This window comes from Nocardia neocaledoniensis (assembly GCF_029868625.1).
GTDB lineage: Bacteria > Actinomycetota > Actinomycetes > Mycobacteriales > Mycobacteriaceae > Nocardia > Nocardia neocaledoniensis_A.
Genome location: NZ_JARWOJ010000230.1, coordinates 1 through 49,267 on the forward strand (window position 1 = coordinate 1; position 49,267 = coordinate 49,267).

49 protein-coding genes are annotated in these 49,267 nt (G+C 71.2%); 22 read left to right on the forward strand and 27 right to left on the reverse strand.

Annotation, left to right across the window (positions count from 1 at the left end):
• Positions 1–218 precede the first annotated feature (218 nt).
• A complete protein-coding gene (locus QH270_RS17270) occupies positions 219–980 on the forward strand; it encodes an AraC family transcriptional regulator (protein ID WP_280343362.1) in 762 nt (253 codons plus the stop codon).
• A gap of 44 nt (positions 981–1,024) precedes the next feature.
• Entirely contained in the window at positions 1,025–1,972 is a 948-nt protein-coding gene (locus tag QH270_RS17275; RefSeq protein ID WP_280343363.1) for a sterol desaturase family protein, read from the forward strand.
• Here QH270_RS17275 and QH270_RS17280 read toward each other — a convergent pair.
• The 3 genes from QH270_RS17280 to QH270_RS17290 are packed head-to-tail and all read right to left on the reverse strand — an operon-like array spanning position 1,947 to position 5,445.
• Positions 1,947–3,092 (reverse strand): lipase family protein, encoded by a 1,146-nt coding sequence (locus QH270_RS17280; protein WP_280343365.1) that lies wholly within the window; start codon positions 3,090–3,092, stop codon positions 1,947–1,949. The genes QH270_RS17275 and QH270_RS17280 overlap by 26 nt on opposite strands.
• Positions 3,093–3,121: 29 nt before the next feature.
• Positions 3,122–5,047 (reverse strand): multicopper oxidase family protein, encoded by a 1,926-nt coding sequence (locus QH270_RS17285; protein ID WP_280343367.1) that lies wholly within the window; start codon positions 5,045–5,047, stop codon positions 3,122–3,124.
• The gene (locus QH270_RS17290) at positions 5,044–5,445 is read right to left on the reverse strand and encodes a DUF6220 domain-containing protein (protein ID WP_280343369.1); all 402 of its coding nucleotides are present in this window, start codon (positions 5,443–5,445) and stop codon (positions 5,044–5,046) included. Before QH270_RS17290 ends, QH270_RS17285 begins: the two co-directional genes overlap by 4 nt.
• A gap of 163 nt (positions 5,446–5,608) precedes the next feature.
• Here QH270_RS17290 and QH270_RS17295 point away from each other — a divergent pair, with 163 nt between their 5' ends.
• Both QH270_RS17295 and QH270_RS17300 read left to right on the forward strand, forming a co-directional pair.
• Positions 5,609–6,829 carry a sensor histidine kinase gene (locus QH270_RS17295; RefSeq protein ID WP_280343371.1) on the forward strand — a complete coding sequence of 407 codons (1,221 nt, stop codon included), beginning with the start codon at positions 5,609–5,611 and terminating at the stop codon, positions 6,827–6,829.
• Entirely contained in the window at positions 6,826–7,494 is a 669-nt protein-coding gene (locus QH270_RS17300) for a response regulator transcription factor (protein WP_280343373.1), read from the forward strand. The genes QH270_RS17295 and QH270_RS17300 overlap by 4 nt, the downstream gene beginning before the upstream one ends.
• 240 nt (positions 7,495–7,734) lie before the next feature.
• On the opposite strand, the gene QH270_RS17305 is transcribed toward QH270_RS17300, so the two are convergent.
• From QH270_RS17305 to QH270_RS17315, 3 genes are all read right to left on the reverse strand, one after another.
• Positions 7,735–7,902 carry a hypothetical protein gene (locus tag QH270_RS17305; RefSeq protein WP_280343375.1) on the reverse strand — a complete coding sequence of 56 codons (168 nt, stop codon included), beginning with the start codon at positions 7,900–7,902 and terminating at the stop codon, positions 7,735–7,737.
• Positions 7,903–8,114: 212 nt separating this feature from the next.
• Positions 8,115–9,389, reverse strand: coding sequence for a glycosyltransferase family 87 protein (locus QH270_RS17310; RefSeq protein ID WP_280343377.1), 1,275 nt, complete (start codon positions 9,387–9,389; stop codon positions 8,115–8,117).
• Between the two features lie 118 nt (positions 9,390–9,507).
• Complete coding sequence (locus QH270_RS17315) at positions 9,508–9,939, reverse strand: MarR family winged helix-turn-helix transcriptional regulator (RefSeq protein ID WP_280343379.1); 432 nt, start codon at positions 9,937–9,939, stop codon at positions 9,508–9,510.
• 57 nt (positions 9,940–9,996) lie between these two features.
• Here QH270_RS17315 and QH270_RS17320 point away from each other — a divergent pair, with 57 nt between their 5' ends.
• Positions 9,997–11,016 carry a hypothetical protein gene (locus tag QH270_RS17320; RefSeq protein WP_280343381.1) on the forward strand — a complete coding sequence of 340 codons (1,020 nt, stop codon included), beginning with the start codon at positions 9,997–9,999 and terminating at the stop codon, positions 11,014–11,016.
• Between the two features lie 145 nt (positions 11,017–11,161).
• Positions 11,162–12,316: a tetratricopeptide repeat protein gene (locus QH270_RS17325; protein ID WP_280343383.1), complete on the forward strand. Its 1,155-nt coding sequence runs from the start codon at positions 11,162–11,164 to the stop codon at positions 12,314–12,316.
• Here QH270_RS17325 and thpD read toward each other — a convergent pair.
• The 5 genes from thpD to QH270_RS17350 all read right to left on the reverse strand — a co-directional run bounded on the left by thpD (position 12,304) and on the right by QH270_RS17350 (position 16,201).
• Positions 12,304–13,212 carry an ectoine hydroxylase gene (gene thpD / locus QH270_RS17330; RefSeq protein WP_280343385.1) on the reverse strand — a complete coding sequence of 303 codons (909 nt, stop codon included), beginning with the start codon at positions 13,210–13,212 and terminating at the stop codon, positions 12,304–12,306. The genes QH270_RS17325 and thpD overlap by 13 nt on opposite strands.
• Complete coding sequence (locus QH270_RS17335) at positions 13,199–13,603, reverse strand: ectoine synthase (RefSeq protein ID WP_280343388.1); 405 nt, start codon at positions 13,601–13,603, stop codon at positions 13,199–13,201. Before QH270_RS17335 ends, thpD begins: the two co-directional genes overlap by 14 nt.
• Complete coding sequence (gene ectB, locus QH270_RS17340) at positions 13,600–14,868, reverse strand: diaminobutyrate--2-oxoglutarate transaminase (RefSeq protein ID WP_280343475.1); 1,269 nt, start codon at positions 14,866–14,868, stop codon at positions 13,600–13,602. The genes QH270_RS17335 and ectB overlap by 4 nt, the downstream gene beginning before the upstream one ends.
• Complete coding sequence (ectA, locus tag QH270_RS17345; RefSeq protein ID WP_110040649.1) at positions 14,868–15,404, reverse strand: diaminobutyrate acetyltransferase; 537 nt, start codon at positions 15,402–15,404, stop codon at positions 14,868–14,870. The genes ectB and ectA overlap by 1 nt, the downstream gene beginning before the upstream one ends.
• A gap of 83 nt (positions 15,405–15,487) precedes the next feature.
• The gene (locus QH270_RS17350; protein ID WP_280343391.1) at positions 15,488–16,201 is read right to left on the reverse strand and encodes a response regulator transcription factor; all 714 of its coding nucleotides are present in this window, start codon (positions 16,199–16,201) and stop codon (positions 15,488–15,490) included.
• 268 nt (positions 16,202–16,469) lie between these two features.
• On the opposite strand from QH270_RS17350, the gene QH270_RS17355 reads away from it, so the two are divergent.
• Positions 16,470–17,417 (forward strand): threonine/serine dehydratase, encoded by a 948-nt coding sequence (locus QH270_RS17355; RefSeq protein ID WP_280343394.1) that lies wholly within the window; start codon positions 16,470–16,472, stop codon positions 17,415–17,417.
• Positions 17,418–17,426: 9 nt separating this feature from the next.
• On the opposite strand, the gene QH270_RS17360 is transcribed toward QH270_RS17355, so the two are convergent.
• Positions 17,427–18,317 carry an RNA polymerase sigma-70 factor gene (locus QH270_RS17360; protein WP_280343396.1) on the reverse strand — a complete coding sequence of 297 codons (891 nt, stop codon included), beginning with the start codon at positions 18,315–18,317 and terminating at the stop codon, positions 17,427–17,429.
• 167 nt (positions 18,318–18,484) lie between these two features.
• Here QH270_RS17360 and QH270_RS17365 point away from each other — a divergent pair, with 167 nt between their 5' ends.
• On the forward strand, positions 18,485–18,970 hold the full coding sequence (locus tag QH270_RS17365; protein WP_280343399.1) for a carboxymuconolactone decarboxylase family protein: 486 nt from the start codon (positions 18,485–18,487) through the stop codon (positions 18,968–18,970).
• A 46-nt stretch (positions 18,971–19,016) separates the two neighbouring features.
• On the opposite strand, the gene QH270_RS17370 is transcribed toward QH270_RS17365, so the two are convergent.
• The 9 genes from QH270_RS17370 to QH270_RS17410 form a co-directional block, all read right to left on the reverse strand.
• Positions 19,017–19,871: an SDR family oxidoreductase gene (locus tag QH270_RS17370; RefSeq protein WP_280343402.1), complete on the reverse strand. Its 855-nt coding sequence runs from the start codon at positions 19,869–19,871 to the stop codon at positions 19,017–19,019.
• 34 nt (positions 19,872–19,905) lie between these two features.
• Complete coding sequence (locus QH270_RS17375; protein WP_280343405.1) at positions 19,906–20,568, reverse strand: FHA domain-containing protein; 663 nt, start codon at positions 20,566–20,568, stop codon at positions 19,906–19,908.
• Between the two features lies 1 nt (position 20,569).
• Positions 20,570–21,856 (reverse strand): vWA domain-containing protein, encoded by a 1,287-nt coding sequence (locus tag QH270_RS17380; protein ID WP_280343407.1) that lies wholly within the window; start codon positions 21,854–21,856, stop codon positions 20,570–20,572.
• Positions 21,853–22,869 (reverse strand): PP2C family protein-serine/threonine phosphatase, encoded by a 1,017-nt coding sequence (locus QH270_RS17385; RefSeq protein ID WP_280343411.1) that lies wholly within the window; start codon positions 22,867–22,869, stop codon positions 21,853–21,855. Before QH270_RS17385 ends, QH270_RS17380 begins: the two co-directional genes overlap by 4 nt.
• The gene (locus QH270_RS17390; protein WP_280343416.1) at positions 22,866–25,241 is read right to left on the reverse strand and encodes a serine/threonine-protein kinase; all 2,376 of its coding nucleotides are present in this window, start codon (positions 25,239–25,241) and stop codon (positions 22,866–22,868) included. Before QH270_RS17390 ends, QH270_RS17385 begins: the two co-directional genes overlap by 4 nt.
• Entirely contained in the window at positions 25,238–26,410 is a 1,173-nt protein-coding gene (locus tag QH270_RS17395; RefSeq protein WP_280343419.1) for a hypothetical protein, read from the reverse strand. Before QH270_RS17395 ends, QH270_RS17390 begins: the two co-directional genes overlap by 4 nt.
• Complete coding sequence (locus tag QH270_RS17400; protein ID WP_280343422.1) at positions 26,407–27,375, reverse strand: glutamate ABC transporter substrate-binding protein; 969 nt, start codon at positions 27,373–27,375, stop codon at positions 26,407–26,409. The genes QH270_RS17395 and QH270_RS17400 overlap by 4 nt, the downstream gene beginning before the upstream one ends.
• A complete protein-coding gene (locus QH270_RS17405) occupies positions 27,372–28,643 on the reverse strand; it encodes a hypothetical protein (protein WP_280343425.1) in 1,272 nt (423 codons plus the stop codon). The genes QH270_RS17400 and QH270_RS17405 overlap by 4 nt, the downstream gene beginning before the upstream one ends.
• Positions 28,644–28,829: 186 nt before the next feature.
• A complete protein-coding gene (locus QH270_RS17410) occupies positions 28,830–30,329 on the reverse strand; it encodes a flavin-containing monooxygenase (RefSeq protein ID WP_280343427.1) in 1,500 nt (499 codons plus the stop codon).
• A 171-nt stretch (positions 30,330–30,500) separates the two neighbouring features.
• Here QH270_RS17410 and QH270_RS17415 point away from each other — a divergent pair, with 171 nt between their 5' ends.
• Positions 30,501–31,655, forward strand: a complete 1,155-nt coding sequence (locus QH270_RS17415) for an LLM class flavin-dependent oxidoreductase (protein ID WP_280343430.1) — start codon at positions 30,501–30,503, stop codon at positions 31,653–31,655.
• Between the two features lie 4 nt (positions 31,656–31,659).
• On the opposite strand, the gene rox is transcribed toward QH270_RS17415, so the two are convergent.
• Positions 31,660–33,081, reverse strand: a complete 1,422-nt coding sequence (rox, locus tag QH270_RS17420) for a rifampin monooxygenase (protein ID WP_280343432.1) — start codon at positions 33,079–33,081, stop codon at positions 31,660–31,662.
• Positions 33,082–33,512: 431 nt separating this feature from the next.
• Here rox and QH270_RS17425 point away from each other — a divergent pair, with 431 nt between their 5' ends.
• The 5 genes from QH270_RS17425 (at position 33,513) to QH270_RS17445 (ending at position 37,330) form a co-directional block, all read left to right on the forward strand.
• Positions 33,513–34,127, forward strand: a complete 615-nt coding sequence (locus tag QH270_RS17425; RefSeq protein ID WP_280343435.1) for an HAD family hydrolase — start codon at positions 33,513–33,515, stop codon at positions 34,125–34,127.
• Between the two features lie 64 nt (positions 34,128–34,191).
• Entirely contained in the window at positions 34,192–34,773 is a 582-nt protein-coding gene (locus QH270_RS17430; protein WP_280343438.1) for a class I SAM-dependent methyltransferase, read from the forward strand.
• 119 nt (positions 34,774–34,892) lie between these two features.
• Complete coding sequence (locus QH270_RS17435) at positions 34,893–35,330, forward strand: DUF4247 domain-containing protein (protein WP_280343440.1); 438 nt, start codon at positions 34,893–34,895, stop codon at positions 35,328–35,330.
• A 42-nt stretch (positions 35,331–35,372) separates the two neighbouring features.
• On the forward strand, positions 35,373–35,798 hold the full coding sequence (locus tag QH270_RS17440; RefSeq protein WP_280343442.1) for a DUF350 domain-containing protein: 426 nt from the start codon (positions 35,373–35,375) through the stop codon (positions 35,796–35,798).
• Positions 35,798–37,330, forward strand: a complete 1,533-nt coding sequence (locus tag QH270_RS17445; protein WP_280343444.1) for a polyamine aminopropyltransferase — start codon at positions 35,798–35,800, stop codon at positions 37,328–37,330. The genes QH270_RS17440 and QH270_RS17445 overlap by 1 nt, the downstream gene beginning before the upstream one ends.
• A 3-nt stretch (positions 37,331–37,333) precedes the next feature.
• On the opposite strand, the gene QH270_RS17450 is transcribed toward QH270_RS17445, so the two are convergent.
• Both QH270_RS17450 and QH270_RS17455 read right to left on the reverse strand, forming a co-directional pair.
• Complete coding sequence (locus tag QH270_RS17450) at positions 37,334–37,564, reverse strand: hypothetical protein (protein WP_280343447.1); 231 nt, start codon at positions 37,562–37,564, stop codon at positions 37,334–37,336.
• Between the two features lie 16 nt (positions 37,565–37,580).
• Positions 37,581–38,645, reverse strand: a complete 1,065-nt coding sequence (locus tag QH270_RS17455) for an NAD-dependent epimerase/dehydratase family protein (RefSeq protein WP_280343449.1) — start codon at positions 38,643–38,645, stop codon at positions 37,581–37,583.
• 117 nt (positions 38,646–38,762) lie between these two features.
• Here QH270_RS17455 and QH270_RS17460 point away from each other — a divergent pair, with 117 nt between their 5' ends.
• From QH270_RS17460 to QH270_RS17495, 8 genes are all read left to right on the forward strand, one after another.
• Positions 38,763–39,386, forward strand: coding sequence for a TetR/AcrR family transcriptional regulator (locus QH270_RS17460; RefSeq protein ID WP_280343451.1), 624 nt, complete (start codon positions 38,763–38,765; stop codon positions 39,384–39,386).
• Between the two features lie 53 nt (positions 39,387–39,439).
• Positions 39,440–40,627: an alkaline phosphatase family protein gene (locus QH270_RS17465; RefSeq protein WP_348537668.1), complete on the forward strand. Its 1,188-nt coding sequence runs from the start codon at positions 39,440–39,442 to the stop codon at positions 40,625–40,627.
• A gap of 69 nt (positions 40,628–40,696) precedes the next feature.
• Positions 40,697–41,017: a hypothetical protein gene (locus QH270_RS17470; RefSeq protein WP_280343453.1), complete on the forward strand. Its 321-nt coding sequence runs from the start codon at positions 40,697–40,699 to the stop codon at positions 41,015–41,017.
• 127 nt (positions 41,018–41,144) lie between these two features.
• On the forward strand, positions 41,145–42,392 hold the full coding sequence (locus QH270_RS17475) for a transcriptional regulator (protein ID WP_348537669.1): 1,248 nt from the start codon (positions 41,145–41,147) through the stop codon (positions 42,390–42,392).
• 87 nt (positions 42,393–42,479) lie between these two features.
• Entirely contained in the window at positions 42,480–43,901 is a 1,422-nt protein-coding gene (locus QH270_RS17480; RefSeq protein WP_280343459.1) for an aldehyde dehydrogenase family protein, read from the forward strand.
• The gene (locus QH270_RS17485) at positions 43,901–44,308 is read left to right on the forward strand and encodes a DUF779 domain-containing protein (protein ID WP_280343462.1); all 408 of its coding nucleotides are present in this window, start codon (positions 43,901–43,903) and stop codon (positions 44,306–44,308) included. The genes QH270_RS17480 and QH270_RS17485 overlap by 1 nt, the downstream gene beginning before the upstream one ends.
• Before the next feature lie 216 nt (positions 44,309–44,524).
• Positions 44,525–46,912: a sensor histidine kinase gene (locus QH270_RS17490; protein WP_348537670.1), complete on the forward strand. Its 2,388-nt coding sequence runs from the start codon at positions 44,525–44,527 to the stop codon at positions 46,910–46,912.
• Position 46,913: 1 nt separating this feature from the next.
• Positions 46,914–47,318 carry a roadblock/LC7 domain-containing protein gene (locus QH270_RS17495; RefSeq protein ID WP_110040626.1) on the forward strand — a complete coding sequence of 135 codons (405 nt, stop codon included), beginning with the start codon at positions 46,914–46,916 and terminating at the stop codon, positions 47,316–47,318.
• Positions 47,319–47,627: 309 nt separating this feature from the next.
• Here QH270_RS17495 and QH270_RS17500 read toward each other — a convergent pair whose 3' ends face one another.
• The 3 genes from QH270_RS17500 to QH270_RS17510 all read right to left on the reverse strand — a co-directional run.
• Positions 47,628–48,059: a GyrI-like domain-containing protein gene (locus QH270_RS17500; RefSeq protein WP_280343468.1), complete on the reverse strand. Its 432-nt coding sequence runs from the start codon at positions 48,057–48,059 to the stop codon at positions 47,628–47,630.
• A 2-nt stretch (positions 48,060–48,061) separates the two neighbouring features.
• On the reverse strand, positions 48,062–48,523 hold the full coding sequence (locus QH270_RS17505) for a GyrI-like domain-containing protein (RefSeq protein ID WP_280343471.1): 462 nt from the start codon (positions 48,521–48,523) through the stop codon (positions 48,062–48,064).
• Positions 48,524–48,682: 159 nt separating this feature from the next.
• Positions 48,683–49,267, reverse strand: a 585-nt coding sequence (locus QH270_RS17510) for a penicillin-binding transpeptidase domain-containing protein (protein ID WP_280343473.1), incomplete at its 5' end; no start/stop codon positions are given.

Consider the following 49,267-nt stretch of genomic DNA (forward strand, 5'->3'; position numbering starts at 1 on the left):
CTTTCCCCACCCCGGTTTTTTTTTTTTCTGGCCGACATCTTTATCCTAATTGTTTTTTTTTTTTCCCGGGGGGGGCGCCGCCGCCGCCCCCCCCGCCGCCGACGCCGAATCGCTGTCAAGCGAATTCCTGGACAGGATTCCGTTGCCCGACACGGTTTTTCCGAGTTCGGCTCAGCCCTCCCCGCAGGCCGGCCGGTCCCCGCGGCGAGAATGTCTCTGTGTCGAATATTGCGGAGAGCCCTGCGGGGGTGGAGGCGGCGCGGTGGCGTGGCGGGGTGGTGTTCAGCCCGGGGCTGATGGCGTTCACCGGGGGCATCGGCGACACAGCCGCGCACGCGCACGCCGCGGTGCAGGTGCTGTTCGTCGCCCGCGGCGCGCTCACGCTCACCGACGCGGCCGGTCGCACCACGCCCGCGCAGGCGGCGATCATCCCGCCCGGTGTGGGCCATCAGGTCGGTGCCGCACCCGGCACCAGCGGGTTCGTCGCGTTCCTCGACCCCGATTCGGTGACCGCGCGGGCCGCCGTCGCGCGCTTGGCCGGGCTACCCGGCGAGCACGCCATGAGCTGGGTCGCCGCCGCCCGTCCACGCCCACCGGCGCCGCGCGCTCCGGCTCGACGACAGCGCGCGCATCCGGTCGTCACCGAGGCGCTGCGGGCCGCGGCGGAGTGGCCGGGCGGCCCACCCGCGCTCGGCGCACTCGCCGGCCGGGTGGGGATCTCGGGCAGCCGCTTGTCGCACGTGTTCACCGAACACGTGGGGTTGCCGTACGCGGCGTGGCGGCGCTGGAGCCGGTTGCATCTGGCGTTCGCCGTGGTGCGTGCCGGCGGCTCCCTGACCGAGGCCGCCCACACCGCCGGGTTCGCCGACAGCGCTCATCTGACCCGCACCTGCCGCGACCTGATCGGCCTCACCCCCACCGAGGCGCTCATCGCCACCGGCTGGCGGCCCGCCCCCGCGGGGCGCGGCGAAGTCGGCTGATTTCTTCAAGCGCCGCACCAGGCCCGGACGTGACGCTGATTCCCATGACGTCCACGCTCGTCCGCCCCCTCATCCGCTACGGCTACGTTCCGTTCATGCTGCTCGGTGTCAACGGCGCCGGCATCGCCCTGGCCGCCTCCGGCGCGCCCAAGGCTTGGTTGATCGCCCTGCTGGCGGTCGCGATCGCGGTGTCGTTCACCGCCGAACGACTGCTGCCGTACCAGAATTCCTGGAACAGCTCCCAGGGTGACCTCGGCCGCGACACCGCCCACGGCATCATCAACGAAACCCTCATCCTGGCGAGCGTCGCCGCCGTCCCCGCCCTCGCCGCGCTGGTCCCCTGGGCCGGGATCTGGCCGCACGACGCGCCGTTCGCCGTGCAGGTGCTGGCCGCTGTTCTCGTCGCCGACCTCGGGATCACCCTGGCCCACTACGCCAGCCACAAGATCGGGGTGCTGTGGCGGTTCCACGCCGTGCACCACAGTGTCACCCGCTTCTACGGGCTCAACGGGCTGATGAAACACCCGCTGCACCAAACGATCGAGACGACCGCCGGGGTCACCCCGCTGCTGCTGGCCGGGATCCCGGTGCCCGTCGCCGCCGCGCTGTCGCTGGCGGTGGCGGTACAGCTGCTGTTGCAGCACTCCAACGCCGACTACCGCGTCGGACCCTTCAGACGCGTCCTGGCCCTCAACGAAGGCCACCGTTTCCACCACCTCAAATGGGCCGGTATCGGCGATGTCAACTTCGGTCTGTTCACCCTCGTCTGGGACCACCTGCTCCGCACCTACAGCTACGACCCCGCCCGCCGGTTCACCAGCGACGACCTCGGCATGGCCGCGAAACCCGACTACCCGGCGGGCTACCTGGCGCAGCTCGCGGAACCGTTCACCCGCCACGGCGCCTGCCACTTCACGGCCGACACCACCCGCCCGGACGAGCGCTCGCCGAGCGGGTCGGCGCCGTTCAGCGTGCCGGGAGAACCCGGCTGAGAAAGTCGCGCTCGTCGCCCGCCGCGGCGCCCAGCAGGGCGAAGTGGTCGGTCCCGGGGTACAGGGCCAGCCGGCTGACCGCGCCGGACTGCGCGAGTTGCTGCTGGAGCAGGATCGTGGTCGGGGCGGGTTGGACGGTGTCGGCCTCGCCCTGCAACAGCAGGACCGGCCGTCGATGGCCCGTGGTGGGGATGGTCAGGTAGTCGGTCAGTGCGGCGGCCAGCGGCTGTTCGCCGAGCGGCCGCGTGAACAGATCACCGACGGCGTGGCCCGCGACGGCCTCCTCCAGGGCGCCGAGGCAGCGCTCGCCGGCTCGGGCGACGGCGAGCATGTCCCGGCCGTGCGGACTCAGGTGGTCGGTGACGCGCACGTCCGGCCGGGCCTGGTCGAGTCCGGCCAGGATCATCACCAGCCGGGCGTGCAGGCCGTCGAGGCCGGGCATGACCGGGGTACCCGGCCGGCCCAGCGCGGTGATCGCCTCGACGACATTGCTGGTCGGCGCGTAGGCGAGGGTGCCGCGCAGATCGAGCTCGGCGGCGTAGCCGGACCACAGCTGTGCGGCGGCCAACGCGGCCTGGCCGCCGATGGAATGACCCGACGCGACGAAGGACGACGACAACGTGGGGTCGACGGCGCCCGCCGCGCGGACGGCGTCGAGCACGGCGTGACCCGCCGCCCGCCAGGCGAGGTACTCGTAGCTGCCCGGCGCGCCGAGGCCGATGTAGTCCGTGGCGGCGACCGCGTAGCCCTGGTCCAGATAGGCCGTCAGGTGCGGTGTCTCGTCGAAGGTGTCGGCGATGCCGCCGGTGAGATTGGGCGCGCATCCCTCGGTCACGCCGCTGGTGCCGTGCGCCCACGAGACCACCGGTCTGCCGTCGGCCGGCGGTTCACCGGCGGGCACGAAGACGCTCGCGCCGCTGACCTGCGGTTCGCCGTTTTGTCCGGTGGTCCGGTAGACGATCCGGAATCCGGTGGCCGCTCCGGGGATCAGCTCCGGGCCGGTCAGCGCGCGGGACGAGACGACGGTGCCCGTGTCATCACCGGGCGGCGGTGCGGCGGCGACGGAGCCGGTCGAGGCGGCGAGCAGGGCGAACAGGGTCGCCGGGACCAGGTATCGCATGGTGTTCCTTTCGGTGACTGGTGTCGAGATCAGTGGTGGGCGTGGGAGCCGCCGAAGGGTGTGCCGATGCCGGCGTAGCGAAGCAGCAGCATCATTCCCTCCTCGGCGTGGGGAAGGTTGTGGCAGTGGTTCATCCAGATGCCGGGATTGGTGGCGCGGAAGGCGATCTCCCAGACCTCGCCGGGCCGGACGTCGAGGGAGTCGACCCACAGCGGGCTACCCTGCGCGGGCTCGCCGTCGCGGGACAGGATCAGGACGGGATGGCCGTGCAGGTGCCAGGGGTGGGTGTCGAGGCTGCGGTTGACCACGGTGAAGTGGACGATGTCGCCCGCGCGCACCACCTGGTCGGGGATGGCGGGGTGGGCGCGCCCGTTGACGGTGTGCGCGAACGACGGTCTCCCGTTGACCCGGGCGATGCCGCGATCGAGCACGAGGGTGAACCGCCGGTCGGGCGCCGGTAGCCGCACGAGTGGCGCCGCACCGTAGGTCAGCAGGTCGAGGTCCGGCCAGTCGCGGGCATCGGATCCTGCTGTCGGATAATCGTTTTCGGCGCCCAGTCGCGCTGCGGTGTCGCCGTCGAGCAGCACGATCGCACCGGCGGCGGGCATCGTGAATTCGAGGTCGTAGCGCCCACCTGCGGGCACGCGCAGCTGGACGCCGCCGACGGGTGCCGGCCGGTCGAGGTCGCGTCCGTCGACGGCCACGACGCGGAAGTCGGTGCCGGCGAGGGCGAATCGGTGGGAGCCGGAATCGGTGTTGATCAGCCGCAGTCGCGTCGCCGCACCCGTGGGCACGTCGTGGTCACCGCCACCGTCGAGCAGCGGAGCGTGCCCGTCGAAAGTGTGCACCGACATCGTCAGCTCACGCCTGTCCGCGGGGGCCGCGCGCGGGAAGACGATCAGATGGCCGTAGAGGCCGCGTCGCACGCCCGGATGGGAGGCGTGATGGGTGTGGTACCAGTAGGTTCCGGCCTGCTCGGCACGGAAGCGGTAGACATGTCTGCCACCCACCGGCACGGCGTCCTGGGTCACCCCCGCCACGCCGTCCTCCGCGCAGGGCACGTCGTAGCCGTGCCAGTGCAGCGTCACCCCCACGTCGATGTCCTCGTTCACCAACTCGACCTCGACGAGGTCACCCTGCTCCGCGACGATCGCCGGGCCGGGGACCGTGCCGTCGAAGGTCCAGGCCTCGACATCGCCGGAACCCACGCGCACCGTGGCCGTGCGCGCGGTGCGGACGTACCGGCGCAACACTCCCCCGGGCGCAGGCGTATCGGGTCCGCGCAGCGTCCGCACCGATATCTCCGGGCCCTCGGAGTGTTCGATCCCGGCGACGTCGCGACCTCGCGACAGGCCTACGACGCCGCCCGCGGCGCCCACCACAGCGACCGCGCCGGCCAGTCCGAGCGCTCGTCGCCGGGGCATCCCGACGGGCCGGGTACCGCCCTTCGGCCGGGGCCCAGAATGGGACTGGTCAGTCGAATCCCGCTCGGGAACAACGGGTTCCGACAGGACGCGATGCGTCAGGAGCGCGGCCGCGCCGAGCGCGACGAGCGCGACGAGCGCGGCCACCGGAGTCAGCGGGTAGCCGATCAGGAACGACACGGCGAAACTCGCCACCGCCGCGTATCCGGCGGTCGCCGACGCCGTCACCGCCCCCGCCGTCGGGCCCGCGCCGCGGCGCGCGGACACCCCGGCCACCACCGCGACCACGGCCGCGACGGCGGTGACCGGCAGCCCGAACCAGACCTTCTCCTGGACGAACCACCACCCTCGCCCCGCCAGCACCGCCACCGGAATCGCCCGGGAAAGTGTCAGTGCCACAGCGACACTCAGCATCACACCGACGAACCGAGCCGATCGCCGCCGCGCCACGAGACCGGCGGCGCCGAACCACGCCGACGCACCGGCGACGGTCACCGCGTGGTCGAGCACGATCCACCCCGCGCTACTCATGACACCGGCCGCGCCGCCGGTGCGGACTGTCCGCGCGCCTGCCGCAGGAGCGCACCGACCGTGCCGACGATGAGCATCCCGTTCACTCCGTGCACCCCGAACAGCAGCGCGCCGGTGTCGTCCCCCACCGCGCCGGCGACCTCCTTGATCACGGACTGCACCAGCACGAGCGCTGCCACCAGGCCCGCGGTCCCCGCCACCCGGGCCGGCATGCGCGCCACCGCCGCGACGAGCGCCACGACCAGCGCGAGCACCAGGATGATGTTCCCCAACGCCCGGTGCGGGGCGAACGCCTCCTCGGCGGGCGCGCTGTCGAACGCGCCCGCGGCGGCGAGAAAGAACTGGACGACGACGGTGACCATCAGCACCACGGCCAAGCCGGTGACGAGTTTCTTCATGGCACCGATCGTCGCGCCGAGCAGGGGTTGTGCGCGTCCGGCAGCCGCGGTGACCGGCTACGCGAATCGACGTAGCCGACGCCGCGCCACCTACGCAGGACCGCGTGGTCCTGCGCGCGTCCGCGCGCACGCGCAAGCACGCTCTCTCCCTTACGATCACGGCATGGGACGGTCCGAGGAATTACGGGTGCGCGCATGGTCGGCACGGCGGCCCGCCTGGTTTCCGGACCTGCTGCTCGCCCTGTTCGTCATCGGCGTGCAGGTGCAGAGCGCGGGCATCCCGATGGGCGCGGAGCCGGTGACGCGGCCCATCACCGACTACTGCTACACCGCGTACGTGCTGCTGGCGCTCGGCGGCGCGCTGCTGGTGTTCCGGCGCCGCGCACCGGTGCCGGTGTTCGTCGCGACCGGTGCGCTCACGGTGGTCTACTTCGCGCTCGATTTCCCGGACCGGCTGTCCTGTCTGGCCCTGTTCGTGGCCACCTACACCCTCGCCGCGCACGGCACGGGTCGGCGTCCGGTGCTGGTCGCGGCGGCCGGGACGGCGGTGCTGGCCCTGGCCTGGCTGATCGCGGCGGCCGATGTCACGCCCAGCGCGGCGATCGGGTGGGTGTTCTTCCGGATCGGCGCGGCCGTTCTGAGCATCACCCTTGGCATGTCGGTGCGGTCCCGGCGGATCATCGCCGAGGACGCCCACCAGCGGGCCGTCACCGCCGAACGGCTGCGCGAGAAGGAGGCCACCGCCCGGGTCGACGCCGAACGGCTGCGGATCGCGCGCGAAGTGCACGACACCGTCGCCCACGCCATCACGATCATCAACGTGCAGGCCGGAGTCACCGCGCACGTCCTGGACAAGCGGCCCGATCAGGCCAGGGAGACCCTGCGCATCATCGAGCAGACCAGCTCCCGTGCCCTCCGGGAGATGCGGGCGATCCTGGGGGTGCTGCGCGGCGACGACCGCCGGGCACCGAGCCCAGGGCTCGCCGAGCTCGGCGATGTCCTGGACGTGGCCGGGGACGCCGGACTACGGATCACCGCCGATCTCCCCGGCGGGGACACTCCGCTGCCGAGCGCGATCGAGGATACGGCCTACCGGATCGTGCAGGAGTCGATCACCAACGTCATCCGCCATGTCGGCCCCAGCGCGGTCACCGTGTCGGTGGTGCCGGGCGAGCAGGTGGTGCGCATCCTGGTACGCGACGACGGCGGCGACGGCACGGCGCCGCTTCCGCGTCCGGACACGGCGGGCACCGGCCGCGGCATCACCGGCATGCGGGAACGGTGCAGGCTGCTCGGCGGCGATCTCACCGCGCAGCCGCGGGCCCAGGGCGGATTCGAAGTGGTCGCCCACCTCCCGCTGGAACCGGCCGGAGCGCTCGCATGACACCGATCACCGTGCTGCTCGCGGACGACGAACGCCTCGTGCGGTCGGGGTTCAAGGTCCTGCTCGACCTCGAGGACGACATCAACGTCGTCGGTGAGGCCACCGACGGGATCGAAGCCTGCGAACTCGCCCGCGCCACCCGGCCCGACGTCGTGCTGATGGACATCCGGATGCCACGCCTCGACGGCATCCGCGCCACCGCCCGGATCGCGAGCACAGCGGGCCTCGACCAGGTGCGGGTGCTGATTCTGACCACCTATGACACCGACGAGAACGTCTTCGACGCCCTGGCCGCCGGGGCGAGCGGCTTCTTGCTCAAGGACGCCGGACCGGCCGAGTTGCTGCACGCCATCCGGGTGATCGCCGACGGTGACGCCCTGCTCGCGCCCCGCGTCACCCGCCGCCTCATCGGCCAGTTCGCCGGCAGGCGCCGGATCGCCGAGTCGGCCGCCCGTCGGCTGTCAGTGCTCACCGAGCGCGAACGGGAAGTGCTGGCCCTGGTCGGGCGCGGGATGAGCAACGACGAGATCGGCGCCGCCCTGTTCCTGAGCCCGGCCACCGCCCGCACCCATGTCGGCCGGGCGATGAGCAAGCTCGGCGCGCGCGATCGAGCGCAGCTGGTCGTCATCGCCTACCGGACCGGTCTCACCACCGTCGACGAGTAGCCGGGCGCCGGTGGTGTGGCCGTCAGCTGGGCGCCGGCCGGTGTACGACGATGCCGGAGGCGAAGCAGGTGGTGCCGAGCAGGCGCAGGTGCGTCGTGTCGGATTCTTACGGTGCCGCGCCTCGGTCGCGCGCTTCGGCGCCGGACTGCCCGGCGGCAGTGGCGGATCGGCGGCGGCACCGCGCAATGCCGCGCTCCGACAAGGGGTCCCACCACTGCCCCGGGCACCCTGGCTAACCGCCTACAGGCACAGGCTGACCTCGATCGGCCCGAGCGGGAGCGGCACGCACACTTCCACCGAGCCCGAGACGGGGCTCGGCGCCGCGGCGGTGGCGGTTCCGGCGCTCAGCGCACACGCGGACAGCGCGAGGGCGACGACGGCGAGCGGACGGGCAGTTCTGGGATTCATACGATCTTCCTCGGTTGCACAATATGACGTGTCCCGGCTTCGGGACATCACGATGCAATCACAGCCGGTATGTCGAAATCCCATAGTCGGCACGGCTTTTGACGTATCTATGCACCGTGCGGAAAATTGTCGTAGGTATCCATAAAGAATGTACGGCCGTCGAGTTCCGCGGTCCTACGCCCCCGGCGCCCGCCCCGAGCCGGGCGAGCGCGTCAGACGACGCGGGCGGGTTCCCCGACCGGTATCGGCTCGTCCGCGCTCTTCGACGGCAGATGGCGGCCGGTGACCAGGAACAGGGCGACGAGGGCGACCGCGAGCCAGACATAGGTGTCGCCGAAAATGTGCTGCCACCACGTCCACGATGTCTCGCGATGCTCCCCGTCGGGCAGGAAGCTGTGCGGCGCGACGACGAAGACCGCGGCCACCACGACGGCGGTGGCGTACCAGCCGCGGGCGCTCGACGCGGGCAGCGTGCGGGCGTGGCAGACGACGGCCAGCAGGGCGGGGGCGATCCAGATCCAGTGGTGCGACCACGAGATCGGCGACAGCAGCAGCGTGAAGACGGCATTGAGGGCCAGCGCGATCGCGGGCGCGTCGGCGGCCTTGCGCATGGCGGCCACGACCAGGGCCAGCAGCAGGGCGCCGAAGAACAGCCACAGCGCGTCGAACGGCAGCCCGGTGACGTGCAGGCGGGCCAGCACGGCCTGGATGGACTGGTTGGTGTGGAAGGCGGAGCCGCTCAGGCCGGAGACGTTGCCGAGGCCGCCGAACCAGTAGCGGGTGGACTCGGTCGGCAACAGCGCGAAGGAGGCGACGGTGGCGATCGCGCCCGTGGCCGCGGCGGTGGCCGCCGCCTTGTAGTCCTTGCGGACGAGGAAGAACAGCACGAAGGCGGCCGGCGTCAGTTTGATCGCGGCGGCCAGGCCGATGAGCATGCCGCGCGGGTAGCGGGTCTTGAGCAGCAGGCAGTCGGTGGCCACGAGCACCATCAACAGCAGGTTGACCTGACCGAAGTCGATGGTCGAGCGCACCGGTTCCAGCAGCATGGCCAGCGGCAGCGCGCACGCGGCGACCAGCAGGGCGGCCTGACGGTTCTCGCGGTGGTAGCGCCGCGCGACGAGGTACAGCGTCCAGCCCAGCGCCGCGACCGAGACGACGACGTAGAGGATCTTGGCCAGGCTCCACGGCAGCAGCGCGAACGGCGCCAGCGCGACGGCCGCGAACGGCGGGTAGATGAACGGCAGGCCGATCCCGATGGAGGTCTTGGGCAGCTGCCCGTACATGTCGGCGCCGTCACGCATGGCCTCGATGCCGAGGCGATACACCTGCAGGTCGATGAAGCCGCCGGAATACTGCTCGAACGGCCAGAGCGGGATCCGCACACACACGATCGACACCACGGTGAGCAACACCGGCACCAGCCACCATGCTCGATGGATCGGGCGTGGGGAATGCTGCTGCGCGGGGTGGGTGGTGTCACTACTCATCCGCGGCGACTATACCGACTCGACCCGCCCGCCGCGTCATCGCCCGTCGCCCGCGGTGGCCGACGCGATAGCCCGCCGGATGCCCGATCGGGCGTGGTGGCGGGTGTGCGCGACCGGTTCAGCCGCCGTGGTTGTACCGCACGAGATAGCCGGCCATGGCCTCGACATCGGCATCGCTCCAGTCGGCGAATCGGGCAGTGAAGGCCTCCCGGCGACGGCGTTCGGCCGCGCGCGCGACGGCCCGGCCCGAGTCGGTGGCCCGCAGCAGATGGTTGCGCCGGTTGCCCGGATCGACCTCGCGCTCGAGGTAGCCGAGCTTCTCCAGGGCGCCGACCTGCCTGCTGACCGTCGATTTGTCGAGCAGGAATTGTTCGGCCAGGTCGGTGGCCTGGCAGCCGTCGCGTTCGAGCATCAGATCGAGGATGCTGTAGGCCACCAGACTCAGTTCCGGGTGCAGCTCGGCGGCGCGGCCGCGGGCGCGCCGGGCGAAGGCGGTGAGTTCCCGCTGGATGGTGTCGACGGCCTCGGCTCTTGTGTCTCGCGCAATCACAGTTGTAGGATACAACAATCATAGTTGTATTTACCAACTGTTTGGAGTATCCCCTCGATGACCCGCACCCAGATCCGGCATGTCGCCGGCCACCTGCTCACGCCGCTGCTGATGTGTCTGGGCATGGCCATCGCCTACCTCGGCGCCTTCCATCAGCCCACGCCGAACCATCTGGCGCTCGCGGTCGTCGGCGAGTCACCGCAGGCGATGGTGCTGGCCCAGACCATCGAGGACAAGGCGGGCCCGGCCGTCGACATCGTCACCCTGCCCAGCCGCGATGCGGCCGTGGCCGCGCTCGACGAGCGCGAGCTCACCGGCGCGTTCGTGCCCGGCGACCGGCGTCCCGAACTCCTCGTGGCCACCGCGGGTTCCGACACCAGCGCGATGGCCGCCGAGGTGGTGTTCCGGCAGGTGACCGATCAGCAGGGCGTGCCACTGGTCGTCACCGACGTGACCGCGAAGGCGGGCGGAGATCCGACCGGACAGGGGCTGTTCTTCCTCCTCGTCGCGCTGAGCGTCGGCGCGTACGGCAGTGTCGCGGTGATCGGCGCCGCGGGCGCGACGCTGCGGATGCGGGTACGCGCGGCGATCGGAGTGGTGACCGCGTTCGTGGTGAGCGTGATCGGCGTGGTGGTCGCCGGGCCGGTGTTCGCGGTGATCGACCAGGACTACGCCGCCGTGTTCGGCATCGCGTGGCTCTACGCCGCGGGCATCATCCTGATCGGCATCGGGCTGCACACCTTCCTGAAGCGCTGGACCACATTGGCGCTCATCACGCTGTTCGTGATGCTGAACTTCACCACCTCCGGCGGGGTGTACGGACCGCAGCTGCAGAACGGCTTCTTCGGCGCGCTGCACTCGTTCTGGAACGGTGCCGACTTCGTGGAGGGGCTGCGCAGCCTGCTCTACTTCGACTCCGCCGCCGGATTCGGCACGCGGCTGCTCGGGCTGGTCGCATGGCTCGCCGTCGGCGCGCTGCTGGTCGTGCTCGCGGGCCGGTACGAGGCCCGGCACGCGCCCGCACCGGTCGCGCCCGCCGCCGTCGAGGAGGAGATCGGCGAATCGGCCGCCGTCTGAGCCCGGTGAAACCTGTTGCGAATCATCCGGATCCGCGCGGAACCTCTCGCGGTTTCGCGTAGACACGAGTACGGTGTACCGCGCAACCGCGGCGGCGTCAGCGTCGCGTCAGGGGGGTCGAATCGCGGAAAGGCGGGCTGCACCGATGAATGATCCCGGCGCGCGTCCTCCGGGCGAGCCGGTGCCGCTCGATCAGCGCTACACCGGCGCCGATCCGATCGAATGGTGCGGCGCCGCGGTCTATCCGATGTACACCGAGGCGCTGGCCGTCGGCACCACCGCGGTGCGACTGCGCGCGGTGTCGGTGATGCCGCCCGCCGATGTCGCCGGGATCGGGCTCGGGCTCACCGTGCAGGACGGGCACGTGAATCTGGACGGGCGGGCCCTCGTCGGCGTCGACATCTGGTCCGACGCGCTCACGGCGGGCGTCGACATCTCGGTGACCGCGAACGCGCCCCAAGCGCTGTTCACCCTGACGCCGGTCTGGGTGGCCGAATCGGGCACCCAGCAGTCCTGGACCGGGAACTACGGAATGGTGGTGGATCTGCTGCCGGGCGGATCGTCCACGCTGTGGTGCAGCACCGGCCCCGGCACCCCGGACTTCAACGAGCTGGTCGTGGAACTCACGACCATCCCCTCGGCCGAGGTCTCGATGGCGGCGACCGCGCCCGCGCTGGTGACGATGCCGCTCACGGTGCTGCCGCCCACGTCGGGACCGGCCGTCCCCGCGCAGCCGATGCCGGTCGCTCCGCCTGTCTCGGTCGCCCACGCAACGCCGCAGACGGTCGCTCCGCCTGACCGGGCCGCTCCATCGACGCCACATACGTTCGCTCCGCCAGCCTCGACCGCTGCCGCGACACCGCAGACGGCCGCGCCGCCCGACACGACCGTTGCCGCGACGCCGCCGACGACCGCGCCCGGCTCGGCCGCCCCATCGACACCGCGAGCGGTCGCTCCGCCGGTCTCGGCCGCTGCGCCGACGCCGCCCCCGACCGACTCGACAGAAACCGAAGAGGCCGCGCCGCCGACAGCGCCGATGCCGTCGGCGGATAGCGGGCAGGGCATCGGGCGCGCACTGTACGAGCTGGGCACCGCCATGCGGGAACGCGGCGACCACGATTCGGCCCGCGCCCTGCTCGCCCAGGCCGCCGAGGCCGGGCACCGCGGCGCGGCCCACGATCTCGGCGCCCTCCTGCTCGACGCCGGTGACCACGCCGGGGCGGAGAAATGGTGGAAGGCCGCGGCCCCCGACGATCCGCGGGCCGCGGCCTCCCTCTCCGAACTGACTCAGCGCGCCTGATCGGCCAGCGGGGCCACCTCACGCACCGGCGCCACCTCGCGTGCCGCGATGTGCGTCGGCCTGCGCACCGGCGCCGCGAACGGCTCTTCCAGCGCGTTCTCCACGCTGTTGAACACCAGGAAGATGTTCGAGCGCGGGAACGGGGTGATGTTGTTCGACGACCCGTGCATCAGGTTCGAATCGAACAGCAACGCCGACCCAGCCTTCCCGGTGAACTGCGTGATGCCGAAGCGGGCGGCGAGGAAGGTGATGTCGTCGTTGGTCGGCACCCCGATCCGCTGCTCCCGCAACGACTCCCGGTAGTGGCCCGCCGGGGTCTCCCCCAGGCACGGCACGAACGTGCGGTGCGAGCCCGGCATCAGCATCAGACTGCCGTTGAACGGGAAGTTGTCGGTCAACGCGATCGACAGGCTCACCGCCCGCGGCGCAGGCATGCCGTCCTCGGCGTGCCAGGTCTCGAAATCCGAATGCCAGGTGAAGCCGCTGCCGCCGAAACCGGGCATGTAGTTCACCCGGGTCTGGTGCAGGTACACCTCCGAGCCGAGGATCTGCTCGGCCAGACCGACGATCCGCGATTCGGCCACCAGCTCGGCGATCGGCTTGCTGAGCTTGTGCACCTGGAACACCGACCGCACCTGCCCCGCGACCGGTTCCACGATGACGCGCTCGTCACCGTAGAGCACCGGGTCCGCGGCGAGGTGGCCGATCTCGGCGCCGAAGGCGGCCACCTCCTCCTGCGAGAGCAGGTCCGGGATGATCGCGTACCCGTTGGCGTCGAAACCGGACAGCTCGGGCGAGGTGACCTGACCCCACACGGTGGGATCGGTCCGCTCGAGATGCGGCGCGGGCTCGGTGAGCCGGGTCGGGTAGCGGTCGAGCCGATCAGACACTGGCATCCTCCTCCTCGACGACGAGCGGATACACCCCGTTCTCATCGTGTACTTCGCGGCCGGTGACCGGCGGGTTGAACACGCACAGCATCCGAAGCCGGGTGCGTGCGGTGACCTGGTGACGTTCGTGTCCGTTCAGCAGGTACATCGTGCCGGGGCCGAGCTGGTAGACGGTGTCGTTGTCGAGGTCGTGCAGCGTGCCCTCGCCCTCGACCAACCACACCGCTTCGACATGGTTCTGGTAATGGAATTCGTGGACTGTGCCCTCTTCGATCGTAGTCTCGTGGAACGAGAAGCCGACCTTGTCGCCACCGAGCACGATGCGCTTGCTGCGCCAGCCGGGACCGGCCACGTCCCGGTCGGTGCCGGTGATCTCGGCGGTGGTGCGCACGATCATGCGGCACCGCCACACACGTCGTCGATCGAGGCCGACAGCACCGACAGGCCGCGGTCGAGTTCGTCGCTGCCCAGGGTCAGCGGCGGCAGCAGCTTCACGACCTCGTCCATCGAGCCCGAGGTCTCCACGAGCAGGCCCTGCTCGAACGCGGTGCGGCAGACCTTGCCCGCCTGCGACGGATCGTCGAAGACGATGCCGTGCACCATGCCGCGGCCGCGGGTCGAGACCCCGGCGTGGCGGTCGGCGACGGCCTGCAGCGTGCGGCCCACGTACTCACCGTTGGCGGCGGTGCGCTGGGCGAGCTTGTCGTCGGACCAGTACTCGCGCAGCGCGGCGGTCGCGGTGACGAAGGCCGGGTTGTTGCCGCGGAAGGTGCCGTTGTGTTCGCCCGGCGCCCACTGGTCGTGCTCGGGCTTGAGCAGCACCAGCGCCATCGGCAGGCCGTAGCCACCGATCGACTTGGACAGGGTGACGATGTCGGGGGTGATGCCCGCGATCTCGAAGGAGAAGAACGGGCCGGTGCGGCCGCAGCCCATCTGGACGTCGTCGACGATCAGCAGGATGTCGCGCGCGGCGCACAGCCCGGCCAGGTGCCGCAGCCATTCCGCGCGGGCCAGGTTGACACCGCCCTCACCCTGCACGGTCTCCACGATCACCGCGGCGGGGCGGTCGAAACCGGAGGAGCTGTCGTCGAGGACGCGCTGCATCCAGCCGAAGTCCTCGATGGTGTTGTCGAAGTAGCCGTCGTAGGGCATGGGGGTGGCGTGCTCGAGCGGCACGCCCGCACCGGCCCGCTTGGCGGCGTTGCCGGTGACCGACAGCGCGCCCAGGGTCATGCCGTGGAAAGCGTTGGTGAAGCTGAGGACCGTCTTGCGGCCGGTCACCTTGCGGGCCAGCTTCAGCGCGGCTTCGACGGCATTGGCGCCGGTCGGGCCGGGGAACTGCACCTTGTAGTCGAGGCCGCGCGGCGAGAGCAGGGTGTCGCGGATGGTCTCGAGCAGCTCGCGCTTGGCCACGGTCGACATGTCCAGGCCGTGGGTGATGCCGTCGGCGGCGATGTAGTCGATCAGCGCCCGCTTGAGCACCGGATTGTTGTGGCCGTAGTTCAGCGCACCCGCGCCGGCGAAGAAGTCGAGGTATTCGCGGCCCTGCTCGTCGCGGATCCAGGCGCCCTGCGCGGAGGCGAAGACGCTCGGCCAGTCACGGCAGTATCCCCGCACATTCGATTCCATGGCCTCGAAGATGCTGGTGTCGGTGGTCGTGATCATCGTCGTTCCTCCTGGCGCTGAACAGGTGCGATGACATACAGCTGCTCTGCCTCGTGTGAATCGGGGAAATCGTGCGTTTCGAACAGGGAGACGGTGCGCAATTCCGCACCGCGCTCCCGGGCCACCGCGGCGAACAACGCCTGGGAGGCGGTGTTGCCGGGTGAGATCGTGGTTTCCAGGGTGGTGATGCCCGCCGGGACCACCGCGTCGAGCAGGGCGTGCAGGATCGCGGCGGCGAGGCCGCGACCACGGAACTCCGCGTCGACGGCGACCTGCCAGACGAACACCGTGTCCGGTGCGTCGGGCCGGATGTAACCGATGACGAACCCCACCGCGCGACCGTCGACTTCGGCGACGATCGAGGTCGCGGCGAAATCCCGGCACCACAGCAGGTAGGCGTAGCTGGAGTTGACATCGAGCACCTGCGAGTCGCGGGCGATCCGCCACAACTGCGCGCCGTCGCCGAGACGAGGTGGACGCAGAATCGGTTCCGTACCGAGAACCGCAGGGGCGGTGGCAGATTCGGTGGACATGGTGGACGAAGGCATATCTCTACAGTTGCCAACAGACTTTGCGGTCTTCATGTCGAGCTCTTTGCAGTTGTATGACGAGTCTTTTACTGCGATTGCGGATCGAGCCGATAGCCCAATCCACGCACGGTGACGACGATGCGCGGATCGGAGGGATCGCGCTCGATCTTGGTGCGCAGACGGCGGACGTGGACGTCGACGATCCGCTCGTCACCGAAAAAGCCTTGATCCCAGACTCTTTCGAGCAGCACGGCGCGACTGAGGACCCGGCCCGGCGTCTCGGCGAGCTCGCACAGCAACCGGAATTCGGTGACCGTGAGGTGGATCTCCTCGGTGCCGCGGCGCACCGCGCCCGCGTCGGCCGCCAGGATCAGCGGCGCCACCGGATCGGCGTCGAGGACGGCCTCGGGCGTACTGTCCCGCTCGGCGGCGATCCGCGCGCGCCGGCGCAGCGCGCGCATCCGCGCGGTGATCTCCTTGATCTCGAACGGTTTGCTGACGAAGTCGTCGGCGCCCGCTTCCAGCGCGGCGACCACATCGTGGGTGTCGTAGCGGGTGCTGATCACGATGATCGGCACGTCGTGGTCGCGGCGGATCTCCCTGATGCAGTCGAAGCCGTCGGTCTCGCCGCGCATCAGGTCCACGATCATCAGGTCGGGCGGACCGTCGCTGCGCAGGCGGTCCAGTGCGTCTTCGGGAACGCCGGCTTCGGCGACGGCGTATCCCTCGTCTTCCATCGCGCGGCGCAGATCGCCACGCATCTGGACGTCATCGTCCACGATCATCAGGTTCGCACTCATGCCGCGGCCTCGCTCTCGCCCGGCCCACGCATCACCGTGAACGCGGCCCCGTGCTGCAGCCGCTCGTTTCGCTCGCTCATGTGCACATCCTTTGCTGACACGCCGGGGCGTGCGCCGGAGCACCTGGGAATTCGCGTCCCCAGACCGACACGACATCCCGCCTTCGAGCTTGTTACCGATCTGTTATGTACCCAGGTTCAGGTCGGCGTAAACCCGCCGTAACAATTCGGCTGGTTCACGGCCGGGTCGCCGGTGGCATAGTCGAGGCGTGACACCCACCTACGCCGACATCGAAGCGGCCGCGGCGCGGATCGACGGACTGGTCCGGCCGATCACCGTCGCACCGGCCACGACCGGGGCCGATCCGCTCTTGTTCGCACTCGAGTACCTGCAGTTCACCGGCTCCTTCAAGGCCAGGGGCGCGCAGAATTTCGTGCGCGCGCACGCGGCCGAGGGCACCCTGCCCGAGGCCGGTGTGACGATCGCCTCAGGGGGCAACGCGGGCCTCGCGTGCGCGTGGGCGGCGCGGGCCGCCGGCGTGCCCGCGACGGTCTTCCTGCCCGATACCGCGCCCCCGGTGAAAATCCGTCGATTGCGTGACTACGGCGCCGACGTACGACTGATCGGTCTGGAGTACAAGCAGGCGCTGGCCGCGTGCCGGGAATTCGCCGCCAGCAGCGGCGCGCTCTCGGCACACGCCTACGACCATCCGCTCGTCGCGGCGGGCGCGGGCACCCTCATGCGCGAGATCCACGCCAGGATTCCCGATCTGGACACCGTGCTGGTCGCGGTCGGCGGCGGCGGGCTGTTCACCGGAACCGCACTCGCCGCCCAGCACGTCGGGGTGAGGACGGTCGCGGTGGAGCCGGTGCACTGCCGCTCGCTGAACGCGGCGATCGAGGCGGGCCGCCCGGTCGAGGTCACCGTCGAGTCGATAGCCGCGGATTCGCTGGGCGCGCCGAATGTTTCGCAGATGGCGCTCGACGTGGCGCGGCACGAGAGCGTGCGCTCGGTGCTGGTCGACGACGACACGATCCGCCGGGCACGCGGGCAATTGTGGGACGAGCACCGGATCGCCGTCGAATACGGCGCGGCGACCGCACTGGCCGCCCTGCTCGACACCGGCTCCGGCGCCGCCTATCGCCCCGCCGACGGCGAGCGGGTCTGCGTGATCCTCTGTGGCGCCAATACCGCCCCCGGCGACCTGGCCTCGTAGCCGAGCCGGTCAGCGGCGCAGCACGGTCTCGTGCTCGACGCGGGCCAGCTTCTCCGGGTTGCGCACGGCATAGACGCCGGTGATCAGGCCGTGGTCGACGCGAAGCGCGAACACCGTGTCGATCCCGTCGCCGCGGTGCAGAACCACCGCGGGATGTCCGTTGACGTGCGCCGATGTCACCGTCATCGTGGCGCCGATCCTGGGCAGGCTGCCGCGCAGCAGCTCGGCCACCGCGTCGACCCCGACCACGGGTGCGAGCGCGGCCCGCGCGCGGCCGCCGCCGTCACCGAGGAAGACGACATCCGGGGCCAGCAGGTCGAACAGTCCGCGTGGATCACCCGTCTCGACGGCTCGGTGGAACGCCGCGATCGCGGCCCGGGATTCGGTGGAGGACACCGCGCCACGCGGCCGGCGCGCGGCCACGTGGGCGCGGGCCCGGTGCGCGATCTGACGCACGGCGGCCGATGTCTTGCCGACCGCCTCGGCGATCTCGTCGTAGGGCAGGTCGAACACCTCGCGCAGCACGAAGACCGCGCGCTCGGTCGGTGCGAGGGTCTCGAGCACCAGCAGCATCGCCAGCGAAACACTCTCGGCGAGTTCGACATCGGCGGCGACGTCGGGGGTGGTGAGCAGCGGTTCCGGGAGCCAGGGCCCGACGTAGGACTCCTTGCGGCGACCGAGGGTACGCAGGCGGATCAGCGCTTCGCGGGTGGTGACGCGGACCAGGTAGGAGCGCTGGTCCCGCACGATGGCGAGGTCGACGCCGCTCCAGCGCAACCAGGTCTCCTGCAGCACGTCCTCGGCGTCGGCCGCCGAACCGAGCATCTCGTAGGCGACGGTGAAGAGCAGATTGCGGTGGGCGAGGAATGCCGCCGTCGCGGGATCCGGGGTGTCGGCCATGGTTCGCTCCTCGTTCGCGCTGTCGATGTCGCCCATCCGATGCCGGCCGGCCGCATTCTGTGACCGCCACCGGCTGTGTCATGCGTCACTCCGCCGTCCTGTCACGTCCGGGTCCGCACCGGCATCTTCATGGTCGTTCGAGTGACAACCGACGTGAGGACAAGCCCATGGAACCCCGATTCACCCTGGTGGACAACGAGATCGGCGCGAAGTTCGCCAAGCGGTTCGGCAACGCCAGCCTGGTGGTGCTGCAATCCGGACTGCCCAGGACCACGCAGGATCTGGTGATGCTGCGGGTCAGCCAGATCAACGGCTGCGGCTGGTGCACCGATGTCCACAGCAAGGACCTCGCGCACGCCGGGGAACCGGCCGTTCGGATCAACCTGGTCGCGGCGTGGCGGGAGTCCTCGGTGTTCACCGACGCCGAGCGGGCCGCGCTCGCGCTCGCCGAGGAGGGCACCCGCATCGCCGACGCGGGGCCGGGGGTCTCGGCGGCCACCTGGGCCGACGCGCGCGAACACTACGACGACGACCAGCTCGCCGCGCTGATCGCGTTGGTCGCCCAGATCAACGCCGCCAACCGGCTCGGCGTGATCGTGCGCCAGCAGGGCGGGAGCTACGTCCCCGGCGGCTACAACGCGGTCGAGAGCTGAGCGAATTCCGTTCGGGCCCTCGGGTGTTCGCCCGGGGCTCGAACGGTCAGCGGACCAGTTCGTTCTTGGTGGCGTATTTCGTCATCACCGAATTCAGGCCGCGCATGGCCAGGGTGTAGCCGTAGGGGACATAGCGCTGGCCCCAGTGGGCGAGCTGGATGTCGCGCGAGGTGTAGACCCAGTAGCGGTTGCGTTCGACACCCTTGACGACGGCGGCGGCGGCCTGCTCGGGGGTGACGGCGTGGCGCAGGAACAGGCCCATCGCCTTCTGCAGGGCGGCGTTGTCGCGGTCGACACCGGCGATGTCGACGCGGTCGACCATCGGGGTCGCCATCGCGCCGGGGCAGACCAGGCTCACGCCGATCTTGTGACGGCGCAGGTCGAACCGCAGCACCTCCGAGACGCCGCGCAGACCGAACTTGGTGGCGCTGTACGGCGCGTGCCACGGTAGCCCGAACAGGCCGGCCGCGGAGGACACGTTCACCAGGTGGCCGCCGCGCCCGGCCGCGATCATCGGCGGCAGGAACTCCTCGATGACGTGGATCGGTCCCATCAGGTTGATGTCGACGGTGCGCCGCCACTGCTGGTGCGAGAGCCTGTCGACGGTGCCCCAGGTGGCGATGCCTGCGACGTTCATGACGATGTCGACGTGGCCGACCGCCTCGAAGGTGTGCGCGGCCAGGCCGACGACCGCGGAATGGTCGCTGACGTCGGCGGCGTGCGCCAGATGCACCGTCGCCCCGGCCGCGCGCAGCTCCTTCGCCGTCACGTCGAGCGCGTCGGCGGTGATGTCGGTGAGTACGAGCGCCGCGCCCTTGGCCGCGGCGGCGAAGGCGGTGGCCCGGCCGAGGCCGCTGGCCGCGCCGGTGATCAGGCAGGTCTTCCCGTCGAACTTCGTCATGGTGGCGACCCTACGGTTCGGTGAACAGATTCGTCTACGGTGCGGCGGCGGCGATCTCGATGGTGGTCCAGCCACCGACGTGGATCCGGCTGCCGTCGCGCAGCGGCACGGGCACCTGGGGCGCGATGGGCGTCTCGGCGCCGTCCAGGCTGGTGCCATTGGTCGAGCCGAGGTCGGTGAGGGTGAGCTCACCGGTGGACTCCACCCGGATCAACGCGTGGGCCCGCGACACCCCGATGTCGGCCGGGGCGATGCCGAGGTCGATCTCGGGCGCGATCCCCTGCGAGGCGGACCGCTTGCCGATGAGGAACTGATTGCCGCGCAACAGGATCCGCCGCTCGGGATAGAACTCGGGGAATTCGACACGGTCGGCGTCGGGCCCCTTGTCGGCCTGGACCCTGGTGTAGAAGTCGCGGTCGGCGAAGACACGCGCCGTCCAGACCCGCGGCTCGGCCGCTCCCGCAGGCCTGGACGCGTCGGCGTCCCGGTCGATCGGGCTCTCGGTGCGTGGCGGCCCGGCGGGCAGGGCCGAATCGTGGCCGCAGACCTCGCAGAAGCGGCCGCTGGTAGGCGTGGCGCAGGACGGGCACAGCCGCAGGTCGCCCCGGTCCGGCGCGGGCGGCTCGCCCAGCGCCGACCCGCAGACATCGCAGTAGTCGATCGACCGGGACTGGTGTCCGTCCGCGCACAGCGGCATGTCAGTGCTCCTTCCGTACCCGCGCCGTCTTGGTCGAGCGGATGTCGAGGGCCAGCTCGTCGGCGGCGGAGACCTCACCGCGCAGCTTCACGGTGCCGTCGCGGTCGTCGACCTCCACCACGCCGCGCAGCAGCTTGGCGGTGGACTCGTGGCCGGAGGCCGCCGCCAGCTCGACCGCGCGGCGCAACTTGGCGGTGGCGGTGTCGAGGTCACCGTTGCGCCGCGCCGCCAGACCCTCCTGGACGGCCTGCGCGAGTTCCACCTGCCCGGTGTAGTGGGCGACGCGGGTGCTGATGCGGGTCGACAGCGAGGTGTCGGTGGTCCACACCGCGCGCACCAGGCCCTGGCCGAGCACCTCGTCGCCGGCCAGCACGCTCAACCGCGCGGCCAGCTTCTCCCGGCCGGGTGCGGCCGGTTCCAGTTCGATCTGCAGGTGGTACTCGCGCTCCTCGGCGGCCCAGGACGACAGCGGGTACTCCCCCACCTGCGGGCCCGCGTCGACACGGCGGCCGGTGAGGTCCTCGAGCACGGGCGCGACCTGCTTGACCATCCGCACCTTCGCGCCGGCCGGGGTCCACACCTTCAACGTCAGCTCGGGGATCACCCTGGCCGCCGAGGACCGCATCATGGCGGCGAAATCGGCGGCCAGGTCCTTGGGGTCGGCCACGATGTCGGCGTCCCCGGACAGCTTCGCCGAGATCTTGTGCAGATCGGCGGGCATCCAGTCGTCGCCGACGCCGCGGCAGTCGCAGACGAAAAGCCCTTCGGCGCGGTCGAGTTCGGTGGCGAACTGCTCGGGCGTCTCGTGCTCGTTCTTGCCGTCGGTGAGCAGGATGGCGTGGGCCTGCGTGCCCGGGTGGGCGACGGCGACCTGGCGGGCCAGCGCGAGCCAGGTACCCATGGCGGTGCCGCCGTCGGGGCGCAGCCGGTCCAGCGCGCGCCGGGCCGCGGTGCGGCTGGTGTGGTTCGCCGGCGCCGACATGGCGTCGGTCGGGAAGATCATCCGCGCCTGCTCGGTGCCCTCGATGATCGCGAAGGCGGTGCCGTCGGGGATCTCGTCGAGCGCGGTGCGGGTGGCGTTGCGCGCGTTCTCGAACTTGCGCTTGTTCCCCATCGAGCCCGAGCAGTCGATGATCAGGATCTCGAGCCGGGGCGGCGGGGCGGCGACGACGGCCAGTTCCGGTCCGGTGGCCACCGTGAGCACCGCGTCGACCACGCTCGCGCCCTCGGCGAGGAACTCGTTCTGGTCGACGGCGATCGAGATACCTGCGGTCTCAGCGGAACTCATGACACTCCTGGATCGTGCGGTACGGCGACGGGCGCGGGCACCGGGGCCAGCGCGACCGTGATGTTGTCGCTGCCGCCGCTGTTCAACGCGAAGTCGGCCAGCGCGCGGGCGGCGGCCTGCGGAGAGGTCTCGACGGTGAAACCGGCGAGGGCGACGGCCTCGGGCAGGTAGTTCCACAGCCCGTCACTGCACAGCAGCAGGGTGCCGGGCTCGGTGACGACCATGCGCTGCAGGCAATTCGCCGACCACGGCGCCTCGCCGCCGTCGGCGCCGAGCCAGCGCAGCAGGGTGTGTGCGCGCGGGTCGCGCATGGCGGCCTCCGCGTCGAGGGCGCCCGCGTCGACGAGGGCCTGGGCCCACGAGTCGTCGACGCTGAGCCGGCGCGAGGCCGTCGGGTCGCCCGCCGCGAGCCAGAATGCGCGGCTGTCACCGACATTGGCGACCGTGATCTCGGTGCCCTCCGCCGTCTGGCGCACGATCGCCGAGACGTAGGTGCACGACGGCGCGTACTCGGGCGAGCGCGACATCCCGCGCACCGCCGCGGTGGCCGTCGCCATCGCCGCCATCGCCGCGTCCTGGGCCGACAGTCCGTCGGCGAGGGCGGCCAGCGCCGCGTCGACACCGGCGCGCGCCGCGGTGCCGGAGGCCGCCTGGGGATCCTGGGAGGTGGACACGCCGTCGCTGACGACGATCACGCGGGTGCCGTCGCCCTCGCGCACCGCCGCCGCGACGGCGTCCTCGTTGCGGGAGTGGCTGATGCCGCGGTCGGTGAGGACATAGACCGAGCCGAGATCGTCCTCGAACCGGTCCGGAACGGGCTTGGGGCTGCCGCACTGTGCGCAGAAGCCGCCCTCGTAGCGGCGTTCGCCGCAGGTCGAGCACTGCGGTGCCGCCGCGGGATCGTGGATCGGCAGCGCGACCTTGCGCACGCCGAGCTCACGCCCGCACCCCTCGCAGTAGCGGTGCCCGGCCCGGCCCGAGCGCCCGCAGTCGGCACATCCCGGCGCGGTCACAGAGTGGTCCTCGGGCGCACCGCGTTCGCCTGATCCACCAGCACGAAGCGGGTCCACATGTCCTCGGCTTCGCGCGCCAATGTCCGCAAGCATCGTTCCAACCCCGTCCGCACTCCCTGCTCGGTGAATTCCACATCCAACAGCTTGCCTGGCGTACCTGGTCGCTGTCCCGACCGGATCCAGCTCAGCGCCGCCTCGAGCACGTGCATGCGCACCTGCGCGGTGCGCGTGCGCGAGTCCAGGGTGAGCCGTTCGACCCGCGCGCCGGCCTCGCGCAGCAGGGCCTCGTCGAGTTGGGCCGGATCGCGGCGCGCCAGCAGGGTTTCCACCGCCGAGACCCTGGCCTCGGTGTACATCGACGAGGTGCGCTCCACCTGGTCGAGCACCGCGACCGCGCCGGGGCGGTCGTCGGCCGCGCGCCGCAGCCGGGCAGCGCCGAAGGCGGCCGAGAGATAGGTGTGGTCGGTGCGCCACACCAGCTCGTAGAGCGCGAGCGCGCGCCGGCGCGCGATGTCATCGGCCGCGCCGAGTTCCAGTGCGGCCGCCAGCGCGAGCTTGGGCGCTGGTTCGCCGGGCAGCGCGTCGTACACGGCCTCGAAATCGGCGGCGGCGTCGGCGTATTCGCCGGTGAGCAGCGCGGCCTGGGCGCGGTACCAGACCCGGCGCCAGTCGTAGGCCAGCTCCTCGGCCAGCGCGTCCAGGCGCGCCAGCGCCGCCTCGGCGGCGCCCGCCTCGAGTTCGGCGCGGACCAGCCGCAGCGGGATCTCCACCGATTCCCCGGAGCCCGTGACCACCGCGCGCAGACCGGCGGTGAGCGCCTCCTCCAGTTCGGCGGGCGTGGCCGCGTCGGTGGTGGCCAGCAGCGCGGCGCCGCTGTCACCCGGGTCGACCAGCGGCGCGGGCAACCCGGCGATCAGCGCGGCGGGTTCGGGTGTGGCGCTGTCTATCCCGAAGACGGCGCGCGCCGGGCCGAACGAACTCGACATGCCGGGGCGCGGGCGGCCGTCTTCGGTGGCGAGCACTTCCCGCAGCACGCCGGTGAGCTGGTCGGCCATCTCCGACATGGAGCCGAACCGGGCCAGCGGGTCGGCGTCGGTGGCGCGCAGCAGGAATCGGTGCAGCGAATCGTGCTGGGCGAGGAGGGGTTCGGCCTCGGGCGTGGGCAGCGGGCCGAGCTTGCCGTCGACCGTGGCCAGCCGCATCATCAGCACCGCCAGGGTGCGGCCCGCGGTGTAGACCTCGGTGGCCACGGTGGGGCCGGTCTCGGCGATCTCGGGCGCCTGGTAGCCCAGGGTCCCGTAGATCGGGCTGGTGCGGTCGTCCATCGAGATGACCGCGCCGAGGTCGATGAGTTCGAGCCGTTCCTCGGTCTGCATCACGTTGTCGGGCTTGAAATCGCAGTACGCCCAGCCGCGCGCGTGCAGGTAGCCCAGCGCGGGCAGCATCTCGAGCACGTAGGCGATGGCCTGGGCGGGCGGCAGATAGGTCTTGGTCTCGGCGCGGTGCTTGCGCAGGATCTGCTTGAGCGAGGTGCCACCGACATAGGCCATCACGATGTAGCCGACCGGCTCACCGTCGGCGTCGGCGTGCTCGGTGAAGTTGTGGATCTTGACGATGTTGGGGTGGTCGACCTCGGCGAGGAAGCGCCGCTCGGCCAGCGCGGCCGCCTGCGCGTCGCTGTCGCCGGTGTCGATGAGGCCCTTGAGCACCACCCAGCGCTTGTTGACCCGCTGGTCGGTGGCCAGATAGATCCAGCCGAGGCCGCCGTGCGCCAGCGCGCCCGCCACCTCGTACTGCCCGCCGACGAGCTCGCCCGCCCGCAGGCGCGGCACGAACGAATAGCGGGTGCCACAGTGCGGGCAGAAACCCGCCGTGCGGCCGGGGACGCCGTCGTGGCTGCGCCCGACGGGCTTGTCGCACTTGCCGCAGTAGCGGTCGGCTTCGGGGACCTGCGGGTCGGCGAGGACCGCGGTGGCCGGGTCGACGCGCGGGACCGGCGGCACCTCGACGAGCCCGGCACCGAGGCGCCCGCGAGCGGCCGAGCGGGTCGATCCGGAGCGGTGGGTGCGCACCGAGCGGCTCGAGGTGCGTCCGCTGGCGCTGATGGTCGGCGCGGACGGGCTGTAGACCGCCGTCGCGGTGGGCGCGGTGCCGCAGGTCTCGCAGTAACCGTCGACGATCGTTCCGCCGCAGCCCGGTTCGGCGCAGACGCCCGGCGCCGGGGGTGGCGGCGGTGGAGCGCCGTTGCGCGGTTGCGCCGTGGTCCGCGCCGAGCGCCCACCGGCGGGCGCGGCCACCACGGGCGCGGTGCCGCAGACGGCGCAGTAACCGTCCTCGACGGCGCCGCCGCACCCCGGTTCACTACAGATCATGCTGTCCGCCCCGCTTTCTCCCCGATGATCGAACGATAGTCGGCGACCGCCCGGGTGACCGCGGCCAGATCGCATGGTGTGCGGCTGAGCAGGCCCGCGGCGATGCGGTCGGCGGCCAGGACGTCGCGGTCCTCGCTCACGCCCAGCCGCGAGGCCTTGGCCCGGTAGGAGGTGAGCCTGCCCCGCAACTCGGCGCGCCGGTCGAGCAGTCCGCGCGCCAATTCCGCCCGCCGCGTGGCGGTCTCGGCCGCCGTCGCGGCCCTGGCGCGCAGGGCGAGCAGGTGTTCGACGGTCGGCCTGGTCGGTTCGGCGCCGAGGGTGTCGAGTTCGGCGCGCAGCCGCTGCGCCGGTTCACCGCCGTCGGGCAGGGCGCCCGTGATGATCTTGTGCGCGGCCTGTGCCGCGGTGACGTCGGCGTCGCGCTGGAGTTCGGTGACCTCGCGCAGCCTGCGGCGCAGTGCGTCGACGGCGCCGGGCAGATCGGCCGCGATCGCGAGATGGTCGGCGTGCCGGGCGGTCTCGGTCTCGATCAGGGCCGTGACGGCGGCGAGCGCCGTCTCGATCTCGCCCTCGGCGAAGCCGAGTGGATCGGTGCCCGCGCGGCGCAGCAGTGTCGCCACCGGCTCGGCGGCGGCGTCGAGCGCGCCACGGGCCTGCTCGATCCGCTGTTGCAGGGGCGCCAGCGCGCCGAGCACCCGCCGGTCCACGGCCGCGACCTCGTCGGCGAACGGGGCGACGAAGGCGAACGCCGCCCGCATCCGGTCCAGCGAGTCTGCGATGCCGACGGTCACGATGGTCTCCCCCGGACCGGTGAGTCCGCGCTCGGACAGCGGGATCGCAATCCTGGCGATCTCGTGCGGGCGGCCGCGCAGCAGCTCGGTCAGGCGCGCGCGGGCGCGGTCGTCGACGCGCGCCCTGCCGCCACGCACCGACTCGGCCTCGGACAGGATGGCGCGCACCCGGCCCAGGTCCTCCCACAGTTCCCCAAGCGCGGTCTGCACCGGCGTCCACCGGCGCGCGGTCTCCCCCGTGGGCGGATACCGGCGGACCAGGGCGAGGCCGGGGTGCCGGTCCAGCTCGAGCAGGGTGGTGGTCACGGTGGCCAGTTCCGCCGTGCGCGTGGCGAGTTCGCGATCGAGCTCGGCGAGGCCGAGCATCGGCGAGGTCATCCGACGTACCGGGGCACCGGCATCACCGGCGGGCCGAGGGTCGACAGGTGCTGCTGGTAGATCCGCTGCCACGAACCGTCGGTCCGCATCCGATCCAGCACGCCGTTGACGAACCGGACCAGGTCATCGCTGCCCTTGGGTACCCCGACCGCGTACGCGCCCGCGCCGATCGATTCGCCGACCAGCTCGAGGTTGCGGTCCTGGGCGACCAGGCCGGCCAGGATCGGCTCGTCGCCGCTGATCGCGTCGACCGTGCCCTGCTGCAGGGCGACCAGGCAATCGGTCCAGTTGGTCACGCCGAACACGGTGGGTACCGTCGGCAGCGCGAACAGCGGTGCGGCGGCCGTGGTGCCCTTGGTGAAGCACACCCGCTTGCCCGCCAGCCCGGCGGCGTCGGTGATGCCCGAACCCTTCGGTGCCGCGATGCGTTGCGCCGCCCGGTAATAGACGCCGGAGAAGTCGACGTCGCGGCGCCGTTCGCAGGTGGCGGAGAAGGTCCGCACGATCATGTCGACCTTCTTCTCCTGCAGCAGCGGGATCCGGTCGGCGGCGGAGACGGAGCGCAGTTCGATCTTGTTCGGATCACCGAACAGGTCACGCGCGATCTCACGGGCCAGGTCGATGTCGAAGCCCTCCAACCGTCCGGTCGACGGGTTGCGGAAGCCGAACATGTAGGTGTTCTGATCCACGCCGACCCGCAACCGGCCGTTGGCGACGATGGCCGCCATCGACGACCCGGCCGGCATCGCGCCGGGACTCGGCTGCGAGGTGGGTGCCAGGGTCGCCTCGGTGTCGCAGGTTCCGGTGCCCTCGGCGGTGGGCGCGCTGGTGATCGCCTCGGCGCCGGGCAGTGGCGGCGCGACCGCGGTGGCGGCGATGTTCGACGGCTCCGGCGCGTCTCCGCACCCGGCCACCAGGACGAACGCCGCGGCCACGGCCACCAACAGGGGACGCCTGGTTCTCATAGGAATTCCTTGATTCGAGGCCACAGGCCGGTGACCACCGCACCGGCGGCGGCCAGCAGCAGGAGCAGGGTGCCGAAGGGGCTCAGCGTGAAGGTGTCGCCCGCGGCGTCGACGCCGTCGCGCAGGTCGGCCCGCGCCTGGGCGAGCGCGTCGCGCAGTTCGTGATCGAGGCGGGCGAAGCTGGTGGCCGAGCTGTCGGGAGCGGTGCCGATGGCCTGGGTGACGGCGCCGGCGTAGTCGGCCTTCTCGTAGGCGGTGCGCTGGGCGTTGTGGCCCGCGGTCCAATTCGTCAGCGCCCTGGCGGCTTCCGAGTCAGCGGCGCCCGCGGCGGCGAGGCGCTTCTCCAGGTCGACGGTGTGGGTCTGGAAGGCCGCCTCGGGGGCGGTGATGTCGCCGCGGGTGATCAGCGCCAGCGTCTCGTCGGTGCGGGCCTGCTGGGCCAGGATGCGCGCGCCGGCCAGATTCTCCACGCGCGCACCGGCTCCCGCGTCGCCGGTGTCGAGCAACTGGGCGGCGGTGAGCGTCGCGCCTGCCGACCACACGATGGCCAGCAGGGCGGCCGCCGCGGCCAGCGCCACCCCGGCGTTGACGAGCCGATTGGTGCGGCGCAGCAACAGCACCGAGCCGACCGCGCAGGCGAGCAGCACCAGCAGCAGGAGCACGATCGTGGTCATCGGCAGCGCGCCGATGCGGCGCTGGTCCTCGCGGACGGCGGCGAAGCGGGCCTGGTTGAGCTGCTCGGCCTGGGGCAGCAACGAGGTCTGCATCAGGTCCGAGGCCTGGCGCAGATAGGCCGAACCCACCGGGAAGCCCTGCCGGTTGTTGGCGCGCGCGGTCTCCACCAGGCCGGTGTAGGTCGGCAGATCCGCGGCGATGCGCGCGACGATGGCCCTGGACCGGGCGTCGGTGGCGCCCGCTGTCGCCTCGGCCAGCGCGGCGGCGGCGTCGGCGAGTGCCTGCTCGTAGGAGTCACGGACCTGCGGTGATTCGACGCCGCCGGACAGGAAGGCGGTCGCCGCGCCGGCGTCGGCGGCCGAGAGCGACACGTACAGGCTCTGGGCGGCGAAGGCCAGTGGCTCGGTGCGGTCCAGGACCTGGTCCGCACGCGTGATCTTCGCGCCGAGCTGCTGGCCCGCGGTCGATCCGGCGATCAGACAGGCCACCGTGGTCACGACGAGGACCACCGCGATCACACCCGGTGTCGTCGCGGCGAAACGCCGCACCCACATCCCCGCGTCTCGGATGGTCGCCGGTAGGCGAGATCCCACACCGTCCTCCTTCGTCTCCCCGGGCGGTGTCTTCGATCGCGATAGTACGGGAGGCGCTGAGAATTCGCCCGGGTACCAGAAGCGGCCGCGCGCAACCGGTTCGGGCGCCGCGGACCGGACGAACGGACGGGGTCCGTCACACCCGGTGGTGTGACGGACCCCGTCCGCGTCGCGTGATGCCCCTGATCAGGCGTTGGCGACCTTTTCGGCGGGCTCGACGGCGGTGCCGACCTTGCTGAAGCGCAGGACGCCGTCCTCGATGGGCGCCTTGTGCATCAGTGTGCGGTCGCGGTAGTAGTTGTTGACCAGTTTCCAGGCGCCGCGCGCACCCTGACGAGGCATTTCGCCGTTGCCGCGCTGGATGTAGCCGGAGGTGAGCGCGCCACCCATCAGCGACTCCTCGGCGATGTCCTCGGGGTTGGCGTGCACCTCGAAGGTGGTGTAGCCGCGGTCGCGCATGATGTTGAGGACGCGGCACAGGTAGGCGGCGGCGAGGTCGGCCTTCAACGTCCACGAGGCGTTGGTGTAGCCGATGATCATCAGGAAGTTCGGGATGTCGGAGTACAGGACGCTCTTGTAGGCGACCGTCTCGTTCATCTTCACCGGCTCGTCGTCGATGCTCATGGTCGCCCCGCCCAGGATCTGGACGTTGAGACCGGTGGCGGTGACGATGATGTCGGCCTCGAGCTCCTGCCCCGACTCGGTCAGGATGCCCTTCTCGGTGAACTTCGCGATCCGGTCGGTGACGATGTCGGCCTTGCCGGACTTGAGCACCTTGAACAGGTCGCCGTTGGGCACCACGCACAGCCGCTGGTCCCACGGGTTGTAGGACGGGGTGAAGTGGCGCAGGTCGACCTTGTTGCCCAGCTGCAGGCGCACCTGCGCCAGCATCAGCTTCTTGGCCAGCTCGGGGTTGGTGCGCGAGAGCTGGAAGCTGGCGCGCTGCAGCGCGATGTTGCGGGCGCGGCCGATCTTGTAGGCGATCGCGTCGGGCACGCGGGTCTTCTTGAAGCCGATCGCGACCGGGTCGTCCGACGGCAGCGCCTGGATCCAGGTGGGCGAGCGCTGCAGCATGGTGACGTGCGCGGCCTTGTCGGCCATGGACGGGATCAGCGTGATCGCGGTGGCGCCGGAGCCGATGACGACGACCTTCTTGCCCGTGTAGTCCAGGTCCTCGGGCCAGTGCTGCGGGTGCACGATCTGCCCCGTGAAGTCGGCCTCACCGGGGAACTCGGGGCGGTAGCCCTTGTCGTAGTTGTAGTAGCCGCTGGCGCCGACGACGAAGTCGGCGGTCCAGGTCTCGGTCTCGCCGGTCGCCTCGATCAGCGCCTCGACGGTCCACTGCGCGCGGGACCGGTCGAAGTTCAGGTGGACGACCTTGCGACCGAAGTTGATGTGGTCGGTGACGCCGTATTCCTTGGCGGTGTCCTCGACGTACTGCCGGATGCTGGCGCCGTCGGCGAGCACCTTGGTGCCGATCCAGGGCCGGAACCCGAAGCCGAAGGTGAGCATGTCCGAGTCGGAGCGGATGCCGGGGTACTTGAACAGATCCCAGGTGCCGCCGATGTTCTCCCGGCGCTCGAGGATCGCGTAGCTGCGTCCGGTCTGCTCGCGAGTCAGGTGACAGGCCGTGCCGATTCCGGACAGGCCAGCGCCGATGATCAGTACGTCGACATGCCGCGTCATTGAGGAAACTCGTTTCGTGAGGGTCGTCGCCGCCCGGGCATCGTCGCCCGAGCCTGCTTCGAGGTTACGTGTTTCGCATGGTTACGTCTAGTTTGGCGCGACGTGCCGGAGTTGCGCGCACGGTGATCAGAATCCGTGACGGGGCCGGGCCCGCCGGTCAGCATCAGTGGCATGACCGAGCAAACACTGTCGTTCCACTGGTTCCTGCCCACCTACGGCGATTCGCGGGGGCTGGTCGCGGGCGGCCACGGCAGTTTCATGTCCGGCGATCGCCCGGCCACGCTGCGTTACCTGAACCAGCTGACCGCCGCGGCCGAGGACAACGGTTTCGAGGGTGTGCTGACCCCGACCGGCGCGTGGTGCGAGGACGCCTGGCTGACCACGGCCATGCTGGTGCAGACCAGCGAGACGCTGAAGTTCCTGGTGGCGCTACGACCCGGCCTGACCAGCCCGACCCTGGCCGCGCAGATGGCGGCGACCTTCCAGCGCCATTCGGGCGGCCGGTTGCTGCTCAACGTCGTCACCGGCGGGGAGCCGCGCGAACAGCAGGCCTACGGCGACTTCCTCGACAAGGCCGAGCGCTACGCCAGGACGGGCGAGTTCCTGCACATCGTGCGCGAGCTGTGGCGTTCCACCGAGCCGTTCAGCTTCACCGGCGAGCACCTGCGGGTGCGCGACGCGCTGCTGAGCGCGCGGCCGGATCCGATCCCGCCGGTGTTCTTCGGCGGTTCCTCCGGTCCGGCCGGTCCGGTGGCCGCCCGCTATGCCGACACCTATCTGACCTGGGGCGAACCCCTCGACGCGGTCGCGAAGAAGCTCGACTGGATCCGCGGGCTCGCCGCGCTAGAGGGCCGCACCGTGGACTTCGGCCTGCGCATCCATGTGATCAGCCGCGACACCGCCGCCGAGGCGTGGGCCGAGGCCGACCGGCTGCTGGCAGGCATCGCGCCCGGCGAGATCGCCCGGGTGCAGGCCAGCCTCGCCCAGAGCGAGTCCGAGGGCCAGCGCCGGATGGCCCGGCTGCACGAGGGCCGCACCGACGGCCTCGAGATCGCGCCCAACCTGTGGGCCGGTGTCGGACTGGTGCGTGGCGGGGCCGGGACGGCGCTGGTGGGTTCGCACGCCGAAGTGGCCGAGCGGCTGCTCGAGTACGCCGCGCTCGGCATCGACCACTTCATCCTGTCGGGCTACCCGCACCTCGAAGAGGCCTACTGGTTCGGCGAGGGCGTTCTGCCGATCCTGGAGCGCAAGGGCGTGTGGCGGCATCCGTCGCGGCCCGCCGCGGCGCCGGTGGTGACGCCGTTCACCGCGGCGGCCAGCAGCTGAGGGTTCAGCCCGCCGCGCCGAACCAGCGGGACAGGTGGTCCCGCAGATCCCGCTGGTCGGCACCCACCCACGCGACGTGTCCGTCGGGTCGCAACAGCACGGCGGGCACATCGAGGTCGACCTCGGAGTCGACGACCGCGTCCACGAGATCGGTCCAGCCGTCGACCGACAGCGCGCCGGTGCGGTCGAGCAACAGCCCGCGTCCCGCGTGCATCCGCTCGTACAGGCGCCCGCCGAGGACCGGCCGATCGCGCAGCCGACGACCGAGCAGCGGATGCCCGTCGCCCAGGTCGTAGCGGACGGCGATCGCGATGATCTTCTCGATCAGATACCGGTTGACCTCCTCGAACGCCATCAGCTCGGTGAGCAGACGGCGGGTGGCCCGCGGACCGGGTTCGAGGGAGACGAGTTCCATCTGCGCGCGCGTGTTGTCCAGGACATCGGCGGCGACCGGCCTGCGTTCGGCCTCGTAGCTGTCCAGGAGCCCGGCCGGCGCCCAGCCGGCGATCTCGGCGGCCAGCTTCCAGCCCAGGTTCACCGCGTCCTGGATGCCGAGGTTCAGACCCTGCCCGCCCATCGGCGGATGGATGTGGGCGGCATCGCCTGCCAGCAGGATCCGGCCGCTCCGGTACCGCGCCGCCAGCCGGGTGGCATCGCCGAAACGCGACAGCCAGCGCGGCGAATGCACACCGAGGTCGGTGCCCGCCGTGGCGACCAGCTGCCGTTTGACCTCCTCGAAGGTGGGCGCCCCGCGATCCTCGGCGACCCCGGCGGCGGGCACGACGACCCGGTGCACGCCGTCGCCGATCGGCGCCACCCCGAAGCGCAGCTGGGTCTTGCGGACTTCGCTGTTGACCGCGGCCAGGGTTTCCGGCGAGGCGGTGACCCGCATCTCGCCCAGCAGCGTGTCGACCCGGCTCGGTTCCCCGGGGAAGTCGATGCCGAGCAGCTTGCGCACCGTCGAGCGCCCACCGTCGCAACCGACCAGGTAGCGCGCCCGCAGGGTGGCGCCGTCGGCCAGCTCGGCGGTCACGCCGTGCGCGTCCTGATCGAGCCCGACCAGTTCGGTGGCCCGCCGGATCTCGACGCCGAGGTCGAGCGCGTGCTCGGTCAGCAGCCGCTCGGTGACGGTCTGCGGAAGGCTGAGCACGTACGGGAAGGTGGTGTCGAGGCCCTCGGGCTGCCGGGCGACGATCCCCGCGAAGTACCCGGCGAGCGGGTGCGGGGTGCCGAGGGCGAGGAAGCGATCCACCAGGCCGCGTTGGTCGAGCACCTCGAGACTGCGCGCGTGCAGGCCCATGGCCCGCACGACCGGTGTCGGAGCCGGGTCCCGGTCCACGACGAGCACCCGCACACCCCGCAGCCGCAGCTCGGCGGCCAGCATCACCCCGGTCGGCCCGGCACCGGCCACAAGCACGTCGATCATTTGTTCCCCATTCATTCGCGCAGGTCAGAGCGTCAGGCAGGCGATTGTGCCCGAGCACGGGGGTCTTGCCGCAAGAGCGGGGGTGCGCTATACATTGAGAGTGGCAAGGAGAGGTTTCCCTCCTTGCCATTGTCGTGTCCGGCCCTTTTCCGTGGCCGGCCGAGCGGCTGTCCGCTGCGCTCGAAATGGCAGTCGATGCCAGTGCGCATCCGATGCGCGTTACCGTCGATTCCGCCGGTCCCGAGCCGGGGAATGCCGGATGGACAGGCCCGCGCACGGGCCGTACCGAAACCCTGATACCTCGGGGAACGCGTGCGATGTTGCACGCCGTGCGGCGCGCAATCCCTCTCCCGCAACCGATTTCGGCATGGAGTGCAGCCGGGGTTCCACGTGAATCAGGCCGCCGCCACCGGGGCCGATACGCTCGCGGGGTGACCATCACCGTCGGCTTCGACCTGGACATGACCCTGATCGACTCCCGGCCAGGTGTCAGCCACGCGATCGACACCCTCGCCGGGGAGTTCGATCTGCCGATCGTCGGCAGCCGCTTCGCGGCGCACCTCGGCCCGCCACTGGCCACCCTGCTCGGCGACGCGGGCGCACCCGACGACCTCATCCCCCATCTGGTCACCCGCTACCGCCAGCTCTACCCCGCCGTCGTCGCGCGCATCCCCGCGCTGCCGGGCGCGAGCGCCGCTCTGGACGCGGTGCGGGCCGGCGGGGGCCGCGCGCTGGTGGTGACCGGCAAATTCGAGCCGCACGCGCGGCTGCACGTCGACCACTTCGGCTGGCAGGTCGACCGGCTCGCGGGCGACCTGTGGTCCACCGGCAAGGCCGAGGTGCTGCGCGCCGAGTCCGCGCACGTCTTCGTCGGCGACCACGCCGGGGACATGCGCGGCGCCAAGGCCGCGGACGCGTTCGCCGTCGGCGTGACCACCGGCCCCTACGACGCCGACGGCCTGCGCGCCGCGGGCGCCGACGTCGTCCTCGACGACCTCGTCGAGTTCCCTTCGTGGCTGGCCGAATTCGCCCGCACCCGCCGCTGATCGCGAACAACGCGCCCGCCCGGCGGTTCCGGAACCCCGGCGCCGGGTCGCGCGTTGTCGTGGCATGTCGACCGATCCCTATTGGAATCACAACACGCAGTACCACCCGTGGATCCTCGAACAGGTGCCCGGCCACGCCCGCACCGCACTCGACATCGGTTGCGGCGACGGCCTGCTCGCCCGCAAGCTCGCCACCCGCTGCGATGCCGTCCTCGGCGTCGACATCGACGAGAACGTCCTGGCCACCGCGCCGTCGGCGCCGAACGTGCACCTCGAGAAGGCCGACTTCCGCGACCTCGACGACACCTTCGACATGGTGACCGCCGTCGCCACCCTGCACCACGTCCCGATCCGCGACGGCGTCGCCGCCCTGCGTCACCTGGTCGCCCCCGGTGGCACTCTCGCGGTCGTCGGGCTGTGGAAGATGCACCCGCTCACCGACATCCATTACCTGCCCCTGCTGCCGGCGATCCGCGGCCTGGACTGGTGGCGCCGCGGCCGCCGCGGTGGGCCCGCCGCCACGGTGCGGGACCCGCAGGAGACGCTGTCGGAGATCCGCGCGGTGGCGGCGGAACTGCTGCCGGGAGCCCGCATCCACCGCCGCCTGATGTGGCGATACACGCTGGTGTGGCGGCGCCCGCGCTGACGCCACCGTTTCTCGTGCGGCGCGCCGGGTGATACAGTCCGGCCAGTTTTTGCACGGGGAGGATTTCTCATCAGTACATCGCCGACTGTCCGGCGGCGCACCGGTTTCGGGGTGGCGCGGTGAACCGGAAGAAGTGGATCATCGCGGGCGCCGTGGCCCTCGTCCTCACGTTGATCGCCGTGATCGTCGTCGTCGCGGTGACCCGCGACCAGGATCCGCGCGCCTTCGTCAGCGAGAAGTACCAGCGGGCCAGGCAACTCGACCAGGCCAACGACGGCATCGCCTTCACCGCGGCCGCCGCGCCGGCCGTCGTCGCCGCCGCCATCGCCAAGGCCACCGATCCGCGCGATCGCCGCAACACCGGCGACAGTCACTACCTGCGCTTCGACAAGGACCTCGTCGCGGTGTCCCCGCACGCGGGCGGCTCGCTCGTGCTCGTCGACAGCTGGGCCAACGGCACCCGCCGCCATCACTCCCACACCAGCGCCTACGGCTGGAACAGCGGCTCCGCGGCGGGCGACTACCGCGGCGGCGGCAGCGACTCCGGCGGTAAGTAGTTCATCGAGGCCCTTCGCCTCACACAGCACAGGAGGACACTCATGCTCGCCGACCTGGCGGCGGACGCGGGGGCCGCGCTCGCCTTTTCCGCGGTGGGAATCGTGTTGATGGCCGTCGGTTTCGGCATCGTCGACCTGCTCACCCCCGGCGACCTGCGCGCCCAGATCTGGATCGAACGCAACCGCAACGCCGCGATCCTGCTGGCCTCGAACCTGTTCGGCGTCGGCCTGATCGTGGCCACCGCCATCTGGACCTCCGACGGCAAGATCGCGCAGGCCCTGCTGGCCAGCGCGGTCTACGGCGTGATCGGGTTGGCCGCGATGGCGCTGGCGTTCGTGCTGCTCGACGCGCTCACCCCCGGTGATTTCCGGGCCGTCGTCGCCGATCCGGAACCGCATCCCGCGGTGTGGGTCACGGCCTCGGCGCACGTCGCGGTGGCGCTGGTGGTGGCCGCGGGCCTGACCTGATGCCGGTACACCGGCTGGCCAGGGTGGCGCTGCTGGCGACGGTGTTCGTCTGCGCCGCTTGCGGTCTGGTGTACGAGCTGTCGCTGGTCACCCTCGGCAGCTATCTGATCGGCGACACCGCGGCGCAGGCCTCGATCACGCTGAGCGTGATGGTGTGCGCGATGGGGATCGGCGCGCTGGCCGCGAAACCGTTGCGCCGCTGGGCCGCCGCCGCGTTCGTCGCGGTGGAATTGGCGCTGGCCGTGATCGGCGGGCTGTCGGTGGCGCTGCTCTACGCCAGCTACGCCTGGCTCAATGTCTACACCGGCACCCTCATCGTCGCCGCGGCGGTGATCGGCATGCTCGTCGGCGCCGAGATCCCGCTGCTCATGGAATTGCTCCAGCAGATCCGCAAGCAGTCGGCCAGCAGCGCGGTCGCCGACCTGTTCGCGGCGGACTACGTGGGCGCGCTGCTGGGCGGGCTGGCCTTCCCGTTCCTGCTGCTGCCGGTGTTCGGGCAGATCCGCGGCAGTCTCGTGGTCGGCGTGGTGAACGCCGTGGCCGGACTGGCGTTGGCGTTCTTCTTCTTTCGCGCGCAGATGACGCGCGCGGCGCGGCGGGTGCTGATCGCGGCGACCGTGGTCGTCGCGTGCGGGCTCACCGGCACCTACGTCTACGCGGACCGGTTCGAGGCCACCGCCCAGCAGGCGCTGTTCGCCCATCCGATCGTGTGGCAGACGCGCACGCCGTACCAGCAGATCGTGCTCACCGAATCGTTCTCGCCGTTCGGCACCACCGATACCAGGCTCTATCTCAACGGCGGCCTGCAGTTCTCCTCGATCGACGAGTACCGCTACCACGAGGCGCTGGTGCATCCGGTGCTCGCCGGGCCGCACCGCTCGGTGCTGGTCCTCGGCGGCGGCGACGGCCTCGCGCTGCGCGAGATCCTGCGCTACCCCGACGTCGCCGAGGTGACCCTGGTGGAGCTCGACCCGGCCATGATCGAGCTCGCCCGCACCGACGAGCGGCTCACCGCCCTGAACCAGGGGGCCTTCGACGATCCCCGCGTCCGGGTGGTCACCGCCGACGCGTTCACCTGGTTGCGCGGCGCGCCAGGGCTTTTCGACGCGATCGTCGTCGATCTGCCCGACCCGGACCAGACCTCGGTCGCCAAGCTGTACTCGCAGGAGTTCTACGCGATGACGGCGAACGTCCTCGCGCCCGGCGCCCGGATGGTGGTGCAATCCGGGTCGCCGTTCTTCGCGCCGCGCTCGTTCTGGACGATCGAGGCCACCCTGCGCGCGGCGGGACTGCGGACCACGCCGTACCACGTCGACGTGCCGAGCTTCGGCGACTGGGGCTACATCCTGGCCGCCGTCGCCCCGGAGCCGCCCGCCGCGGCCCTGCGCGCCCCCGGCCCGCTGCGTTCCCTCGACGACCGCACGCTCGCCGCGGCCACGGTGTTCCCACCCGATCGCCGGGCGGTCGACCCCGAGGTCTCCACCCTCATGCGGCCGGTGATCCTGGACCTGCAACGCCAGGAATGGCGCTAGCCCTCACGCCGCACCCGCGCACAGCAGATGGGTGCCCACGAGCGCGAGCCCGAACACGGCGACGGCGCCCGACAGCACGGGCACCGGTTCCCGCACGAGCCGGATCGCCCCACGCCGCGTCGCGGTGACGGCCCGGGTCAGACGTGGCGACCGCGGCTCGGCGGCGCTCGCACGGCGTCCGCGGCCACGCCGGACGAGGCCGGCCAGGGCGAGGACGAGAGCGGTGATCAGCATCGCTGCCCCCGCCTGTTCACCGGGTTCCGGCCGCGGCGGGTGCCGCGGGGCGGGCACCGGGCGTGCCGACGATGCCGAAGGCGATGAGGCTGTCGGCGGTGTCGCGCACCGTCTCCTCGATCGGGCGCATCGTCCAGCCCAGTTCGCGGCGCGCCTTGTCGGCGCTCACGCGTTCGGTGCGGCCGAGCACCGGGACGGTCAGCCGCACACCCTTGTCGAACACCGCGACCAGCCGCACCAGCCAGTTCGGCAGCACCCTGGTCGGCACCCGGAATCCGCGCGGGCCGTATTCGCGCGCCAACAGGGCCGCGAGCTCCCCCATCCACAGCGGATCGGCCGCGCAAATGTATCTCTGACCCGCCGCCTCCGCGGTCTCCATCGCCAGCCGGTGCGCGACGGCCAGGTCACGGACATCGACCGGGGTCCAACCGGTCCGCACCGAGCCGGGCACGTCCCGGTCGAGCAGGCGGCGCACCGGTTCGTGCGAGGTGCTGGTCGTCGGCTCGAGCAGCGGGCCGAGCACCATGCCCGGGTTCACCACGACCAGTTCGAGTCCACTTGTCCCGCGCACCGATTCGACGAAGTCCCACGCGGCGCGCTCGGCGAGGGTCTTGCTCTTCTGGTACGCGGGGATCCGGTCGACCACCGACCAGTCCGCCTCGGTGCGCACCTCGTCCGTCTCGTGGCCGTAGGCCACCGCCGCCACCGAGGAGGTGAGCACGACCCGCCGGACCCCGGCCGCGGCGGCGGCGCGCAGCACCCGCAGGGTGCCCTCGACCGCGGGTTCGATCAGGGCGCGCTCGTCGTCGGGCGGAGTGGACGGGAAGGGCGAGGCGACGTGCAGCACGGCGTCGCAGCCCGCCACCGCCTCGGCCCAGCCCGCGTCGTCGTCGAGGGTGGCGGCGACGAATTCCAGCTCGCCCCCGGTGCGGCGGGCGAGTTCGGTCAGGTGCGCGCGCCTGGCGTGCGCGGCGAGGTCACGCACGGTGCCGCGGACGGCGTACCCGTGCTCGAGCAGGTCGGCGATGCAGTGTCCGGCCACGAATCCGGTGGCGCCGGTGACAAGTACCCGTGTGGTCATGGTGTTCACCTATCGGTGCGGCCCGCCCCATCTGAGCGGTGCTCAAATAATCTAAACACCGCATAGATCTGATGTCCAGTGGCAATTCGCCCGACCCGGTCGCCTACGCTCACAAGGGTGAAGCGCTCCAGTTACCACCACGGCGACCTGCGGGCCACCCTGATGGACGCCTGCCTGCGCCTGATCGAGACCGAGGGCCTCGCGGCGGTGAGCCTGCGCCGGGTGGCCAGGGAGGCCGGAGTCAGCAGCGGGGCGCCGTATCACCACTTCCCCGACCGGGCCGCGCTGCTCTCGGCGCTCTCGGTCGACGGTTTCCAGAAGCTCGCCGCCGAACTCACCGCGGCCAGGGCGGCCGCGACCACCCCGCTCGGCGCCCTCTCCGCGCTCGGCGAGACCTACGTGCGCTTCTCACGCGACCACCAGGCCCAGTTCCGGCTCATGTTCCGGCCCGAGCTGTCGCACTCCGAGAAGCACCCCGACGCGCACGTCGCCGGCGACGCCGCCTTCGCGGTGCTGGCCGACACGGTCGCCGACGCCATCGCGGCCGGGGTACTGCCCGCAGGCCGCGCCGATGTCATCACCATCGCCTGGTGGGGCCTCGGGCACGGGCTGGCCTCGCTGTGGCTGGACGGGAAACTCGACGAGCGCAGCGCCCAGCTGGGCACTCCGACCGCCGACCTCGTCGACACGATCATGCGGTCCTTCGCCGACCTGATCGCCCCGCGCGGCAGCGACGCCTGACGGGCGCGCGAAATTCGCTCTGCCCGGCGCGGGAGCTCCCCTACAGTGGAATCGTGCAGCACCGAGCAGCAGAGCCGATGTCCGCCACCGCGATCCACGATTCGGTGCTCGTGCCCCGCTACGGCACGGCCTCGCTCGCCGATCTGCTCCCCTCGGCCCTGGCCTGCCTGGGTGTCGAGGGCGAGACCGACCGGCTCGGGCTGGCCCTCGACGTCGACCACGTTTGTGTCCTGCTCGTCGACGGGCTCGGCGCACTGGCGCTCGCCGAGAACGCCGCGACCGCGCCGTTCCTCACCGGCCTGCCCGCCGCGACGCTCACCGCGGGCTTCCCCAGCACCACCGCCACCAGCCTCACCACGCTCGGCACCGGCCTGCCGCCGGGCGAGCACGGCATCCTCAGCTACCTGCTGCGCCTGCCCGGCCAGGACCGCCTGTTCAACACCCTGCGGTGGCGGCTCAACGGCGAAGGCCCGAAAGTCGACGCGCTGACCGCCTTCCCGCCCGAGCGGGTCCAGCCACGACTCAGTGCCTTCGAACGCGCCATCGCCGCCGGCATCCCCGCCATCCAGGTGGCGCCCGGCTATCAGAACGGCTCCGGGCTCACCAGGGCGGGCTGGCGCGGCGGCGACTTCCGGCCCACCTACTCGGTCGGCGACCTGCTCGACGGTGTTCTGCGCGCGGTCGGCTCGGCGCCGAAAACCCTGGTCTACACCTATCATTCGGAGCTCGACACCACCGGCCACGCGCGCGGACCGGCCAGCAGAGCCTGGCGCTTCGAACTCGCCCACGTCGACCGGATCGCCGCCGAACTCGCCGCCCGCCTGCCCGCTCGCTCCGCGCTGATCGTCACCGCCGACCACGGGATGGTCGAACTCGGCGACCGGATCGACTTCGACACCCACCCCGATCTGCCCGACGGGGTGGCCGAGCTCGGCGGCGAACCGCGCGCCCGCCACGTGTACACCCGCGACGGCGCGGCCGCCGACGTCGCCGACACCTGGCGGGCCGTCCTCGGCACCGATTTCCTGGTCCGCACCCGCGCCGAGGCCGTCGAAGCAGGCTGGTTCGGGCCGGTCGCCGACGAATTCACCTCGCGCATCGGCGATCTCGTCGTCGCCGCGCTGGGCACCGGCGGCATCGTGCGGACCGGCGCCGAGCCGCTGCAGACGATGATGGTCGGCCACCACGGCTCACTCACCGCCGCCGAGCAACTCGTCCCCCTGCGGATCCACCGCACCTGAACCGCACCGCATAGGCTGGAGGCCACCCGATCGCGCGCGGCGCGCTCAGCGAACCCTCCAGGAGGAACCATGCAGTCCACCACCCGAACCGGGACCCTCGCGCTCGGCGTCGCGGTGCTGGCGGTGCTGGCGAGCGGTTGCACCGAGGTCGAGCGGGCGCTCAACCAGGGCGGTGACACGACCTGCCGCGACTACGTCAACCAGGAACCCGACACCAAGCGGATCACCATCACCAAGGCGATCAAGGAGCGCAGCGGCTCCGACAACGAGCCGGCCGGCACCCTGGTCGATTCGATGATCGTGCAGGTCGACCTGCTGTGCGCGGGCCAGCGCAATATCGACACCCCGATCAAGAACGCCGATATCGCCGGTCTGTTCCTGAACAAGTAACCGGGGCGGCGTCAAGCCGCCACGACAGGGCAGGCACCGGCGACCTGGTCGTCCGCCGGAAAACAGCGCACGCGTCGCACGCCCAGCTGATAGACAGGACAGGGCAGGCGGAGAGCAGGGAGTGAACGTGGGCGCACACGAGGACCGGAGCGCCGGGTCACCCAGGCCCGACCGGCTCGCGGACTATCGCGGTGCGCTGGAGAAGCAGTGGAACCGGCTCGCCGCGCCGTCGCGTCCGATGCAACTGCCCCGCGACACCGGACCGGTGCGCGAAGAGGTCGCCAAGTCCTGGCAGCGCTCGCTGCACACCGTCGACCCCGGACAGACCGTCGCGCCCGGCTTCAACGACATCAGCGATCGCTGGTCGGAGTCGCCGCTGCGCAGGCCGGTGACCGAACTCGCCGGTCAGCTGCGCGGAATCGCCGAGGACTCCGGCTATCTCGCTGTCGTCAGTGACGAATCGGGCACCATCTTGTGGACCGCGGGCGACCGGGCACTGCGCAGGCAGGGCGAGCAGGTGAACTTCGCCCCCGGCGGGGTCTGGGACGAAAGCCACATGGGCACCAACGGGTTGTCGCTGGCACTGCACGACGACAAGGCCTGCACGGTCTTCTCCGCCGAACACCTGGTCGCGGCGCTGCACGGGTGGGTCTGCTATTCCGCGCCCATCCACGGACCCGACGGCAGGCAGGTCGGCGTGCTCGACCTGTCCTCGAGCTGGGAACGGTCCCATCCGATGGTGATGACCTCCGTGCGCGCCCTGGTCACCGCGGTGGAGACCATGTTGCGCGCCGAGGCGCCCGCCCCAGCCCCCGGCGTGCGTCTCGAATGCCTCGGCGCCGCACGGCTTCTCCGCGACGGCAGGCCGGTGCCGCTGCCGCCGCGCCAGCTCGAGATCCTGGCCCTGCTGGCGCTCGAACCCGAGGGCTACACCCCCGAACAACTGCACGCCGCGGTCTACGGCGAGCGGGCGGTCTCGCTCAACACGCTCAAAGCCGATGTCTCGCACCTGCGCCGGGCCACCCGCGGCGAGATCGCCAACCGGCGCTACATGCTCACCGGTCCGATCTCCTGCGACGCGGTCGACCTGCTCGCCGCGATCGAGGGTGGCGACCTCACCTCCGCGCTGTGGCTCTATCGCGGGCCGCTGCTGCCCGGCTCCGATCTGCCCGGCGTGGAACAGTGGCGCGCGCACCTCGATGTCGGGATCCGCAACGCCGTGCTCGGCAGCGACCGTCCCGAACACGCCGTCGCGTTCGGTCAGCGCTGCCCCGGCGACATCGCGATCCACGAGCACGCGCTGCGTCTGCTGCCGCGCGACGACGTGCGCCGCGCCGTCGTCACCGCCCGCCTCTACACCGCGCGCCAGTCCTGACCTGCGCGAACACTCGCACCTACCTCGTACCAACCTTCGCCGACCATAGTGTGTGCCACCACGCACAGGCCGCGAGGAGCGAGGCGCATGATCTACGGCAAGCCCGGATCGGACACCGGCATAGTCAGTTATGCCGCCCGATACGACAACTTCATCGGTGGCGACTGGGTCGCGCCGATCGAAGGCCGTTATTTCGACAACACCTCCCCCGTCGACGGCGAAACCTTCTGCGCGGTGGCCGGATCCACCGCCGCCGACATCGACCTGGCGGTCGAGGCCGCCCAGCGGGCCGCCGACGGCTGGGCCGCGACACCGATCGCCGCACGGGCGGGCATCCTCACCACCATCGCCGACCGGATCGAGAACAGCATCGAGCCGCTGGCCGTCGCGGAGACCTGGGACAACGGCAAACCGGTTCGCGAGACCCTGCACGGGGACCTGCCGCTGACGGTCGACCAGTTCCGCTGCTTCGCCGGTGTGCTGCGGGCCCAGGAGGGCGCGATCGCGCCACGCGACCTCGACACCATCTCCTACCATTTCCACAGCCCGCTGGGGGTGATCGGTCAGCACGCGGGCTGGGACTTCCCGATCCTGTCCGCGGCCGCCCTGCTGGCGCCCGCCCTGGCCGCGGGCAACTGCGTGGTGCTCGTCCCGGCCCAGCAGACGCCCGCCTCGCTGCTGCTGGTGGTGGAACTCATCGCCGACCTGCTGCCGCCCGGGGTGCTCAATGTGGTGAACGGACGCACCGCGCAGGTGCTCGCCCAGTTGACCGGCCACCCGGGACTGGCCAAGGTCGACACCCCGGACCCGGGCGGCAAGAGCCCCAATCTCTTCCTGTCCGACGTCACGGCCGCCGACGACGCCTACCTCGCCAAAGCCGTCGAGGGTTTCGTCACGTTCGCCGTGAACCAGGGCGAGGTGCGCACGTGCCCGTCACGCGCGCTGATCCACTCGTCGATCTATGACGAGTTCCTCGCCCGCTGCCTCGCCCGCACCGAGGCCATCGTGTCCGGTCATCCGCTCGACACCGAGACGATGATCGGGGCGCAGGCCGGCAACGACCAGTACGAGAAGATCCTGTCCTACCTCGACATCGGCAGAGCCGAAGGCGCCCGCGTGCTCACTGGAGGGGAAGCACGTAAGGTCGACGGCCTACCCGGTGGGTATTTCCTCGAACCCACCGTGTTCGAGGGCGAGAACACGATGCGGATCTTCCGTGAGGAGATCTTGGGACCCGTTGTCGCGGTCACCCGCTTCGACACGATCGACGAGGCGATCCGCCTCGCCAACGACACCCGTCACGGTCTCGGTGCGGGCGTGTGGACCCGCGACATCGCCACCGCCCACCGGCTGGCCCGCGAGATCGATGCGGGCCGGATCTTCACCAATTGCTACGACCCCTACCCCGCGCGCGCCGTCAGGGAGAATCACGCCATGTTGCTCGGGCACTACCAGCGGACCAAGAAGGTACTGGTCAGCCATTCGACCACGAACCCCGGGATGTTCTGATGCAGAACCGGATCCACCGCGTGGAGATCACCGAACGCGCGCAGACCCTGTTGCGCAGGCTGATCGAGGACAACGGGCCGGTACTGTTCCGCCAGTCCGGTGCCGGCGCCGACTCCGAAGTCGCGCCGGTCTGCCTGTCCGCCAAGGAGTTCCCGATCGAGAAGGCCGACGTGCTGCTCGGCAGGCTCACCTGGCACACCGAATTCTGGATCAGCCCCGCGCAGTTCGAACACTGGAAGGACACCCATCTCACCGTCGACGCGGTGCGCGGCCAGGCCGACGAGCAGTCGCTCGAGGCGGGCCACGGCATGCGTTTCGTGCTGCGCGCGCGGCAGCTGACACCGGCGGAGAACGCGGCACTGGCCGCGGCCCCGCCCCCACGGACCGGCGCCGACCGCACGTTGTAGCGGCGCGAGGACCTGACCTGGCCGGATCTTTCCCGGAGCGGCCAGGACACGGCGAGCCCCCGCCGACTGGGCCATCGCGGCTCAGCCGGCGGGGCGAGCTCGCCGCTTTTCCGTGTCCGCGCCGCCCTAGCAAATGTGTTCGGCGACAATCCAAATCGCGTCTCGCTCACCGAGACAGGCGCGACAAGAGTGCAACGATTCCGTTACGTTATGGCGATGTTCTTAGCGAGACTCGGTGTTCGTACCCGGATTCTGGCGATCGCTCTCATTCCCAGCGTGACGCTGGTGGCGGTCGGTGTCGGCACGGCGGGATACCTGGTCAATGAGAGCAACACCGCCAAGGAATGGGCGTCCGCCCTCCAAGGTGCCGTGGCGCCCACCCAGGATCTCATCGAGGCCATCCAGTCCGAGCGCCACCTGACGCTGTCGCTGGTGGCCGGCGACACCACCACGCTGCCCGGTCTCGCCGCCGCTCGCGCACGCACCGACAGCGCCCTGGACGCGCTCAACGTCGTCGTGCAGAACCTGCGCGACGTCGACAGCACCGATCTGGGTGACAACCAGGCCGAGCACGAACTGCTCCGGACCAACATCACCGGCATGCGCGCGGGCGCCGACGCGGGCATGCTTCCCGCCGAGCAGGCGTACATGTTCTTCAACGTCGTCATCGACAGCTTCCTCGCGGGAACCAAGCTCGTGCTCACCGAGGCGCCGAACGCGATCGTGGCGGGCGGCGTCGGCGAGGGCATGAAGCTGCTCGCAGGCATCGAGGCGATGTCGCGCAGCAACGCCCTCGGCGCGGCCATCGTCGCCGCCGACGGCCAATTCGCGGTGCCTCTCGACGAATACATTCGCCAGACCGGTTTCTACCGCACCGAACTCACCCAGCTCGTCCCCGAACTCACCGCCAGCGAGCGGGAGGTGCTGCAGTCGCTGACGGCCTCGCCGCAGTGGCAGCAGCTCGCGGCCATGGAGAGCGCGATCATCGCCCGCTACGCGAAGCCGGCGAGCACGTCGACGAGCAGCAGCAGCAGGCAAGCCGCGCCGGAGCCGCTGCCGATGACCTCGGCCGAATGGCAGAGCGCGCTGGGCGCCGTCGATCAGGCCCTGCTCGACCTGTACTCGACCCACAACCGCTACGTCCAGGGCCTGGCCGCCGATTCCTCGCGCCAGTCCGAGGGTTTCGCGTGGGCGGCGGGCGGCGGCGTGCTCGGACTCACCGGCCTCGTGCTCCTGGTCGCGGTGATCCTGGCCAACCGGATCATCCGCAGGCTGCGCCGCCTGCGCACCGAGACCCTCGCGCTCGCCGACGAACAGCTGCCCGCCACCATGCGCGCGCTGCGCGACGGTGTCGACGTGGATGCCGCCCAGATCACCCCGAGGCTGGACTTCGGCCGCGACGAGATCGGTCAGGTGGCGGACGCGTTCGAGCACGCCGCCGCGGCCGCGCTGCGCGCCGCCGTCGACGAGGCCCGCACCAGGGAGGGTGTGCGCGCGGTGTTCCTCAACATCGCCCACCGCAGCCAGATCGTCGTGCACCGGCAGCTCGAGATCCTCGACGAAGCCGAACGGCGACAGGAGGATCCGGCTCTGCTCGAGACCCTGTTCCGGCTCGACCACCTGGCCACCCGCGAGCGCCGCAACGCCGAGAACCTGATCATCCTCGGCGGCGGACGCCCCGGGCGGCAGTGGCGCAAGCCGGTGCCGGTGATGGACGTCGTGCGCAGCGCCATCGGCGAGACGCTCGACTACGCCAGGGTGCGCGTGACCAAGCTGCCCGAGGTGAGCGTCGTCGGGACCGTCGTGGCCGACCTCGTGCACCTGCTCGCCGAGCTCGTCGACAACGCCACCGCGTTCTCCCCGCCGCAGTCGCGGGTGGAGGCGGGCGGCAACGTCGTCGGCAAGGGCGTGGTCATCGAGATCACCGACCAGGGCATGGGGATGAACCCCGAGGACATGGAGCGCTTCAACGCGATGCTGGCCGATCCGCCGGACTTCGGCGTCGGCACGCTGTCCTCGGACTCGCGCCTCGGCCTGTTCGTGGTCGCCCGCCTGGCCGTCACGCACGGCATCTCGGTGCGGCTCAGCGAATCCGACTACGGCGGCATCAGGGCGATCGTCCTGGTGCCCGCCGCGCTGCTCGCCGACGGTGCCGACGACATGCCGAGCTCGCCGCCCGCATTGTCCTCGGCGCAGCGCCGCGGCCTGCCCTCGCCGGTGGTGACCGGGCCACTGACCGCGGTCGAATCGGCTTCGGCCCCGGTGGCCACCCTGGTCGCCGAGCCGCCGGCGCCGGTGGTACCCGAATTTCCCCCGGTGCCCGAATTCCCCACGGCGGCGGAATTCCCCACGGCGGCCGAGGCTCCGGCCGCGCCGCAGATCCCGGCGGCGCCCCCACGCAACGAGGACCGGCCCGCGCTGCCGCGCCGTCAGCGCCAGACCAATCTGGTGCCCGAGCTCACCGAGGAACCCGCGGCCGAAGCCGCCCCCGCCACGGAACGGCCGCGCTCGCCCGAGCAGGCCCGCGACATCATGTCCGCGATCGAGAACGGCACCCGGCAGGGTCGCAAACCACTGAGCAACAATCAGGAACAGGAAGGCTGAGGTGAACTCTTCCCCAGGTGATCTCAACTGGCTGCTCGACGATCTCGTCGACCGGCTGGCCGGGGTCCGCTACGCGGTCGTGCTGTCCACCGACGGGCTGTTGCTCGGACGCTCCTCGCAGATGAAGCGCGAGGACGCCGAGCACTTCGCGGCCATGTCGTCGACCCTCTACGGGCTGGCGCGCAGCGCGGGCAGCCGCTTCGACGGCGGTGGCGTGCGCCAGGCGGTGATCGAACTCGACCGCGCGGTCCTGTTCGTCACCTCGGCGGGCGACAACGCCTGCCTGGCCCTGCAGGCGAACGAGTCGGCCAATCTCGGCATGGTCGCCTACGAAATGAATCTCACCGTGCAGCGGGTCGGCAGCTATCTGTCGACCGAACCGCGGCACGGTCTTGCGGAGCTATAGGAAGCGTCACCATGACTCGACTCGGCGATCCGTGGTTCGACGACGCGGGCCGGCCCCAGGGGCGGGCCGACGCCGGGGCCCCCCGCCCCCCCCAGGGGGCGGGGGCCGCCCGGGGCAAGGGGACGGGGGGGGGGGGGGGGGGCCCCCCCCCCCCCCCCCCCCCCCCCCCCCCCCCCCCCCCCCCCCCCCCCCCCCCCCCGCGCCGACTGCGTCGGCGGACCCTCCTCGAGGTCGGGTCGTGTCAGCTGCGAAATCGACAAAGGCCGGGACCCAGGGTGTTTCCCTGTGGCCCGGCCTTTTTCGTGCTGCTCAGTCGAGTGAGACGTAGACCTCGACGCTGGTCGGGCCGGTGTAGCGCTCCAGCTCGGCGGTGTGCGAGCGCGTGATGGTGCCCGCGTTCTCGGCTTTGATCACCTGCGCCCACGCGGTGCGCAGCAGGTCGTAGGGCTTGTCGGAGACGACGAACTTGGCGTAGCGGCCCGCGGGGATGCGGGTGAGCACGTCGCCGGTGTCGATGTCGTCCAGGCCGGACACCTCGTAGCCGAGCACCGCGACCGCGTGATCGTTCTGGCCGATGTAGGCCGCGGCGCGCGGCACCGTCTTCTCCCTGGCCAGGTAGCGGTCCCAAGTGAAATTGACCAGGTCGAGGTCGCGCGCGGTCACCTCGCGACCGGCCAGCGGGACGGTGAGCCCCGCGATCAGCCCGTCGTCGAGAGTCACGATCTCGAAATCGACAGTCATGGCTACTCGCCCCCCTTCTCGTCGATCAGCGAAACGAAGATCTCGACCGTGCGGTCGTCCGGGTACTGCTCGTAGTCGCCGGCGTAGGCACGTTCGAATTCCCCGGCGGCTTCCGCGTCCCAGATCTGGCGCCACAGTCCCACGATGGTGTCGCCCCGGTTGTCGCCGGTGGCGACGAACCGCGCGTACCGGCCGGCCGGGGTGCGCGCGGGCACATCGCCGCCCAGAAGATCGGCGAGGGTGTTGCACTCGTAGCCGACGATGTGGGTCAGGTAGGAGTTGATCTCCGTCGCGAAATCGACGTACCCCGTCGCGATCGGTCCCGGTAACGAGGGTCTCGCCAGCAGGTGCTGCCACGCCTCCACCACCTTGGCACGGCGTGGCCCCTCCACGGCGAGCGCCGGACTGCGGAGCACAGTGCCCGCGATCAGCGTCTCGGGACGGTCAACGACATTGAAATCCACCTGCGTAGCCCCTATGTCTAGTCTCGTCGTCGCTCGAGCGCATATCTTCCCGCATCGATATGACAGGTTTCGCGCCGGGACCGGTCGGGCGGCTCGCGCTCTGGCCAACGATGTTGCCATGAACGCGGGGGTGCCGGGTCGGGGTGGCCAATCCGTGATCTATCCACCGCCGAGACCGGGGAACAATTCGCCCGGCGAGCCGGACGGCCGCGGCGCGGGCGGGGGGATGATGATCAGCGGCGCGGGGTTGCGCGACGTCGCGGTCGGCGGGGTGATGATGTCCGGCGGCGGATTGCGCGGCGAGTTCCGGGGCGGGTTCAGGATGTCGTACGGGCCGCCGGGCGCCGCGGGTGCGGGCGCCCCACCCGGTACCGGCGAGCCGCCGCCGGACAGTGCCGGGGTGGGGAACTGCTCGATCGGCGTGCCCGCCAGCGCGGTGTCCATCACCTGCTTCCAGATGTCGGACGGCAGCCCGGAGCCCCAGATAGCGCCACCGCCGCCGCCGCGCAACGGCTGCGGTTGCTCGGTGCCGATCCACACCGCCGTCGACAGTGCGGGCGTGTAGCCGATCATCCAGGCGTCCTTGTTGTCCTTGCTCTCGCCGAGCTGGGTGGTGCCGGTCTTGGCGGCCGACGGCCAGCCGTCGGCAAGGCCGTGCCCGGTGGAGTAGTTGGCGATCCGGGTCATGGCCAGGGTGGTGGCAACGGCGATCGCGGCGGTGATCCCCTGTTCGGGCACCGCGGG

What these genes read in the sequence shown, in the direction of transcription:
- QH270_RS17320 (WP_280343381.1), top strand. Translation starts at nt 9,997, where the DNA reads ATGACCCGCACCCAGATCCGGCATGTCGCCGGCCACCTGCTCACGCCG.
- QH270_RS17295 (WP_280343371.1), top strand. Translation starts at nt 5,609, where the DNA reads ATGGGACGGTCCGAGGAATTACGGGTGCGCGCATGGTCGGCACGGCGG.
- QH270_RS17290 (WP_280343369.1), bottom strand. Translation starts at nt 5,445, where the DNA reads ATGAAGAAACTCGTCACCGGCTTGGCCGTGGTGCTGATGGTCACCGTC.
- QH270_RS17300 (WP_280343373.1), top strand. Translation starts at nt 6,826, where the DNA reads ATGACACCGATCACCGTGCTGCTCGCGGACGACGAACGCCTCGTGCGG.
- rox (WP_280343432.1), bottom strand. Translation starts at nt 33,081, where the DNA reads ATGATCGACGTGCTTGTGGCCGGTGCCGGGCCGACCGGGGTGATGCTG.
- QH270_RS17455 (WP_280343449.1), bottom strand. Translation starts at nt 38,645, where the DNA reads ATGACCACACGGGTACTTGTCACCGGCGCCACCGGATTCGTGGCCGGA.
- QH270_RS17390 (WP_280343416.1), bottom strand. Translation starts at nt 25,241, where the DNA reads ATGATCTGTAGTGAACCGGGGTGCGGCGGCGCCGTCGAGGACGGTTAC.
- QH270_RS17430 (WP_280343438.1), top strand. Translation starts at nt 34,192, where the DNA reads ATGTCGACCGATCCCTATTGGAATCACAACACGCAGTACCACCCGTGG.
- QH270_RS17325 (WP_280343383.1), top strand. Translation starts at nt 11,162, where the DNA reads ATGAATGATCCCGGCGCGCGTCCTCCGGGCGAGCCGGTGCCGCTCGAT.
- QH270_RS17480 (WP_280343459.1), top strand. Translation starts at nt 42,480, where the DNA reads ATGATCTACGGCAAGCCCGGATCGGACACCGGCATAGTCAGTTATGCC.
- QH270_RS17335 (WP_280343388.1), bottom strand. Translation starts at nt 13,603, where the DNA reads ATGATCGTGCGCACCACCGCCGAGATCACCGGCACCGACCGGGACGTG.
- QH270_RS17470 (WP_280343453.1), top strand. Translation starts at nt 40,697, where the DNA reads ATGCAGTCCACCACCCGAACCGGGACCCTCGCGCTCGGCGTCGCGGTG.
- QH270_RS17375 (WP_280343405.1), bottom strand. Translation starts at nt 20,568, where the DNA reads ATGCCGCTGTGCGCGGACGGACACCAGTCCCGGTCGATCGACTACTGC.
- ectA (WP_110040649.1), bottom strand. Translation starts at nt 15,404, where the DNA reads ATGTCCACCGAATCTGCCACCGCCCCTGCGGTTCTCGGTACGGAACCG.
- QH270_RS17370 (WP_280343402.1), bottom strand. Translation starts at nt 19,871, where the DNA reads ATGACGAAGTTCGACGGGAAGACCTGCCTGATCACCGGCGCGGCCAGC.
- QH270_RS17415 (WP_280343430.1), top strand. Translation starts at nt 30,501, where the DNA reads ATGACCGAGCAAACACTGTCGTTCCACTGGTTCCTGCCCACCTACGGC.
- QH270_RS17280 (WP_280343365.1), bottom strand. Translation starts at nt 3,092, where the DNA reads ATGCGATACCTGGTCCCGGCGACCCTGTTCGCCCTGCTCGCCGCCTCG.
- QH270_RS17395 (WP_280343419.1), bottom strand. Translation starts at nt 26,410, where the DNA reads ATGACCTCGCCGATGCTCGGCCTCGCCGAGCTCGATCGCGAACTCGCC.
- QH270_RS17490 (WP_348537670.1), top strand. Translation starts at nt 44,525, where the DNA reads ATGTTCTTAGCGAGACTCGGTGTTCGTACCCGGATTCTGGCGATCGCT.
- QH270_RS17400 (WP_280343422.1), bottom strand. Translation starts at nt 27,375, where the DNA reads ATGAGAACCAGGCGTCCCCTGTTGGTGGCCGTGGCCGCGGCGTTCGTC.
- QH270_RS17485 (WP_280343462.1), top strand. Translation starts at nt 43,901, where the DNA reads ATGCAGAACCGGATCCACCGCGTGGAGATCACCGAACGCGCGCAGACC.
- QH270_RS17360 (WP_280343396.1), bottom strand. Translation starts at nt 18,317, where the DNA reads ATGGCCGACACCCCGGATCCCGCGACGGCGGCATTCCTCGCCCACCGC.
- thpD (WP_280343385.1), bottom strand. Translation starts at nt 13,212, where the DNA reads ATGCCAGTGTCTGATCGGCTCGACCGCTACCCGACCCGGCTCACCGAG.
- QH270_RS17410 (WP_280343427.1), bottom strand. Translation starts at nt 30,329, where the DNA reads ATGACGCGGCATGTCGACGTACTGATCATCGGCGCTGGCCTGTCCGGA.
- QH270_RS17445 (WP_280343444.1), top strand. Translation starts at nt 35,798, where the DNA reads ATGCCGGTACACCGGCTGGCCAGGGTGGCGCTGCTGGCGACGGTGTTC.
- QH270_RS17500 (WP_280343468.1), bottom strand. Translation starts at nt 48,059, where the DNA reads ATGACTGTCGATTTCGAGATCGTGACTCTCGACGACGGGCTGATCGCG.
- QH270_RS17440 (WP_280343442.1), top strand. Translation starts at nt 35,373, where the DNA reads ATGCTCGCCGACCTGGCGGCGGACGCGGGGGCCGCGCTCGCCTTTTCC.
- QH270_RS17365 (WP_280343399.1), top strand. Translation starts at nt 18,485, where the DNA reads ATGGAACCCCGATTCACCCTGGTGGACAACGAGATCGGCGCGAAGTTC.
- QH270_RS17310 (WP_280343377.1), bottom strand. Translation starts at nt 9,389, where the DNA reads ATGAGTAGTGACACCACCCACCCCGCGCAGCAGCATTCCCCACGCCCG.
- QH270_RS17285 (WP_280343367.1), bottom strand. Translation starts at nt 5,047, where the DNA reads ATGAGTAGCGCGGGGTGGATCGTGCTCGACCACGCGGTGACCGTCGCC.
- QH270_RS17275 (WP_280343363.1), top strand. Translation starts at nt 1,025, where the DNA reads ATGACGTCCACGCTCGTCCGCCCCCTCATCCGCTACGGCTACGTTCCG.
- QH270_RS17305 (WP_280343375.1), bottom strand. Translation starts at nt 7,902, where the DNA reads ATGAATCCCAGAACTGCCCGTCCGCTCGCCGTCGTCGCCCTCGCGCTG.
- QH270_RS17380 (WP_280343407.1), bottom strand. Translation starts at nt 21,856, where the DNA reads ATGAGTTCCGCTGAGACCGCAGGTATCTCGATCGCCGTCGACCAGAAC.
- QH270_RS17350 (WP_280343391.1), bottom strand. Translation starts at nt 16,201, where the DNA reads ATGAGTGCGAACCTGATGATCGTGGACGATGACGTCCAGATGCGTGGC.
- QH270_RS17450 (WP_280343447.1), bottom strand. Translation starts at nt 37,564, where the DNA reads ATGCTGATCACCGCTCTCGTCCTCGCCCTGGCCGGCCTCGTCCGGCGT.